Source organism: Arthrobacter glacialis (genome assembly GCF_002909445.1).
Taxonomy (GTDB): Bacteria; Actinomycetota; Actinomycetes; order Actinomycetales; family Micrococcaceae; genus Specibacter; species Specibacter glacialis.
On record NZ_PPXC01000009.1, the window covers coordinates 113,466 to 171,136 of the forward strand.

General features: G+C 61.0%; 50 protein-coding genes (2 of these 50 cut by a window edge). 36 read left to right on the plus strand and 14 right to left on the minus strand.

The genetic code is table 11. From position 1 onward, the window contains the following. Positions 1-637: the start of a sodium:solute symporter family protein gene (locus CVS27_RS12780; protein WP_243400179.1), read on the minus strand. It extends 836 nt beyond the left edge of the window; only the first 637 of its 1,473 coding nucleotides appear in the window; the start codon lies at positions 635-637; its stop codon lies beyond the left edge, outside the window. Between the two features lie 197 nt (positions 638-834). On the opposite strand from CVS27_RS12780, the gene CVS27_RS12785 reads away from it, so the two are divergent. The 4 genes from CVS27_RS12785 to CVS27_RS12800 all read left to right on the plus strand — a co-directional run bounded on the left by CVS27_RS12785 (position 835) and on the right by CVS27_RS12800 (position 5,780). Further along, positions 835-1,422: a helix-turn-helix domain-containing protein gene (locus CVS27_RS12785; RefSeq protein ID WP_103466128.1), complete on the plus strand. Its 588-nt coding sequence runs from the start codon at positions 835-837 to the stop codon at positions 1,420-1,422. A 70-nt stretch (positions 1,423-1,492) separates the two neighbouring features. Beyond that, on the plus strand, positions 1,493-2,893 hold the full coding sequence (locus CVS27_RS12790; RefSeq protein WP_243400171.1) for an MFS transporter: 1,401 nt from the start codon (positions 1,493-1,495) through the stop codon (positions 2,891-2,893). Next, positions 2,890-4,764, plus strand: coding sequence for a glycoside hydrolase family 2 protein (locus tag CVS27_RS12795; protein WP_103466129.1), 1,875 nt, complete (start codon positions 2,890-2,892; stop codon positions 4,762-4,764). The genes CVS27_RS12790 and CVS27_RS12795 overlap by 4 nt, the downstream gene beginning before the upstream one ends. After that, positions 4,761-5,780, plus strand: coding sequence for a DUF2804 domain-containing protein (locus CVS27_RS12800; RefSeq protein WP_207767524.1), 1,020 nt, complete (start codon positions 4,761-4,763; stop codon positions 5,778-5,780). The genes CVS27_RS12795 and CVS27_RS12800 overlap by 4 nt, the downstream gene beginning before the upstream one ends. A gap of 123 nt (positions 5,781-5,903) precedes the next feature. Here CVS27_RS12800 and CVS27_RS12805 read toward each other — a convergent pair whose 3' ends face one another. After that, complete coding sequence (locus CVS27_RS12805) at positions 5,904-7,883, minus strand: APC family permease (RefSeq protein WP_103466130.1); 1,980 nt, start codon at positions 7,881-7,883, stop codon at positions 5,904-5,906. Positions 7,884-8,161: 278 nt separating this feature from the next. On the opposite strand from CVS27_RS12805, the gene speB reads away from it, so the two are divergent. The 3 genes from speB (at position 8,162) to CVS27_RS12820 (ending at position 11,753) form a co-directional block, all read left to right on the plus strand. Next, complete coding sequence (speB, locus tag CVS27_RS12810; RefSeq protein WP_103466200.1) at positions 8,162-9,298, plus strand: agmatinase; 1,137 nt, start codon at positions 8,162-8,164, stop codon at positions 9,296-9,298. Further along, positions 9,295-10,989, plus strand: coding sequence for a thiamine pyrophosphate-binding protein (locus CVS27_RS12815; protein WP_103466131.1), 1,695 nt, complete (start codon positions 9,295-9,297; stop codon positions 10,987-10,989). Before speB ends, CVS27_RS12815 begins: the two co-directional genes overlap by 4 nt. A 122-nt stretch (positions 10,990-11,111) precedes the next feature. Beyond that, the gene (locus tag CVS27_RS12820; RefSeq protein WP_103466132.1) at positions 11,112-11,753 is read left to right on the plus strand and encodes a CG0192-related protein; all 642 of its coding nucleotides are present in this window, start codon (positions 11,112-11,114) and stop codon (positions 11,751-11,753) included. A 50-nt stretch (positions 11,754-11,803) separates the two neighbouring features. On the opposite strand, the gene CVS27_RS12825 is transcribed toward CVS27_RS12820, so the two are convergent. Together CVS27_RS12825 and CVS27_RS12830 are read right to left on the minus strand one after the other, a co-directional pair. Then, positions 11,804-12,646 (minus strand): alpha/beta fold hydrolase, encoded by an 843-nt coding sequence (locus tag CVS27_RS12825; RefSeq protein WP_103466133.1) that lies wholly within the window; start codon positions 12,644-12,646, stop codon positions 11,804-11,806. Between the two features lie 95 nt (positions 12,647-12,741). After that, on the minus strand, positions 12,742-13,458 hold the full coding sequence (locus CVS27_RS12830; protein WP_103466134.1) for a class I SAM-dependent methyltransferase: 717 nt from the start codon (positions 13,456-13,458) through the stop codon (positions 12,742-12,744). Between the two features lie 132 nt (positions 13,459-13,590). Here CVS27_RS12830 and CVS27_RS12835 point away from each other — a divergent pair, with 132 nt between their 5' ends. Next, positions 13,591-14,241: a TetR/AcrR family transcriptional regulator gene (locus CVS27_RS12835; protein ID WP_103466135.1), complete on the plus strand. Its 651-nt coding sequence runs from the start codon at positions 13,591-13,593 to the stop codon at positions 14,239-14,241. Further along, a complete protein-coding gene (locus CVS27_RS12840) occupies positions 14,238-15,170 on the plus strand; it encodes a TIGR01777 family oxidoreductase (protein WP_103466136.1) in 933 nt (310 codons plus the stop codon). Before CVS27_RS12835 ends, CVS27_RS12840 begins: the two co-directional genes overlap by 4 nt. An 11-nt stretch (positions 15,171-15,181) precedes the next feature. Here CVS27_RS12840 and CVS27_RS12845 read toward each other — a convergent pair whose 3' ends face one another. Beyond that, a complete protein-coding gene (locus CVS27_RS12845) occupies positions 15,182-16,321 on the minus strand; it encodes an alanine racemase (protein ID WP_243400172.1) in 1,140 nt (379 codons plus the stop codon). Between the two features lie 228 nt (positions 16,322-16,549). Here CVS27_RS12845 and CVS27_RS12850 point away from each other — a divergent pair, with 228 nt between their 5' ends. The 6 genes from CVS27_RS12850 to CVS27_RS12875 all read left to right on the plus strand — a co-directional run bounded on the left by CVS27_RS12850 (position 16,550) and on the right by CVS27_RS12875 (position 24,432). Continuing rightward, positions 16,550-18,574, plus strand: a complete 2,025-nt coding sequence (locus tag CVS27_RS12850; RefSeq protein WP_243400173.1) for a DUF5107 domain-containing protein — start codon at positions 16,550-16,552, stop codon at positions 18,572-18,574. A gap of 201 nt (positions 18,575-18,775) precedes the next feature. Then, entirely contained in the window at positions 18,776-19,483 is a 708-nt protein-coding gene (locus CVS27_RS12855; protein ID WP_103466138.1) for a FadR/GntR family transcriptional regulator, read from the plus strand. Further along, the gene (locus CVS27_RS12860) at positions 19,480-20,448 is read left to right on the plus strand and encodes an asparaginase (protein WP_103466139.1); all 969 of its coding nucleotides are present in this window, start codon (positions 19,480-19,482) and stop codon (positions 20,446-20,448) included. Before CVS27_RS12855 ends, CVS27_RS12860 begins: the two co-directional genes overlap by 4 nt. Before the next feature lie 100 nt (positions 20,449-20,548). Beyond that, the gene (locus CVS27_RS12865; protein WP_103466140.1) at positions 20,549-21,982 is read left to right on the plus strand and encodes an aspartate ammonia-lyase; all 1,434 of its coding nucleotides are present in this window, start codon (positions 20,549-20,551) and stop codon (positions 21,980-21,982) included. Between the two features lie 83 nt (positions 21,983-22,065). Continuing rightward, positions 22,066-23,583: an amino acid permease gene (locus CVS27_RS12870; protein WP_103466141.1), complete on the plus strand. Its 1,518-nt coding sequence runs from the start codon at positions 22,066-22,068 to the stop codon at positions 23,581-23,583. A gap of 105 nt (positions 23,584-23,688) precedes the next feature. After that, the gene (locus CVS27_RS12875) at positions 23,689-24,432 is read left to right on the plus strand and encodes a CE1759 family FMN reductase (protein WP_243400174.1); all 744 of its coding nucleotides are present in this window, start codon (positions 23,689-23,691) and stop codon (positions 24,430-24,432) included. A gap of 23 nt (positions 24,433-24,455) precedes the next feature. Here CVS27_RS12875 and CVS27_RS12880 read toward each other — a convergent pair whose 3' ends face one another. Together CVS27_RS12880 and CVS27_RS12885 are read right to left on the minus strand one after the other, a co-directional pair. Further along, positions 24,456-25,508 carry a hypothetical protein gene (locus CVS27_RS12880; RefSeq protein WP_103466142.1) on the minus strand — a complete coding sequence of 351 codons (1,053 nt, stop codon included), beginning with the start codon at positions 25,506-25,508 and terminating at the stop codon, positions 24,456-24,458. Between the two features lie 98 nt (positions 25,509-25,606). Further along, positions 25,607-27,235, minus strand: a complete 1,629-nt coding sequence (locus CVS27_RS12885; protein WP_103466143.1) for a beta-N-acetylhexosaminidase — start codon at positions 27,233-27,235, stop codon at positions 25,607-25,609. Positions 27,236-27,332: 97 nt separating this feature from the next. Here CVS27_RS12885 and CVS27_RS12890 point away from each other — a divergent pair, with 97 nt between their 5' ends. The 15 genes from CVS27_RS12890 (at position 27,333) to CVS27_RS12960 (ending at position 41,495) form a co-directional block, all read left to right on the plus strand. Then, on the plus strand, positions 27,333-28,490 hold the full coding sequence (locus CVS27_RS12890; protein WP_165788304.1) for an ROK family transcriptional regulator: 1,158 nt from the start codon (positions 27,333-27,335) through the stop codon (positions 28,488-28,490). 60 nt (positions 28,491-28,550) lie between these two features. Further along, the gene (locus CVS27_RS12895; RefSeq protein ID WP_133162930.1) at positions 28,551-29,300 is read left to right on the plus strand and encodes a TetR/AcrR family transcriptional regulator; all 750 of its coding nucleotides are present in this window, start codon (positions 28,551-28,553) and stop codon (positions 29,298-29,300) included. 86 nt (positions 29,301-29,386) lie between these two features. Next, complete coding sequence (locus CVS27_RS12900) at positions 29,387-30,070, plus strand: GntR family transcriptional regulator (RefSeq protein ID WP_103466146.1); 684 nt, start codon at positions 29,387-29,389, stop codon at positions 30,068-30,070. Positions 30,071-30,428: 358 nt separating this feature from the next. Beyond that, the gene (locus CVS27_RS12905) at positions 30,429-31,451 is read left to right on the plus strand and encodes a sugar phosphate isomerase/epimerase family protein (RefSeq protein ID WP_103466147.1); all 1,023 of its coding nucleotides are present in this window, start codon (positions 30,429-30,431) and stop codon (positions 31,449-31,451) included. A 15-nt stretch (positions 31,452-31,466) separates the two neighbouring features. Further along, positions 31,467-33,209, plus strand: a complete 1,743-nt coding sequence (gene dhaL / locus CVS27_RS12910) for a dihydroxyacetone kinase subunit DhaL (RefSeq protein WP_103466148.1) — start codon at positions 31,467-31,469, stop codon at positions 33,207-33,209. After that, the gene (locus tag CVS27_RS12915) at positions 33,206-33,694 is read left to right on the plus strand and encodes a ribose-5-phosphate isomerase (RefSeq protein WP_103466149.1); all 489 of its coding nucleotides are present in this window, start codon (positions 33,206-33,208) and stop codon (positions 33,692-33,694) included. The genes dhaL and CVS27_RS12915 overlap by 4 nt, the downstream gene beginning before the upstream one ends. A 2-nt stretch (positions 33,695-33,696) precedes the next feature. After that, entirely contained in the window at positions 33,697-34,674 is a 978-nt protein-coding gene (locus CVS27_RS12920; protein ID WP_103466150.1) for a 3-hydroxyacyl-CoA dehydrogenase family protein, read from the plus strand. 36 nt (positions 34,675-34,710) lie between these two features. Beyond that, the gene (locus CVS27_RS12925) at positions 34,711-35,490 is read left to right on the plus strand and encodes an SDR family NAD(P)-dependent oxidoreductase (RefSeq protein ID WP_103466151.1); all 780 of its coding nucleotides are present in this window, start codon (positions 34,711-34,713) and stop codon (positions 35,488-35,490) included. 192 nt (positions 35,491-35,682) lie between these two features. After that, positions 35,683-37,032 carry an MFS transporter gene (locus CVS27_RS12930; protein WP_103466152.1) on the plus strand — a complete coding sequence of 450 codons (1,350 nt, stop codon included), beginning with the start codon at positions 35,683-35,685 and terminating at the stop codon, positions 37,030-37,032. 71 nt (positions 37,033-37,103) lie between these two features. Continuing rightward, positions 37,104-37,871 carry a triose-phosphate isomerase family protein gene (locus CVS27_RS12935; protein WP_279325116.1) on the plus strand — a complete coding sequence of 256 codons (768 nt, stop codon included), beginning with the start codon at positions 37,104-37,106 and terminating at the stop codon, positions 37,869-37,871. 135 nt (positions 37,872-38,006) lie between these two features. After that, positions 38,007-38,756, plus strand: a complete 750-nt coding sequence (locus CVS27_RS12940) for a TetR/AcrR family transcriptional regulator (protein ID WP_133162930.1) — start codon at positions 38,007-38,009, stop codon at positions 38,754-38,756. Positions 38,757-38,858: 102 nt separating this feature from the next. Continuing rightward, positions 38,859-39,581, plus strand: a complete 723-nt coding sequence (locus CVS27_RS12945) for a hypothetical protein (RefSeq protein WP_103466153.1) — start codon at positions 38,859-38,861, stop codon at positions 39,579-39,581. 97 nt (positions 39,582-39,678) lie between these two features. Beyond that, positions 39,679-40,212, plus strand: coding sequence for a hypothetical protein (locus CVS27_RS12950; RefSeq protein WP_103466154.1), 534 nt, complete (start codon positions 39,679-39,681; stop codon positions 40,210-40,212). A 57-nt stretch (positions 40,213-40,269) separates the two neighbouring features. Further along, on the plus strand, positions 40,270-40,587 hold the full coding sequence (locus CVS27_RS12955; RefSeq protein WP_133159046.1) for a hypothetical protein: 318 nt from the start codon (positions 40,270-40,272) through the stop codon (positions 40,585-40,587). Positions 40,588-40,661: 74 nt separating this feature from the next. Beyond that, on the plus strand, positions 40,662-41,495 hold the full coding sequence (locus CVS27_RS12960) for an SDR family NAD(P)-dependent oxidoreductase (protein WP_103466156.1): 834 nt from the start codon (positions 40,662-40,664) through the stop codon (positions 41,493-41,495). A 12-nt stretch (positions 41,496-41,507) separates the two neighbouring features. Here CVS27_RS12960 and idi read toward each other — a convergent pair whose 3' ends face one another. From idi to CVS27_RS12975, 4 genes are all read right to left on the minus strand, one after another. After that, entirely contained in the window at positions 41,508-42,074 is a 567-nt protein-coding gene (idi, locus tag CVS27_RS12965; protein ID WP_103466157.1) for an isopentenyl-diphosphate Delta-isomerase, read from the minus strand. A gap of 39 nt (positions 42,075-42,113) precedes the next feature. Continuing rightward, positions 42,114-43,949 (minus strand): hypothetical protein, encoded by a 1,836-nt coding sequence (locus CVS27_RS12970; RefSeq protein ID WP_103466158.1) that lies wholly within the window; start codon positions 43,947-43,949, stop codon positions 42,114-42,116. A gap of 421 nt (positions 43,950-44,370) precedes the next feature. Further along, positions 44,371-44,538 (minus strand): hypothetical protein, encoded by a 168-nt coding sequence (locus tag CVS27_RS20805; RefSeq protein ID WP_165788305.1) that lies wholly within the window; start codon positions 44,536-44,538, stop codon positions 44,371-44,373. Between the two features lie 74 nt (positions 44,539-44,612). Next, entirely contained in the window at positions 44,613-45,341 is a 729-nt protein-coding gene (locus tag CVS27_RS12975; protein WP_133162931.1) for a TY-Chap domain-containing protein, read from the minus strand. A 191-nt stretch (positions 45,342-45,532) separates the two neighbouring features. Between CVS27_RS12975 and CVS27_RS12980 the strand changes: the two genes are divergently transcribed. Next, positions 45,533-46,153, plus strand: a complete 621-nt coding sequence (locus CVS27_RS12980; protein WP_103466160.1) for a nucleotidyltransferase domain-containing protein — start codon at positions 45,533-45,535, stop codon at positions 46,151-46,153. A gap of 32 nt (positions 46,154-46,185) precedes the next feature. Then, complete coding sequence (locus CVS27_RS12985; RefSeq protein WP_165788306.1) at positions 46,186-46,566, plus strand: hypothetical protein; 381 nt, start codon at positions 46,186-46,188, stop codon at positions 46,564-46,566. A gap of 82 nt (positions 46,567-46,648) precedes the next feature. On the opposite strand, the gene CVS27_RS12990 is transcribed toward CVS27_RS12985, so the two are convergent. Beyond that, a complete protein-coding gene (locus tag CVS27_RS12990) occupies positions 46,649-47,476 on the minus strand; it encodes a TspO/MBR family protein (protein WP_103466162.1) in 828 nt (275 codons plus the stop codon). A 100-nt stretch (positions 47,477-47,576) separates the two neighbouring features. Beyond that, the gene (locus CVS27_RS12995; protein WP_103466163.1) at positions 47,577-48,059 is read right to left on the minus strand and encodes a hypothetical protein; all 483 of its coding nucleotides are present in this window, start codon (positions 48,057-48,059) and stop codon (positions 47,577-47,579) included. A 176-nt stretch (positions 48,060-48,235) separates the two neighbouring features. Here CVS27_RS12995 and CVS27_RS13000 point away from each other — a divergent pair, with 176 nt between their 5' ends. Beyond that, positions 48,236-48,562, plus strand: coding sequence for an Abi family protein (locus tag CVS27_RS13000; RefSeq protein WP_133162932.1), 327 nt, complete (start codon positions 48,236-48,238; stop codon positions 48,560-48,562). A gap of 162 nt (positions 48,563-48,724) precedes the next feature. Here the strand turns inward: CVS27_RS13000 and CVS27_RS13005 are convergent, their stop codons facing one another. Next, on the minus strand, positions 48,725-51,946 hold the full coding sequence (locus CVS27_RS13005; protein ID WP_103466165.1) for a glycosyl hydrolase family 95 catalytic domain-containing protein: 3,222 nt from the start codon (positions 51,944-51,946) through the stop codon (positions 48,725-48,727). Between the two features lie 745 nt (positions 51,947-52,691). Between CVS27_RS13005 and CVS27_RS13010 the strand changes: the two genes are divergently transcribed. The 3 genes in view from CVS27_RS13010 to CVS27_RS13020 are tightly spaced (at most 26 nt apart) and all read left to right on the plus strand, a layout consistent with a single transcriptional unit that may run on beyond the window. Next, complete coding sequence (locus tag CVS27_RS13010; RefSeq protein ID WP_103466166.1) at positions 52,692-54,038, plus strand: DNA cytosine methyltransferase; 1,347 nt, start codon at positions 52,692-52,694, stop codon at positions 54,036-54,038. A gap of 26 nt (positions 54,039-54,064) precedes the next feature. Next, complete coding sequence (locus CVS27_RS13015) at positions 54,065-55,654, plus strand: ATP-binding protein (protein ID WP_103466167.1); 1,590 nt, start codon at positions 54,065-54,067, stop codon at positions 55,652-55,654. Position 55,655: 1 nt separating this feature from the next. Continuing rightward, positions 55,656-57,671, plus strand: the 5' portion of a protein-coding gene (locus CVS27_RS13020) for a Z1 domain-containing protein (protein ID WP_103466168.1). It continues 225 nt past the right edge of the window; only the first 2,016 of its 2,241 coding nucleotides appear in the window; its start codon is at positions 55,656-55,658; its stop codon lies off the right edge, out of view.

The window sequence follows — 57,671 nt, forward strand, 5'->3', positions numbered from 1 at the left end:
AGGTGATGATAGTTTGGGTGCCGATGCCGTCCCACTGGAAGAAGCTTGCATCCACGCGCTCACGGATGCCGTCAATGCCGCCAGCAGCGTTCCAGGCAAACGGCAGCATGAGCATGAAGACGCCCACGGTCTTGATGACGAACTGGACCTGGTCTGCCAAGGTGATGGACCACATGCCGCCAATGGTCGAGTAGACCAAGACGATCGCGCCGCCGACGGCGATGGCCAGCCACCTGTCCCAACCGAACAGCACCACAAAGATGGTTGCGTAGGCGCCGGTGGAAGTTGCCGAAATCATGATGGTGTAGGCCAGCATGACGATGCCCGAAACCTTGGTAGTTTCCTGGCCGTAGCGCAGGCTCAGCATTTGCGAGACGGTGTAGATCTTCAGTTTCTGCAGCGTCGGCGCAAACAGCAGGCTCAGCAGGAGCACGCCAACACCAATGGCAACAACAAGCCACATGCCGGAGATGCCGAACTTGTAGCCAAGCCCCACACCACCCACCGTGGAGGCACCACCGAGGACGACGGCGGCCATGGTTCCGGTGTAGAGGAAGGGGCCCAGCCGGCGTCCGGCAACAAGGAAGTCGCTGTTATTCTTAGTGCGCGATTTTCCCCACCAGCCAAAGGCCAGCATGGCCACCAAATAAATGACAACTATGGCGACGTTTAAGTCCACGAGATGCTCCAGTGTAGGAAGAAGTAGGGGAAAGCCCCGAGTCATTATTGCCCGTAAAGCAACATTTGTTGTCTATTAGGCTAAACTGTGATGGTAGTTACAGTCAATGTGCCGCTTGAAAATCTTGACGGCTGGACGTGTCGTGAGGAGCCGCCATGAAAGCTTTGCCCCTGGAACCGAGCACCAACCCCGTGGCCATTGGGTCGCGCATCCGTGCCGCACGCCAAGACCAACGGCTGACCATTGAGCAGGTGGCTGACGCCACGGGGCTGACCAAGGGATTCCTGAGCCGGGTGGAGCGTGACCTCACCTCACCCAGCGTTGCCTCACTGGTCACCCTGTGCCAGGTCCTCTCGATCTCCATCGGCGAACTTTTCGCGGTACCGGAAACCCACTTGAGCCGAAAAGGTGAAGGTCCGCGGATCTCCCTAGGTGGCGAAGGCATTGTTGAGCGCCTGCTAACCTCGCGCTCCGAGCGGCGCCTGCAAATTCTTGCCGCCACGATTGAGCCCTATGGACGCGGCGAAACCGAACTGTACGCGGTGGACTGTGACGTGGATGTTCTGCATATCATCAGCGGCGAACTGACCCTGCGCATGACCCAGGAATCCTATGACTTGACGGCGGGGGACACCCTGTCCTTCCCCGGGCGGGAGCCCCACAGCTGGAAGAACCGCTCGGCCCAGCCGGTGGAAGCCCTGTGGATTCTGGTTCCCGCGGCGTCCGGATCCGGCGGAAACTAGCCCACGCGTCTTGAGAATTGGCTACTCGGCGGTAATGTTTATGTGAGTCAATTCACATAAGGGGACAGCCTTGCCAAAGATCTCGCCCAAGACGGCCACACAGAGAGTTGCAGCCGCGCAGACTGTCACCGTGCGGCCCGGCCAAGTGCGGCCCGGCCAAGTGCGGCCCGGCCAAGTGCGGCCTGGCGGACCCCTGATTGGGGCCCGCACCTGGCTGACCTTGATTATTGTGGGCTTCGCCGGGCAGCTCGCGTGGACCGTGGAAAACATGTATCTCAACGTGTTTGTCTACAACACCATCAGCACCAACCCTGCTGTTTTGGCCTTGCTGGTTTCATCCAGCGCAGTGGTCGCGACTGTGGCAACGTTTTTGGTGGGGGCCGCATCGGATAGGGCAGGCCGCCGTCGGGCGTTCATCGCCGGGGGCTACATTCTTTGGGGCCTGAGCACAGCCGCTTTCGGCTTTGTCCAGACCAGCGCAGCGGCCGCCTTTCTGCCCGGCGCCAACGCCGTGGTGCTGGCCATCATCGCCATCGTGCTTCTCGACGCGGTGATGTCTTTCTTTGGCTCGGGCGCCAACGATGCCGCTTTCAACGCCTGGGTCACGGAGTCCACCGCCCCCGCCAATAGAGGCAAAGTGGAAGGCGTCTTGTCCATCCTGCCGCTGCTGTCCATGCTGGTCATTTTTGGTCTGCTGGACGGGCTGACGCAGGATGGGCACTGGAAACTATTCTTTGGCATCATCGGAGCCGTGACGGCGCTGATTGGTGTATTCGCGTGGTTCATGCTCCGCGATTCGTCCACCTTGGTGGTCAGTGGCGACAGCTACTTGCGCTCGGTCATCCACGGCCTGCGCCCCTCGGTGATGCGCACCAACCCTCGTCTCTACTGGGCACTTGCCGCCTGGCTCGTGGTGGGCACGTGCACCCAAGTGTTTCTTCCCTACCTGATCATTTATATCCAGCGGTATCTGCGGATCGACGGTTATGCCATCATTCTGGCCGTCGTCCTCGTTTCAGCGGCGGTCCTGAGCATCCTCGGCGGACGCCTGATCGACAAGGTGGGCAAGCTTGTCTCGGTCCTGCCCGCAACTGCGATCCTGGTGGCCGGACTCGTGGGCATGTTCTTTGCCCGCGGCATGGGCCCGGTCATGGTGGCCGGAACCGTCATGTTGGCCGGATTTATGCTGACGACGGCGGCCATCTCCGGTTTGGTGCGCGACTACACGCCGCCGGAGCGGGTGGGTAACGTCCAGGGCTTGCGCATGATCTTTGCCGTCATGGTGCCGATGGTGCTGGGCCCCTTTGCGGGTGCCGCAGTCATCGCCGGCGCCGCCGAAACGTATGTCGACCTTGGCGTGGTGAAATCGGTTCCCACGCCGTGGATCTTCCTCGCCGCAGCGGTCATCGCCGTGTTCACTGTCTTTCCCGTGCTGCGTCTGCGCCGCGCAACCGCGGTGGCTGAGGCATGAGCGGGGGCCTGAGCTCGGCGCGTCCGGATCGCTTTACACCGTGGGGAGAAACCCTGGACCCGAACGCGGTCCTGCAGGAATACCCGCGACCACAGCTGGTGCGCTCGAGCTATCTCAACCTCAACGGGCTGTGGCAGTATGCCATCTCCACGCCAGGAGCTTCTCCCCATGAGGAGGTAGCCCGCGTGAATGCCGGAGCCGGGGAAGGCGCGGACGGCCAGATTCTGGTGCCCTTTTCCCCGGAAACCCCGCTGTCCGGTGTGAGCCGCCAACTGCAGCCGGGGGAGAATTTGAAGTATTGGCGGAGCTTCACCCTTCCCGCCGAATTCGTGCAAGATCGTGTGCTGCTGCACTTTGGGGCCGTTGACCAGCGCTGCAGCGTGAGAATTAATGGTGAGGACGTGGGGGGACACCACGGTGGGTTCCTGCCTTTCACCTTGGACATCACCGCAGCGCTGCAGCACGGCGCCCAGGGTTCGGCGGGCCCGCACACCCTGTCCGTCGACGTTCAGGACGACAGCGACACCTCCCATCATTCCCGTGGCAAGCAAAAGCTCAAGCGGGGCGGGATCTGGTACACAGCCCAGTCAGGCATCTGGCAAACGGTGTGGCTGGAATCGGTCCCCGAAACCCATGTTGAAAAGCTGACGCTGGTCCCGGACCTTGCCGGGTCCGCCGTCGAAGTGACCGTGGCGGGGGCCGCCGGGACCGCAACCGTGGTGATTGCGGACGACGCCGGTGAGCTCACCAGAGTCTCGGTGGAAGCGAATGTGCCCACACGAATTCACTTGGAACGGGCCCATCGGTGGTCTCCGGAGGATCCTTTTCTCTATGACGTTCAGGTGTCTTTGGGTGATGACCATGTCAGTAGCTATTTTGGTCTGCGCTCCTTTGGCGTGGGCCCTGACGCCAAAGGCCACCTGCGGCTATTGCTCAACGGTGAACCATACTTTCATGCCGGGCTGTTGGATCAGGGCTACTGGTCTGACGGTTTCCTGACGCCGCCCTCCGATGAGGCAATGATTTATGACATCGCCACAGCCAAACGGCTGGGTTTCACCATGCTGCGCAAGCACATCAAGATTGAGCCGCTGCGCTGGTACCACCACTGTGACCGGCTGGGGATGCTGGTGTGGCAGGACATGGTTAACGGCGGCACCAACTACAAGGTGCCCATCATTACGGCACCTGTGGTGCTGCCCCTGCGGCTCAAGGACAACAAGTACGCCCGTTTTGGCCGGACATCGGTCCAGGGCCGGGCTGATTTCATGACAGAACTACAACAAACAGTTGAACTGCTGCGCAATGTGGCCTCGCTGGCCGTGTGGGTTCCCTTTAACGAGGGGTGGGGGCAGTTCGATGCGCTCGCAGCCACGGCTGAACTGCGCCGCCTGGATCCCAGTCGCACCATTGACCACGCCAGCGGATGGCATGACCAAGGCGGTGGGGATCTTAAGAGCCTGCATATTTATTTCACGCCTTTCAAGCTGCGCGCACGCTGGAAAAAGGATCCCCGGGCGGTGGTGCTCTCGGAGTATGGCGGGTACAGCCTGAGGATTGCCGGGCACGATTTCAGTGCCCGCGAATTTGGTTACCGGCGCTACCGCAGCGTTGCCGATCTTGGAAAAGCGTTCACCCGGCTCCATGAACGGGAGATTGTGCCAGCCATCGCGGACGGGCTTGCCGCCGTCGTCTATACCCAATTGACCGATGTGGAGGATGAGCTCAACGGCTTGCTCAGCTACGACAGGCGGGTGGCCAAGTTGCCCGACGCGGTCGTTCAGGCTGTGACGGCGCAATTGACCCTGAATCCCCACGCACATCAACCACTCTCACAGGCACCACTCTCACAAAGGCGAGGAACGTCATGACAGCGGGCATGCTCAACGAAACCGAAATTACCTCGCGGGTCGCCCTGACCCTACCCAATGGCAAGCTCAATCCGGCAGCCGTGGGTTGGACCCGCACGCCGCTGCATGACACCTCCGGGATTGGCCGCGGGCTGCAACGGTGGGGGCGGAATAAACGCTGGGAATACTGGGCCATCACCTCGCCAACGCACATCATTGCCCTGACGGTGTCCTCGCTGGACTATGCCGCCGTGCATGAACTGTGGGTGCTGGACCGTGCCACCGGGGAATCCGTTGGCGCGAACGTGACGGGTATTCTCGGCGGCAGCGCCACCTTGCCTCCCTCGTTGGGGGATGGCTCCGCGCGGGCCAAGACCGGGAAGCTGACGATCGACATTGCCGAGGTTCCCGGCGGGACACGCCTGCGCGCCTCGACGGCCCGAGTCCGCTTGGACATCATGGCGGCCAAGCCCGAAGGGCACGAATCACTGGGCGTTGTGGTGCCCTGGAACGATCGCCAATTCCAATACACCGTCAAGGATGTGGCCCGGCCTGCCAGCGGCACCGTCTCCGTGGACGGGCGCAGCCACCACCTTGCGGCCGGCGACTCATGGGCTGTGCTGGATCACGGCCGCGGCCGCTGGCCCTACTCGATGCACTGGAATTGGGGAGCTGGCTCGGGGACCACGGACGGGCGAACCATTGGCCTTCAGTTGGGCTCCAAGTGGACCGACGGCACCGGGGCAACCGAGAACGCGCTGCTGGTTGACGGACGCCTGCACAAGATCAGTGAGAGTTTGGTGTGGGACTACAGCACCACCGATTGGCTGGCGCCGTGGCACATTCACGGCGCCAGTGCGGATCTGGTCTTCACCCCGTTCTACGACAAGGTTTCCGCGATCAACCTTGGCGTGCTGAGCAACAACACCCACCAGTGCTTTGGCCATTACGACGGCGACATCGCCGACAGCGACGGGAACCGCATCAAGGTGGCTGGCATCCTGGGCTGGGCGGAGGACGTTCACAACCGCTGGTGACGCACCTCCGCTTCCAAATCCACATCCCTTCAAATTTCCAACTAACCCGCAGAAAACGCCGAAAAACACATCAAAATCGTGAATTTTCGGCGTTTTCTGCGGGTTAGTTCAAGTGGGTGGGGATTAGCCCACGTGCACCCAGGGCCGCTGGGTCAGGTCCGGCTCGGCTTCACGCAGCACTTCGCGGGTGACGGGCGCAATTTCACCCTCGCCAATAAACAGGAACTTCAGCAGATTGGTGATGGGGTTGCCCTCGGTCCAGCGGAAGTAAATGTGCGGGATCAGCCCGGTGGCGTCACGGATGTGCAGCAGCACCGCGGCAATGGTGTTGGGCACGTTGGAGGAGTGGACCTGCAGGATTTTGAAGCCGTGCCGGGTAATGCCATGAACCTCAAGGGCCGTTTCAAAGTCTGAGGAGTCATCCACAATCACCTCCATGAACAGCACCTCCCGTGGATCCCCAATTTCGTTGACCTGCGCGGCATGTGAGAGTTTGCGGCGGTACGCAGCGGCGTTGCGGGTCTTGGGGTCATGGGAAATGATCCGGATGGTGCCTTCATCCACTGCGGCCACAAAGTTCATGGCCGCCTCATCCATGCGAATGTAGGTGGCACGCAATTCAAAGGCACGGCGCATGCGCGAAAGCAGGCTCACCACAACAATGCCCAGGATGAAGAACGCTGCGATCTTCAGGCCGTCGGGGCGCTCAATGGAATTTGCCACCGTGGTGTAGACAAACGCCAGCGAGACGGCGCCAAAACCGATCACTTTCCCCTTCTCGCCCTTGCGCTTGGCGGACAGGGTGACGGCAATGGCCGCCGAGGTGATGAGCACCAGAACACCCGTGGCGTAGGCACCTCCCTGGGCATCGACGTCGGCCTTGAAAAGAATGGTGATCACCACGGCGATGACGGTGAACACCAGCACCAGGGGGCGGACAGCGGAAGCCCATTCCGGGGCCATGCCAAAACGCGGCAGGTAGCGCGGCACCAGGTTCAGCAGTCCGGCCATGGCGCTGGCCCCGGCGAACCACAGGATGGCGATGGTGCTGATGTCATAGACGGTGCCGAAGCCTTCGCCGAGGAGTTCGTGGGCCAGGAACGCCAGGGCGCGCCCGTTGGCTTCACCGCCGGGCTGGAATTCGGCTGCCGGAATCAGGATGGTGGTGGCCAGTGAGGAGGTGATCAGGAAGGTGCTCATGATCAGCGCCGCCGTGGTGAGCAGCTTGTGGGCTCCCTTGATGCGGCCCTCCGGACTCTCGTCAGTGTCGCTGTAGCGGCCCTTGATTTGTGGCATGACGGCAACGCCTGTTTCAAAGCCTGACAGGCCCAGGGCAAGGCGCGGGAAAACCAGCAGGGCCACGGCGATGACCATGAACGGGCTGCCGTGCTGGGTGGTCAGGGCGCCCCACCAGTCGGCCGTGAGCAGCGGGCTTTGGGTGACCTTGGCCAGGGCCACCGAGATGACCACAAGATTCAGCGTGAGGAACACTGCCACGAGCACCACGGCGATGCTCATGGCCTCCTTGAACCCGCGCAGGAACACGGCTGCGAGTCCGGCAATCAAAAACAGGGTGATGCCCACGTTGTGCCCCTGCAGGAAGTCGGGGGCGAAGGGGTTTTCAATGACGTGGGCTGTGGCGTCGGCGGCGGAAAGGGTAATGGTGATCATGAAATCCGTGGCGGCAAAGCCCAGTAGCGCCAGCACAAACAGCTTGCCCCACCAGCGCGGGAGCAGTCGCTCAAGCATGGCGATGGAGCCTGCGCCGTGCGGGCTTTCCCGGGCAACCCGCTTATAGACGGGCAGCGCGCCCAGCAGGGTAACCAGCACCAGCACAATCGTGGCCAGCGGTGCCAGCACGCCAGCAGCCAGTGCTGCAATGGCCGGCTGATAGCCGAGGGTGGAGAAGTAGTCCAGACCCGTCAGGCACATGACCTGCCACCACGAATGCCGCTTGTGGTCGGCGGCCGGGCGCCCGTGGGGCCCTTGGCGTTTGCCGGAGCTTTCGGGCATGCCCTCGAGCAGCCACTGGCGCATGGCAGCCTTGCCCCGGGGCTTCCTGTTGTCCCCGGGTTCAGCAGGAGCTTTTGCAAGCGATGTCACGCGTGGGCCTTTCGTTGAGGCGCCTTTCATTGGCAGCTTATAGAGAGTAGCCCCGGGCCGGGAGCAAAGGGCCCGGTCTTGACGAAATCTATACGCGAACGGGTGACATTGGGACGTGCGTCACGCCCAAGGCGGGAAAAATGTATCCCAGAGAAAACATTTGGTTCCCATTAGGCAACATCAGTTGTACTATGGTGAACAACTGCTTGGATGTGACCCACGTCTACTCCGCGCATAAAACGTGAATGACACCAGTGAAGAATGAATTGAGGATGTCCATGAAAGAGCTCCGTACTGAGGCCAACGGCAACTTAGGCCCCATCGACTCCTCCCGGATTCCGCGCTACGCAGGCGCCGCAACGTACGCACGCCTCCCGCGCCTTGATCAGGTCTCCAAGGCCGATGTGGCCGTCGTCGGAGTTCCCTTCGACAGCGGCGTTTCCTACCGTCCGGGTGCCCGCTTCGGCGCCAACCATGTGCGTGAGGCATCGCGTCTGCTGCGTCCCTACAACCCGGCCTGGGACGTTTCCCCGTTTGAAAACTGCCAGGTGGCCGACGCCGGCGACATGGCCGTGAATCCCTTCAATATCAATGAGGCTATTGAGACCATCCAGCAAAATGCGCTGGATCTGACGGCCGACGGCGCCAAGCTGCTGACCATCGGTGGCGACCACACCATTGCCTTGCCGCTGCTGCGTGCCGCCGCAGAGCGCGCCGGCGAGCCCGTTGCCATGCTGCACTTTGACGCGCACCTGGACACCTGGGATACATATTTTGGTGCCGAATACACGCACGGCACCCCCTTCCGCCGCGCTGTGGAGGAAGGCATCCTGGACACCGAGGCCATCTCCCACGTGGGAACCCGCGGCCCGCTGTACGGCAAGAAGGACCTGGACGACGACCACCGCTTCGGCTTTGGCATTGTCACGGCCGCCGACGTCTACTACCAGGGCGTGCTGGAAACCGTGGCGAAGATCCGCGACAGGATCGGCAACCGCCCGCTGTACATCTCCGTTGACATTGACGTGCTGGACCCGGCGCATGCCCCCGGCACCGGCACCCCCGAGGCTGGCGGCCTCACCAGCCGCGAACTCATCGAGATTATTCGCGGCTTCCGCGGCATGAACCTGGTGGGTGCTGACATTGTGGAGGTGGCCCCGGCCTACGACCACGCCGAAATCACGGGCATCGCGGCAAGTCACGTGGGCTACGAACTGGTGACCCTGATGGCGGACAACTTTGTTCCGGGGGACCGCTTCGGCGCCCCGAACGGCTACGCTGCCCAGGCCCTTGATGCTGAAGGACGACGCCGGCCGGCCGGCTTTGCCCCTCCCCAGACGCTCCCCAACCTCGCAGGCTCGGCCGGGGACCCCTCGCATCTGGGGGCCCAGCTCACCGAGGGTGGAAACAAGTGACCGCCCCGGTTAGCGAGACCTCCGTGGTTGAGCCGGCTGAGGTTCAGCGCAATGGTGGTGACCTGGTGGTGGAAACCCTGGCCGCCTTGGGCGCCAAGACTGTTTTTGGCATACCCGGCCAGCATGCCCTGGGCTTGTTTGACGCCTTGAGCCGTTCCCCGCTGCACTTTATTTCCTCCCGGGTGGAGAACAACTCGGCGTTCTCCGCCGACGGCTACTCCCGTGCCACCGGCGAAGTGGGCGTGCTGTTCCTCTCCACCGGCCCCGGTGCTTTGACAGCCCTGGCCGGCTTGCAGGAGGCCTACGCAACCGGCGTGCCCATGATTGTTGTGGCCAGCCAGATCCCGCTGGAGGGCCTGGGCGCCCGCCGCAAGGGCATGCTGCACCAGCTGGATGACCAGAAGGCATCGGCCGCCAACGTGACCAAAAGCCAGCGCCTCATCCAGCACGCGTCTGGCATTCCCTCAGCCATCCAGGACGCATGGACGGAAGCCGTTTCCTCCCCGCAGGGTCCTGTCTGGCTTGAAGTGCCGCAAAACGTGCTGCTGGATCCCATCTTTGTGCCCGCCGTCGAAGATGCCCTTGCTGAGCCTTTCGACAACCCGCCCCGCGTTGAGCTGGTCCGCGAAGCTGTGAAGTGGCTTTCCGCTGCCAAGCGACCTGCCATTGTGGCTGGCGGCGGTGTGCGGCGCGGCCGCGCCCACGCCCCGCTGTTGTCGCTGGCCGAGAAGCTCAACGCCCCCGTCGTCTGCACGCCCGGCGGCAACGGCGCGTTCCCGTGGAACCACGAACTCTCCCTCCAGTCATGGGTGGAGGACAGGTATGTCACCGAGGTTCTCGAGGACGCCGACGTGCTGGTGGTCATTGGTTCCTCCCTGGGTGAGGTCTCCAGCAACTACTTCACCATGGAGCCGCGCGGGCGCATCATCCAGATCGATGCCGAACCCCGGGTGCTCGAATCCAACCGCCCTGCGCTGGGCATCAGGGCCGACGCCGGCCAGGCCCTGCGAATGCTCGATGCCGCGTTGACCGAACCCCCTGCTGAAAATGCGGACTGGCACGGCGCCACGCCGCAGGCCGTTGTGGCGGACACGCTGGCGAAGGTGCAGGCCCGCCTCGACGGACAGGACCTGGGCTTGGAGCGCAAGTTCATGGCCGACATTCGTGCGGCAGTCCCGGCCGACATGCAAACGTTCTGGGACATGACCATCTCCGCCTACTGGGGCTGGAGCTGCTGGGATGCCAAAGACGGGGAATTCCACTCCGCCCAGGGCGCCGGCGGATTGGGCTACGGCTTCCCGGCAGCCATCGGCGGGGCGCTTGGCCTGCAAAGCCAAGGCAAACCGTCCCGTGTGCTGGCAGTTGCCGGCGACGGTTCATCCATGTACTCCATCTCGGAGCTGGCCACCGCCAAGCAGCACAATGCCCCCGTCACCTGGCTCATTGTGGACGACGGCGGCTACGGCATCCTGCGCGAATACATGATCGACACCTTTGGCAAGGCCACGCACACCGAGTTGGCGCGGCCCGACTTTGTGAAACTGGCGGAGGCCTTTGGTGTGCCGGCCCAGCGAGTGAAGGCCGAGGATGTGGGGGAGGCGCTCCAGGCGGGCTTCGCTGCAGACGGTCCCAACGTCGTCGTGGTTGACGTGCTGTTGAAGATGTTTGGCCCCACCCACCTGGACCTCTAACCTCTAACCTCCCCCCTTTTGCCTCGTGAGCGGGCAGTAGTTGTTGATGTTTTACAAAAACATCAACAACTACTGCCCGTTCGGCAGGCGGGACCGGGCGGGTGCCGCAATAGACTGAGGCCATGGCGATCGTATACGCGGCCGAATTGCGGCCCAGCAAAATGGAACTCCTGGCCGACTGGCTGCCGCTGCAGGACTGGTTCGACGGCGGTGACTCACCCTTGGTGCGGCTGGGGTCCTTCCGCTTCGACGACCCCGCAGGTGAAGTGGGCATTGAGACCCAGCTGGTGGGTGCCGGCAATCAGGTCTACCAAGCACCGCTGACCTACCGCGGAGCGCCGCTGGCTGGTGCCGAGGCGTTCCTGATAGGCACCATGGAGCATTCGGTCCTGGGTCGCCGCTGGGTCTATGACGCCACGGGCGATCCGGTGTACGTGGCCGAGCTCGCCGCGGCACTGCTGATCGGCAAACCGCAGGCCGCCCAATTCCGGGAAGCGGACGGGAAAATGGAAACCCTGCCCGAAACAGCGCAGATCAGCAGCACGGGAGCATCCGACGTCGAACTGCCGGCGTTGGACCTGGGCACGCCTCTCACAGCGGGCGGTGTCACGTCCATCCCCGTGGGGCCGATGACTCTGGCGCTCAACAGGGTGTTGGACACCGCCGCAACGGCCGGCCCCGGGCCCGTACTTACCGTCAGTTGGGCTGGTGGGGACCAGCAGGTGCTGATGGCCTCTGTGGGGGACGTTCCGGCCCCGTCCTGACGCCCCGTCCTGACGCCACGGCAGCAGCGGCGTCGCGTCGAACTGCCCGCCTACTTTTGCAGGAAGGCCAGCAGCGCCGCGTTCACTTCCTGGGCATGGGTCCACAGCAGTCCGTGGGGAGCGCCCTCGATTTCCACATAGTCAGCCCCCGGCAATGCCGTGCGGAAGCGGCGGGCCGTGGCATCGATGGGCAGGATGTTGTCCGCAGTGCCATGCAGGATCAATGCCGGCAAGCCGCTGGCACGGACGGCCTTCACATCGCCGCGGAAATCCTCTATCCACGCTGGAACCACGGCGTAGGCGGCCACGGGTGCACTTGAGACGGCAACGTTCCAGCTGGCTGTCACGGCCTCTTGGCTGATCTTGGTGCCCAGGTTGTCACCAAGGTTGTAGAAATCGTTGAAGAATCCAGTGAACCACGCAAAGCGGTCCTCCTTGGCCTTGCTGACAATGCCGTCGAATACTTCCTGCGGGACGCCCTCGGGGTTGTCCTCGCGTGCCACCAAAAATGGCTCCAGTGAGGCCAGAAAAGCTAGTTTCGCAATGCGGGCGTGGCCGAAGGTGGCCACGTAGCGCGCCAGCTCCCCGGTACCCATGGAGAAGCCCACCAAAATGGTGTTCTGCAGGTCAAGCGTCTCCAGGATCGTGTTCAAATCTGCTGCAAAAGTTTCATAGTCGTAGCCCGCGGCAACCTTGCTTGATTGGCCGAACCCGCGGCGGTCATAAGTGATAACCCGGTAGCCGGCGTCGAGCAGTTCGCGTGTGGTGCGCTCCCAGCTGCGTCCGTCGAGGGGGTAGCCGTGAATTAGCACCACCGGCTGGCCGGACCCCTGGTCCTCGTAGTAGAGCTCAATCGAGGTGCTGTTTTCGGTTCCAACGGTGATGTAAGCCATGGGGTTTCCTTCCGGTTGGGGCAGATCTGGTGTCCTTTTCGAACCTAACGCGGCTGGCCCGCAGGCGCAAGGGACGCGGGTTTCTGGTGACGTGCTCAGGCATGCCAACTCATGAATGCCATGGACCCTTCCCTGCAGATGGACGACGTCGGACCCAGCACGTCGCGTGCAGCCGCGGCCAGCTCGCCCTCGGTGCGTGGGGCTGCAACCTCGCCGGACCGGTGCAGCAGGGCAAGGGCTCGGCGTCCAATGGGGGACTCGCCGACCAGCGAGGTGGCATGGAGTGAGCCTCCCGGGGACACTTGTGATTTCAGGGCGCCCATGGTGCCTGCGAGGTCCTCGAAAAGATGCAACATGCCAAAGCTGGCCACCGTTGAGAATGCCTGCGGGCGGAACGGCAGATCGAACAAATCAGCTTGAATGTAAGCGACCCGCCCGCTGTGGATGCCGCGCGCATCCAGGCGTTCTGCGGCGCGGGCCAGCATCCCCAAAGACCGGTCAACAAGGATGAGGGGACGGTCGGTGCTGCTGTAGGCGGCTGCCGTAAAAACTGCGCTGCCGCAACCAACATCAAGCATCGGTCCGTGACCTCTGTTGACAGCCGTGGCCGCAAAATCGGCGTAGGTGGCTGGCGATGATCCCCACACCAGGCGATTGTAGAGGCGGGAGCCGATGACGCGGTCGTACATCGCCGCCCGCCCGTCATAGGCGGACCCGCGGTCGTCCGGCTCAAGCGCTGTCAGGAGTCCGCCGTCGAGCTGGCGCAACTGGCGTCCTGGCATGATCAAAGCGTCGATCCATGATGCTGACATGCTGCAAATTCTTGCACAGCCGCGGGCCGTGAGTTCCGCCGGTAAAAGGCGCGTCCCCGAAGTCCATTCTTGAACATGTTCAAAAAGAGTGCTTTACTCATAATTGAACACGTTCAAAAAGGGGATCTGGATATGGATGGCAAGAGCGCGCAAACCAAGGCACTGGTCTTGGATACCGCACTGGGCATGTTTCGCACCAAGGGCTTTGCCAAGACCACCATGCGGGCCATTGCCGCCCAGGCAGGTGTTTCCCTGGGCAGCGCCTACTACTACTTCGCGTCCAAGGATGAGTTGGTGTTGGAGTTGTACCGGGAGTCCGTGGCCGAACAGCGTGCTGCTGCGGCCGTGGCCATGGACGGTGTCAATGGTTTGGCCGACAGGCTCAAGGCCGCCCTGCACGCAGGTGTGGACGCGCTGACTCCGTACCACGACTTCGGCGGCGCGTTCATCTCCAGCGCCCTGCCTCCGCGGTCTGCGTTGAGCCCCTTCGGAGAGGCGTCCAGGGAAGCCCGGGAGAACGCCGTGGGACTGTTCGACGACGTCATTGACGGCACCAAGGTGCCACATTTTCTGCGCCCGCAGCTGCCCGAACTGCTGTGGCTGGCCTACATGGGCGTGGTCCTGTTCTGGGTTTACGACACCTCCGCGAATCAGCGCCGCACCCGCACCCTGATAGATGGGGCGGCACCACTGGTGGCGAAATTGGTGTCCTTTTCGAGGCTGCCCGTGGTGAAACCGCTGGTGGAGGAAGCCCTGGCGCTCAAGGCGAAGGTGCAGCTGTGAAGACTGTAGTCATCGCCGGAGCCTCCGGATTCATCGGCACACACTTTCGCAGCCGCCTTGCCGGGGCCGGATGGCGGGTCCGCACCGTCGGCCGTTCAGGCGACGCCGTCTGGGGTGACACCTCCGCCATCACGGGCCTGCTGGAGGGCGCCGATCTGCTGGTCAATCTGGCCGGCAAGTCAGTCTCCTGCCGCTACACCCCGGCCAACACCGCTGAAATCATCCGCTCGCGCATGGAGACCACCGCCGAACTGGGCCGCGCCGTCGCCGCCTGCAACCGCCCGCCGCGGGACTGGTTCAACGCCAGCACCGGGACCATCTACCGGGATGCCCGGGACCGTGCGCAAAACGAGGACGACGGCGAACTCGGCTCAGGCTTTTCCGTTGACGTGGCGCGGGGCTGGGAAGAGACGTTCGCCGCGGCGGACACGCCACAGACCCGCAAGATTCCCTTGCGCATCACCATCGCCATGGGCCCGGGCGGCGGTGTCATGCAGCCCTTCAACAACCTGGCCCGCCTCGGTCTGGGTGGGCGCATGGGCGATGGCCAGCAGAAATACAGCTGGATTCACGTCGAGGATTTGTTCCGGGCAGTCGTGTTCCTCCACGAACACCGCCAGATCACCGGTCCGGTCAACATCGCCGCCCCCGAAGTGGTTACCAATAAGGAGCTGATGGCGGCCGTGCGTGCGGCAAATCGGGTGCCTTTCGGGCTGCCCACACCCGCCTGGCTGCTCAAGATCGGGGCAGTGGTTATTCGCACCGAAACAGAGCTGGTGCTCAAAAGCCGCTGGGTCTCTTCCGGCAAACTGCAGGACGCCGGATTCACATGGCAGTACCCGGACCTAGCCCGCGCACTCGCGGACATCTCGGGACGCAACGCAGCGGGGACCAGCGTCCCTAGGGCGTCGGCCCGGCGCCACGCTTAGGGCCCGGCAAGCTACCCGCCGAGGGATTCCCGGTGAAAATCGGTGCGCCAGAGATCAACCACCGCACCCGAGCCATCCGTGACGAGGTACTCCGGCCAGCGGTCGAACGCGGAACACGGATGCGAGATGCCCAGTTCCACAATGTCCGTCACGGCCAGGCCCTCGGCGCCCAGCAGCACGGCGTGGTGGTCGAACAGCTTGTGCACCGTGGCCGTGGCGTCAGGCTTCTCAACCCCGGCGGCGGTGTAGGCGGCTAGAAAAGGCGGCAGGCCGGCGTCGTACGGCAGATCACGCTTGCCGGCACCCGCAACCACCAAGCCATCCTCGGGCGCCGAGAGAATCAGGGCGCGGACGGTCAGCGCCGCGGTGAGGCCGGGGAGGGGATTGACGCCCGCGTAGGTGCCGTGGTCATGCGTGGCGTAGCAGCCGGAACGCAGCACATTGACGGTGCCAGGAACAGCCGCGGCGGACGGCAGGAATTCGATCACGCGGTCCGGAAAAGCCGAACCGCCCATGGAGAAGATCGGGGCAGATGTTTCAAACTGCCCGGCCAGGTCAACGTAGGTGTCATGCACCAGTTGGCAGTGATGGTCAACGGCGTCCAGGTTGATGGCGTCGCGCGAATTGGGCACCACGCCTTCATATCCGGCAACACCCACCAGCCGCAGTCCGGGCGCTGCCGTGATGGCCGCGGCCACCTCGCGCGCCTCGGCGATGGAGCGCACGCCCGTCCGCCCGGCCAGAGTGCCCACATCAATCAACATCTCCAGGGGCCGGGCACTGCCGTCAAAAACCGACGCTGCCACGGCCACGGCTGCCTTGGAGTCGGCGAAAATGCGTATGATCTGAGCCGGATCAGCCTCGAGCCACGCTCGAATCCGGCCCAAGCCATAGCTGTCCACCACCTGGTTGGCGACGAAGACGTTCCGGTGTCCCCACTCGAGCACGGTGTGCACCTGGTCCACAGTTGCCACCGTCACCCCCACGGCTCCGGCGGCAATTTGTCGCTCAATGATGGGTGCCGACATGGTGGTTTTCACGTGCGGAGCCAAGACCACATTTCTCTCCCGGCACCAGGCGGCCATGATGCTGATATTGCGCTCAAGCGCGGAGACGTTCAGGCGCAGTTGAGGGTAGGCGGATTCGTTCACCAGGTTCTCCATTTCGATGCTTCATTGCTTTTGGGGCTTGCTGGCAATTCTATCGGCGTTGCGTACCCGGACATTTTGGCTGGAAGGCATGGCTATTGACGCAAAGTGCTTGTTGGGAAGTAGCAGCACCCACAAAGCCGCTGTTGCCGGTAGGCTCCTGATCATCCACTAGTGGACCGCAGAACCAATGCGCCTGCCACCTCACCCCTCCCGGAACAGGAACCCCGCATGACTTCCACCCTGAGGCTCACCACCCGCATGATTGAACTGGCCGAACTGGGTCAGGATTCGCCCATGCCGTCCGTTCAACCATTGCTGGAACCGCCGTACACGGTGGGTGAGGGCATTCCGGCGGAAGTTGCCGCGGGAGTGGGTTGGGGGAAGGTGAAAAACATTTATCCCTATCCCATGCAGGAGAGCTACTCCCGGGAGGTCAGCCCCACGGAACTGACCGCCGTCGTGCTGGAAAATGAGCATGTCAGGGCACTGTTCCTGCCGCAGCTGGGCGGGCGGCTCTGGGAACTCACCGACAAGGCAACGGGCAAGGAATTGCTGCACACCCAGGACCGCATCATGTTCGGCAATCTGGCCCTGCGCAATGCGTGGTTTGCCGGTGGGATCGAATACAACATTGGCACGCGTGGGCACTCACCCACCTCCAGTTCGCCCCTGCATTCAGCCATTGTGCGGACTCCAGAGGGGCAGGAAGTCCTGCGCATGTGGGAGTTTGACAGGCTCCGCGAGGTGGTTTTCCAGATTGACGCATGGCTGCCAGAGAACTCGCCCGTGGTGTTCGTGGCCGTGCGCATCCAGAACCCGAATGACAAGACCGTGCCCATGTACTGGTGGTCCAACGCCGCCGTCCCGCAGACACCTGCCACGCGCGTGATTGCCCCGGCGAGGGAATCCTACGCCACCGACTACGACGGCTCCATGACCCGAGTTGATGCCACCCATTTCCATGGCGCGGATGCCACGTGGCCCATCAACAACGCCCAGGCCGCCGATTTCTTCTTCGACATCGCTCCCCAGGAGCGCCGCTGGGAGGTGGCCGCCGACGGTTCCGGGGACGGGCTGGCGTTGGTTTCCTCGGCACAATTGCGCGGCCGGAAGCTGTTCGTTTGGGGTGAAACTGTGGGCGGGCACCGCTGGCAGGAATGGCTCACCCCCACCGTCTCGGGGGAGCCGCGCCGCTACGCGGAGATCCAAGCAGGGCTGGCCCAGACCCAGTTTGAGCACGTGCCCATGCCCGCCGGCGCAAGCTGGCAGTGGGTTGAAGCGTACGGCAATGCCGCCCTTGACCCTGCGCTCGCAGCCGGTCCTTGGGACGATGCCGTGGCCCACGGCGCGCAGCGCGTCGAGGACTTGGTTTCGGAAGCGGCCATTGCGGAGGCCTTGTCCGACGCCGGTCGCTGGGCTGATCTGGCGCCGACGGAAATGGTGGTGGCCGGCAGCGGCTGGGGCGCCTTGGAGGTGCTGCGCCGCCGTCACGCCACCATGGATTGGTTGGATGGAACAGGAACCCCGTTTGCGCCTGAAACCCTCACCGCCGATCAGCAACCGTGGCTGGAACTGCTCAAGAGCAATGAAGGCATCGTGGAAAAGCCCTTCGAACCCGCCGCCGTAAAAGCTGGCAGCCAGCCCTTTGGTGGTGCCGGCTCCTTTGTGCGGGGCCTTGACTGGGAGGACTTGCTCACCGCCAGCCGCAACGCCAGCGCCGAGGCAGCCTTCCACCATGCCGTCATGGTCCATGCGCGGGCTTCGAGCAGCGCCGGCGATCTGGCGGTTGTTGCAGACCTGTACCGCACGGTTCTGGCCGGATCCCCAACTGCAGCAGTTCCGCTCAGTCCGCGGAGCCGGGTTCTGGCATTGCGCGGCTTGGCATTGGCCTTGTTGGCGGCGGGCGACATCACCGGCGGCCTGGCCCAGTTCAGCACCGCATGTGCTCTGGAAGTGGACAACCGCTGGCTTCTCGTGGAGGCCATGACCATGGCGGTGGACAGCGGCAACGCGGAGTTGGCGCTGGAGTTGGTGAGCCGGGCGCCGCAGTCCTTGGCAGAGCTGGGCCGGGTCAAGTTCCTGCAGGCCCTGGCCCTTGCGCGCACGGGTGACAGCGCCGCAGCCGCAGAAATACTGAAGGCTGGCATTGAGGTCCCCGACCTGCGCGAAGGCGTGAATTCTCTGACGGAGCTGTGGCGTGAAGTGTGCCCCGGCGAGGACGTCCCGGCGGAGTACCAGTTCAGCATGCAGTAGCCCTTCCAACTACCGACGCTCCTTCACATCCGGGGCTGTTTCCGGGAACGCTCCTTCATTCACCGAGCGAGCGTCTACAGAAAGTGCCCCGGATGCGAGGGAGCGTTGGGGAAAAACGCCCCGGATGTGAAGGATCGTCTGAAGGGAGGGGAGCGGGCCGCGGATTGACACCGCCCTGTGAGCCGTGTCATAGTCTCCTTTATGAACTTGTCAGACAGCTGGACAGCAGGACAGGGACCGATTGTCCGGGTCAGTGCCGCCGAGGCCGTATTCAAAGCCATCCGCACTGCCATTGAGGACGGCGCCCTGCAGCTCGGCACCAAGCTCAGCAGCGAAACCGCCCTGGCCCAGCAGTACGGCGTGAGTCGCTCCGTGATCCGGGAGGCGCTGCGATCCTGCACCGCCCTGGGCCTGACCGAAACGCTCACCGGCAAAGGAACCTTTGTCATTGCCAACAGCGCCTCAAGCGACCTGATCCTGGGCAAATTCTCCGCGCGCAGCCTCATGGAGGCCCGCCCGCACATCGAAGTGCCGGCCGCCGAATTTGCCGCGACCCGCCGCACCGCCGAGCAGCTCGAGGAGATGCGCGGCATCCTGGCCCTCATGGCGGAGGAGGACGACCCCGAAATTTGGGTCAGCCTCGACGCCAGTTTCCACGCCGCCATTGCCAAGGCCAGCGGAAATGGCGTTTTTGAGCGTGTCATCAACGACATCCGGGACGCCATGGCCAAGCAATCCGAGACCATCAACTTGATCACCGGGCGCAAGAGCACCTCGGATGCCGAACACATCCTCATCCTGGACGCCATCGCCCACGGCAATTCCGCGGACGCCGGCCGCGCCATGGCCATCCACCTCACCGCCGTCGACGCCGCACTGAGCACCATCATGGGAGCAGAACAATCTTGAGCACCAACCCATTTCCCGCCCACGCACCGCTCGCCGTGCAGACCCGTGGCGACCTCATTGAAAGCGTCCACTTTGGTTCGCTCATTGCCCTGAAGAACGACGGCGGGAGCCTCCTCTCGCGCGGAGAGCCCGGCGCCCGCATGTACCCCCGATCGGCCCTGAAGCCGTTGATCGCCGTGGCCATGCTCCGGGCCGGCCTGGAGCTGTCCACCGAGCAGCTGGCCCTGGCCGCGGCAAGCCACTCCGGCGCAGAAAAGCACCAGGAAACGGCGGCCGCGATCCTTGCCAATGCCGGTCTTGTTGCGCAGGACCTGCGCAATTCCACAGACATTCCCTACGGCCCAACCGAACGCGAGCACTGGCTGCGTGCCGGCAACGGACCCACACAGCTGGCCCAGAACTGTTCCGGCAAGCACGCTGCCCTGCTGGCCACCTGCGTCCAAAATGGCTGGCCCATAGAGACCTACCTGCACCCGGAGCACCCGCTGACCGTCCTGATCCGCGAGGTGGTGGCGGAGCTGACCGGCGAAACGATTACGGCCATCAGCACCGATGGCTGCGGGACCGAGGTGTTTGGCCTGACCCTGACCGGCATGGCACGCGCCTTCGCCCGCCTGGTGACGGCGGCCCCAGGCACGCCCGAACGCCAGGTTGCCGACGCCATGCGCAGTCATCCGGAGATGGTGGCCGGCCGCGGTCGGGACGTCACCGCCTTGATGGAAGCAGTCCCCGGGCTGCTGGCCAAGGACGGCTTCGAGGGCATCCAGGTCATCGCCCTGGCGGACGGCAGCGCGTTGGCGCTGAAGATTTCCGACGGCGGCGACCGCGCCCGGATGCCGGCGGCCGTTCCGGCCCTGCTGGCACTGGGCGTTGAGCCAAACCTGTTGGCACCTTTCAACGAGCTGCCCGTGTACGGCGGCGGCCATCCCGTGGGCAACTTGCGGGGACTGCCGTTCGGTAGCTGACCACCAAAGACAGACCCCCAAAGACTCACCACCAAAGATTTTCCCGCACCATTACCATCCGTATTTTCGGCCCAATGAAGTGCCAGCATCAAGGAGAACCATGCCCCAGACAGAGCCCAACAACCCCGTATCCGATCCGCTGGCGTACCGCAGTGAACATGACCTGATCGGCGACCGCAACATCCCCGTGGACGCCTACTGGGGTGTGCACACGCTGCGTGCCGTGGAAAACTTCCCCATCACCGGGATTCCGCTGAGCACCAACACCCACCTGGTCAACGGGCTGGCCATGGTCAAGCAGGCGGCCGCCCAGGCCAACCACGAGCTGGGCCTGCTCGATGATGTCCGTGCCGGGGCCATCATCGCAGCATGCAAGGAGATCATTGCCGGGGCACTGCATGAGCAGTTCGTGGTGGACGTCATCCAGGGAGGTGCCGGGACGTCGTCGAACATGAACGCCAACGAGGTCATCGCCAACCGTGCCCTGGAAATCATGGGCCACAGCAAGGGCGAATACCAGTTCCTGCACCCGAACGACCATGTGAACCTGAGCCAGTCCACCAATGATGTATATCCGACGGCGGTCAACGTGGCCACCATTTTCGGGGCAAAGTCGCTAGTGATCGCCATGGAGTACCTGTGCGATGCCTTTGCCGTGAAGGCGGTGGAATTCCGCACCGTGGTGAAGATGGGCCGCACCCAACTGCAGGACGCGGTGCCCATGACTCTGGGCCAGGAATTCAACACCTACGCCGTCACCATGGGGGAGGACCGTGCGCGCCTGGCCGAATCCACCATGCTGGTCCATGAGATCAACCTCGGCGCCACAGCCATCGGTACCGGACTCAATGCCCCCATTGGGTACTCTGCACTGGCCTGCCGCCACCTGGCTGAGATTTCCGGGCTGCCGCTGACAACCTCCATCGACCTCATCGAAGCCACCTCCGACGTCGGCGCCTTTGTGCACCTCTCCGGCGTGCTCAAGCGGGTGGCCGTGAAGCTGTCCAAGATCTGCAACGACCTGCGTCTGCTCTCCTCCGGACCGCGTGCCGGCTTTGGGGAGATTACCTTGCCCGCCGTGCAGGCAGGATCCTCGATCATGCCTGGCAAGGTCAACCCCGTGATCCCGGAAGTCGTCAACCAGGTGGCCTATGAGGTCATCGGTAACGACGTCACCATCACCATGGCGGCCGAGGGCGGGCAGCTTCAGCTCAACGCCTTTGAGCCGATCATTGTGCACAGCCTGAACAAGAGCATGACCCACTTGGAGGCAGCCTGCATCACGCTGGCCGACAAGTGCATCCGCGGCATCACAGCCCACGAGGACAAGCTGCGGGCACAGGTGGAACACTCCATCGGACTTGTTACCGCGCTCACCCCGCGCCTGGGTTACACCACTTCCACCGCCATCGCCCTGGAAGCCTTGGCCACCGGCCGCGGCGTGGCGGAGCTGGTGCTGGAACATAAGTTGCTCACGGCTGAGCAACTTCAAGAATTACTGCGCCCGGAATATCTCGCCAACCTAGCTGACTGATACCGCCAACCGGCAATGACGCCAACCGGCAACGACGCAGGGGGCGGCGAAGCCACACGGCACAGACGAAAAGGATTTGCACCATGAACCACCAAGAAACAACCGACGTGTCTGACTTAGTTCAAGATGCCCCCGGCGCCTCGCTGACAGCGGAGGACGCCGGGCTGCACAAGGGCTTGAAAACCCGCCAAATCCAGATGATCGCCATTGGCGGGGCCATTGGGACGGGGCTGTTCATGGGTGCCGGCGGGCGTCTTGCCAGTGCTGGCCCCGGCCTCATGTTCAGCTACGCGATCTGCGGATTCTTTGCCTTCCTGATTTTGCGGGCCCTGGGCGAACTCATCATTCACCGCCCCAGCTCGGGTTCGTTTGTGTCCTATGCGCGGGAGTTCTTCGGGGAGAAGGCGGCCTTTGTCTCCGGCTGGCTCTACTGGCTCAACTGGGCCATGACAGCCATTGTGGACATCACCGCCGTGGCGCTCTACATGCACTTCTTCTCCAAATATGTGCCCTGGATGGGCACGGTGCCGCAGTGGATGTGGGCGCTGGCGGCACTGCTGTTGGTGTTGGGGCTGAACCTTGTCTCCGTGAAGGTCTTTGGCGAGATGGAGTTCTGGTTCGCGCTGATCAAAGTGGTTGCGCTGGTGACCTTCTTGCTGGTGGGCACCTACTTTGTCATCTTCGGCACCCCTGTGGCCGGGCAGGAAGTGGGCTTCAGCCTGATCGCGGACAATGGCGGGTTCTTCCCGAACGGGCTGCTGCCGGTGGTGGTGGTCATGCAGGGCGTGGTGTTTGCGTATGCGTCCATTGAGTTGATTGGCACCGCGGCCGGGGAGACGCAGAACCCGGAAAAGGTTATGCCCAAGGCCATTAACACTGTCATCATCCGGATTGCCGTCTTCTACGTCGGTTCCTTGATCCTTCTCTCACTGCTGCTGCCGTACACCGCTTACAAGGCGGGGGAGAGCCCCTTTGTCACCTTCTTCGGTTCCATAGGTGTTGAAGGCATTGACGCCATCATGAACCTTGTGGTGCTCACAGCCGCCATGTCATCCTTGAACGCCGGGCTGTACTCCACCGGCCGGATCCTGCGTTCCATGGCACTGGCCGGTTCGGCACCGAAGTTCACCGCCAAATTGAACAAAGCCGGCGTCCCTTATGGTGGCATCCTGCTCACCGCCGCCGTGGCCGGCCTGGGTGTCATCCTGAACGCCGTGGTCCCGTCCCAGGCCTTTGAAATTGTGCTGAACATGGCTGCCCTGGGCATCATCGCCTCCTGGGGCATGATTGTGCTGTGCCAGCTGGCCTTGTTCCGACTGGCCAAAAAGGGGAAGGCCATCCGGCCCTCCTTCCGCATGATCGGCGCCCCGTATACGGGCTACCTGACGCTCGCGTTCCTGCTGGCCGTGCTGGTGTTGATGGCGTTCGACAGCCCTGTGGGCACCTGGACCATTGGTTCGCTGGTGGTCATCATCCCGGCGCTCATCGTGGGCTGGTACCTCAGTCGCGGGCGGATCAATCAGATCGCGGCGGACCGCCACATCGACACCCACAGCCACCCGATGGGTGCGCACCATGGTGGGCCTCAGGCGGAAGACTAGCGTGCAGCGAGGGTGCCGGGAATATCCTCCGGCACCCCGAGGTTGACTCCATTAGATGCAAACGCATGAAGTGTTTGATTTCGCCAGGGAGTATAAGGAGTAGTTGTGCAACGTACTGTAGTGGTCATTTTTGCCGGTCTCGGAGTTCCGTCCTCCACCCGCATGCTGGCTGACCAGATGGGCGCTGAGGTCCAGACGCAGTTGGCTGCGCAGGGCATCACGGCTGTGCTGGACGTTATTGACCTGCGCGATTTCGCCACTGACATTGCCAACAACATGGTCACCGGGTACGCCGGCCCGGCCCTGAGCGATGTGGTGCAGCGGGTAGCCGCGGCGGACGCCATGATTGCGGTGACCCCCACCTTCAGCGCCTCCTACAGCGGCTTGTTCAAGTCGTTCTTTGACGTTTTGGACCCGAAATTCCTTGACGGCATGCCCGTGCTGTTCGGCGCCACGGGCGGTTCCTCGCGCCACTCGCTGGTGTTGGACATGGCCATCCGCCCACTGTTCAGCTACCTGCGCGCCAACACCATGGCAACGGCCGTCTACGCCTCACCCGAGGATTGGGGCAGTGCCGGGACGCAGTCGCTGGAACGCCGGATTGCCCAGGGTGCCGGAGAACTTGCCGCCGTTATGGCCCGGGTTTCACACGCAGGCACGACGCCGGCCGGCACGGACACGTCCGCCTCGCCGTCCACCGCGTCCCCGGCATTGGCGGGCGGCCCTGTTGTGGGGCACGGTGTTGGCCACGGAATTGTGGGGCACCGGGAAAAAAGGGCACAGCGCGAAACCTTTGACATGACCTCCCTGCCCTTCGAGCAACTGCTGGCCCAAACGCAGGCCCGCTAGCCTCGCAAGGAAGCAGCCCAGCCTTAGAAGATGGGTTGGACCGGCTTGCTGGTCAGTGGCGGCGGGTCCAGCTGATCGAGCACCACGCGCAGTGCCGTGCTGTAATCATCCGGGTGTATCTCGGGACTCGCGTGGCCTGTTTTGGGCACGTTGTAGGCAAAACGCGGGTTGCGGGGGAACAATGACTCCCAGCCCAGCGTGGCTGCTCGAGCGTTGACAATAAAGTCGCCCGGATCGTAAATCAGCCCGATGCCCGTGCTGCCGGGGACCCCGCCGTCGTACTGGGCAGGGAAGGACTGCAGGAACATTGCCTGGGTGGTGCTGAGGATGAGCGAGTTGCTTTCCAGGTCGAAGGACCGGGCAAGGCCGCTGCGCGCGGCTTGATACATGCCCTGGCCGTTGGGGTTGGAGAGCCCGCCAAACAGGCCCGCGCCCACACGACCCAGCAGACCCAGATACGGGACCACCCTGCCGGCCAGGGCAATGTACGCCTTGCCAGGATCCAGAATATCGAGCACATTGCTGGGGCTTGAACCCATCACCACCACGGGCACCGCAATGCCGTTCTGTGCCAGCAGTGATGCCAGAACGGCGGCCGCCATGCCGCCAAAGCTGTCGCCGTAAAAGTACACGGTGTTGATCTTGCGTGCATGCGCATCGCGCTGGATGGCAATGAAAAGCTGCGCAATGTCAATGCCCTCGTTGGAGTAGCCAATGTACGACGCCGGGGCGCGCTGGTTCATGGCCCCCTGCAGGGCCGCCAACTTCCGCCCGGCATCCCGGTGGCTGACCCTGAATCCGCCCAGCAGATACCAGGTCTTGCCCGAGAAACGTTGTGCGGCCGTCCTGTTTTCCTCATTGTCGGGGGTGGTGATGCGGTATTGGCTGCGCTCCGTCAGCAGATAGTCGGCGGCAATGTTGGCCTGGAATGCTGTGGTGATGGCCGCCGTGGCCAGCGTGGCCAGGACGATGCGCCGCGGAACATCAGGAATCTGGCGCGTTTTTCCGGCGGCGGGGGCGGGCCCTTCCGGCTCGCTGTCCCGCCGTACGGGCTGAACGTCTGTGCTGGTGCTCATGATGAATCACTGCCATTGTGCCACGCCTTCCCACCCAAGGTACGACGGCGGCACACACCATGGGTGCCGACCTCCCGGCCGGGAGTGCCGCCGGCTGGCTAACTCTCGATGGAGGCCACTATCTTGGCAATGTGGGCGGCCCGTTCCGCCACTGTCTCCGGCCGGCCCTTGATGCCTGGACGCTGCTGCCACGGTAGGGGGCCGGCGGACTGCCTGTATTCCACCCCTACTGCGTCCAGCCGGCTCAAGTGCGCCTCCAAACGCGTGGAGAAGCCCGGCAAATTCTTCTCAGGGGTGCTCCACAAAACCTCGGCCATGGCGCACAACCGCGGGAACGCCATGTAGTCCAGCATGCGGGGGGAGTCGATGTACTCGGTCCACAGGTTCGCTTGCCCGCCCAGAATGTGGTGCTCCGCCTCGGGGCTCAGCCCCGGCGGTACCGGGTTAAAACCGTACACGTCGGCTACGGTCAGGGGGATCGAAACCGGGATGGGCTCCGCTGCCAGCTCCGACTGCCTGTAGTCAAAGTACGCCAGATTGTCAGGGCAGCAGACAACGTCGTGGCCGCGCCGGGCAGCGCTCAAGGCACCTGTCATGCCGCGCCAGGAGGCAACTGTGGCCGTGGGTGCCAGGTCACCCTCAAGGATTTCATCCCAGCCAAAAATACGCCGCCCGCGGGCAGAAATGTGCTTGTCCATTTGAGCAATGAACCAGGTTTGCAGGTCTTCCACCCGGTCCAGCCCCAGCTCGGTCATGCGCTCCACCGAGCGAGGATCGGCGAGCCACTGGTCCTTGGGGCATTCGTCCCCGCCAATGCCAATGTATGTGCCGGGGAACAAGTCCATGATCTCGTCAAAGACGTTGTTGAAGAACCCCACGGTGGAATCCTCCACGTTCAGCACGTTGTAGTTGATGCCCCAACGCGTGTAAACCTCCATGGCATGTCCTTGCACGCCCAGTTCCGGGTAGGCGGCCAGGGCTGCCTGCACATGGCCTGGGGTTTCAATTTCCGGAACCACGTCAATGAAGCGGGCCGCGGCGTAGGCCACGATCTCGCGGATGTCGTCCTGGGTGTAGAAGCCGCCGTGGGGACGGCCGTCGGAGCCCGCATCGGTGCCGGCGTCCATCTGGGTTTCGCGGCGCCAGGCGCCGATCTGTGTCAGCTTGGGGTAGCGCAGGATCTCCACGCGCCAGCCTTGGTCGTCAGTGAGGTGCAGGTGCAGGGTATTGAGCTTGTGCATGGCCATGAGGTCGATGAACCGCAGAATCTCTCGTTTGGGCATGAAGTGGCGCACCACGTCCAGCATGGTGCCCCGCCACCCAAAACGGGGTTTGTCCGCCACGCGGCAGGCGGGCGCAGCCCACCGCACCCCGGCAACAGGAGCGGTGCGGAAAATGGCGGCAGGCAGCAGCTGCAGCAACGTCTGGCAGCCGTAAAAGACTCCCGCAGCATCGCCGCCGCGCACCTCAACCTTGCCGGGGGAGACCTCTAGTGTGTACTCCGCCTGGCCCAGCCCCGGGTCAAGGAGGAGGGAAATGTCGGCGTCGCCGGCGTCGAACATCAAGTGAAAACCCGTGGCCGGGCGAAGCGCGTTCTGTAGGCCGATCGCCACGGGTTCCAGTCCCGGCGTGCAGGAAAGCGTGGTGGCGGCGCTCAGCAGGAACTCACCGGCCGCGTGCTCTTCGTGGACGGGGAGGGGCAGCAGCGGCAGGGCGGTGAACGGCATGAGACGGTTCCTTCGTGGCTGGCGTGAGAAGTTCAATCGCTATTGCAATAGAGTATTTCATAATGCTCGTTGGATTGCTCCCAGAAAGGCCGGCACCATGCAACGCCTCGGAATCAACTCACCCAAGACCCTGCGCTGGTTGAATTCCAGAGCCCTGCTGGCTGCCTTGGTGGAAGCGGGCCGGCAGTACAGTGTCACGGAACTCGCGGGGAGGTTGGGGCTGACGCGGCCCACCGTGGAGGCCGCGCTGGTGGATTTGCTGGCCGAAGGCTGGGTGGGGGAGAGCAGCCCGGCGCCCACGCCCAACAAGGCCGGCCGCCGGGCACGGCTGTATCAGTTCCGTGCTGATGCCGGGTACCTGCTGGGGATCGACCTAGGGCCGCGGCAGGTCCATGCCATGCTGGCCACCCTGCAGGGAGAAACGGTGGCAAGCGTGCGCCATGGCGGGCTGGACATCGCCGCGGGGGCCGCCGCCGAATCCGCGGTGCAAAACACCGTGAGCGAAGTCCTTGCCCAGGCCGGCGTGCAGCCCTCGGCGGTGATTGCTGCCGTGATCGGGGTGCCGGGCATTGTCAGCCGCGGCGGGGAACTGGTGCATTCGGTGGTGGTGCCGGACTGGATTGCGAGCGGAACCATGGGCAACATTGCCACCTTCCTGCAACCGGCGGCGACGCATGTGGACAACGACGCGCGGCTGGCCACCACCGCCGAAGCGGCCGGTGGGGTGCTGGCTGGGATGGACAACGGAGTCCACGTGATCTTAGGGCAGCAGATGGGTGCCGGGTTGCTTGTTGACGGGAAGGTGATGCGGGGCCATCACGGTGCAGCGGGTGAAATTGGTGGACTGGGGAGTCTAGGTTGGGCCGCAGCGGCGGCTGCCCTGGCCAGCGCTGCAGGCACGGCTAACGCCGTCGACCCTGTTGGATCTGTCGTGGCGGGTGCCGCTCAGGGCGAAGGGTGGGCCGTTGCTGCCATCGAGGACTTTGCCAATGGTGTGGCGAACGGGATTGCGGCCCTTGCGCTGGCAATTGATCCGGAAGCCATCAGTGTGGGTGGGGACATGGCTGGTGCCGGGGAGCTGTTGGTGCGCCCGCTGCGGGCGGCTGTGGCACGCCTAGGCATGTTTGAACCGGAACTGCACATCTCGGCCGTGGGTGCCGATGCCGTGATGCTCGGTGCGGTGGCCCGTGCCCGTGACTCTTTCCACAACGATGTGTTGGAACTTTCAGCTGCGCTGCCACGGCGGCGGTTGTGAGTGGACGGATGGGGTCCGTTTGTAGCTGGGTATGTGCCGGGCGTCAACTAGACTAATGGGGTGAGTGAGTCCAGTCCTGAGCAACACCTTGAACCCCCGGTTGGAGCCAATGTCGGGGAACTGTTGGGGCGCCGCTACTCGGGGCTTGAATCTTCACAGCGGGCCATGGAACGGCATCGCCGCCTAATTGCCGCAGGCGTGGAAGTCTTTGGCACCCTGGGGTACTCCGGTGCCAAGATCAAGACCTTGTGCAAGAGCGCCGGTCTCAGCGAGAGATACTTCTACGAGTCCTTTGAGTCGCGCGAACACCTGCTTGGCACGGTGTTTAACCACTTGGACGCCCTGTTGACGGAACAAATAGCCGGCGCCCTCCAGGCCCCGGGTATGGATCTGTTGGCGTCAGCGCGGGCGGGCATGGAAGCGGTGGTTAACTTCATGCTCAACGACCCCCGCCATGCACGGATCATGTTGGTGGAGGTGGTGGGTGTTTCGCCCGAACTGGAAGCCAAACGCCACCAATCCATGAGTGATTTCGCCGACGAGTCGCTGCAGCTGCTGTTGCTGTTGAGCGGGATCGATCCCGTGCATGGGCAGGAACAGCTCACGGCAAGGCTGGGCGTTGTGGAGGCCGCGAGAATCTTCGAAGGTGCGCGGCTCACGGCCGTCTCCATGGTGGGCGGCGTCAACAACATGATGCTCGATGCCCTGCTGAGCGGGACCAGGCACGACACCGAGCGGATCAGCGACGTAGCTTTTCAGCTCATCTACAACGCTTCCCAGGGCGTTCGCGCAGTCGCCGAAAAACCGTAGCCCCCGCGGCCGCCTGCGCGGGTGGGTATTCGTGGGCACTGATACCAATTCCGCCAAGTGGGTGGCAATCCTATAGGGTTTGCCACATGAAGTCATCGAACGGATCTCACGCAGTCAACCGCCAAGTGTTGGCAGACCACGTCTATGACGAGATCTTGGAATCGTTGATGGATGGGCGACTAATGCCGGGTGACTCGGTCAGTATCGATGGAACTGCCCGTGCCCTGGAGGTCTCACCCACGCCCGTACGGGAAGCGTTGGCACGGTTGGAACACACCGGGCTGGTGCAACGCGTGGCGCTCAAGGGCTACAAGGTGGCGCCTGTGTCGACGGCGGAGGAACTGGCCCAGTTGATGGAAGCCAGGCTGGTCATCGAACCCGTCAACACAAGGCTGACCAGCGAAAGGATGACGGAGCAGACGATGGCTGCTCTGGAACAATCCATCCATGACCTGGAAACAGCGCCGCGGGGCCCATCTTTCGCGGAGTTTCGGGACTATTTTGATGCCGATGAGCGCTTTCACCGGCTGATCGCCGAGAATGCCGGGAACCCCTTTTTACTTGCGGCCTACAACGCCCTGGGTGGCCAGGTGCAACGCTTTCGATTGTTCAGTGGCGTGGGCATCACTGACGCCAATCATGCGATCTCGGAGCACCACGCGATTTTCGACGCGCTCCGCGCCGGTGACGCGGTTGAAGCGGCAGCCAAGATGACCGAGCATGTCTCCAATGTCCGCGCCCGAGCGATGGCTGACGCACCCGAAGCCTAAACGCGCCCGAAGCCTAAAAATGCAGCCCGCCATGTGACGTTCCATGGCGGGCTTTGCTGTGCCACGGCGGAGCTGGCCCTCACCGGCCCTCACGAAAAAGAATTGTGACGCGGCCGTGACGCTGGCGCCCAGCTCTAGCCCGGAAATGGGCTTTTGATGGCTTTCAAGGCCCCGGAATCCGCAGATTGGCCCGGATTTTTCCAGGCCGGGGCAGCCACCACCGTCCGCTCTGACGCGTCCAACTGAACGGATTCAACGCACTCAACAACCTCCGAGACTGTGACGCTTGACATATCCGCCGCTCTTCACGATAGTAGATCCTATAGGAAACAGGATTCATCACAAGGGAGTGAAAGACATGGCTTACACAGCAGAAAACTGGCCCATCACCGCGGCCCTGCTGCAGTTCCCGGGCACCAGCACCGCCGGCGTACACATCAACGATGCGCAGTCCTCGGCCTGGGTCGACGTGTTCCAAGAGGTCAAGGATGCTGGTTTTGCCAACGCCGACCTCACCGACAGTTGGGTACGCCCCGGCGATCTGAGCGAATCCCGTCTGACGGAATTCAAGGCAGCAGCTGACCACGTGGGCATCGGCATTCCGGTCATCTCCGCGATTCGTCGCAGCGTCATCGACGAGGCCAACTGGGAAGACAACCTGGCCTACAGCCACCGCACCATCGACGCCGCAGCCGCCTTGGGCTGTGAAGTGGTGTCCTTCGGCCTCCACCAGGCACTGACTGCTGAGCAGCAGAAGCAGCTGTGGTTCTGGACAGTCCAAGGACACGTGGACCCGGTGGGCGATACTGACACCTGGAACAAGGCCGTGACCCGCCTCCGCGAACTCGGTCAGCATGCAGCCGACGCCGGCCTGCTCCTGTCCTTGGAGTTGTACGAGGACACCTACCTGGGGACCGCAGACTCCTCGGTACAGCTGGTCCAGGACATCGATCTGGCCAACGTTGGGCTGAACCCGGACATTGGAAACCTCATCCGCCTGCACCGTCCCATTGAGGACTGGCGTGAAGTAGTGGCCAAGACCCTGCCGTACGCGAACTACTGGCACGTCAAAAACTACATTCGCGATGAAAACGTGGCCCGCGGCAACTACACAGCCATGCCGGCACCCATGGAAAGCGGCCTGATCAGCTACCGCGAAGCCTTTAAGGTGGCCCTTTCGGTGGGCTACCAGGGCATCATCTGCACGGAGCACTACGGCGGAGACGGTCTTAGCGTCACGGCCAGCAACCAGGAATACCTCCGTTCACAGGTATTGCCGAAAACCGAGGATTACGTTCTGGGCACCAGCCAGGTGGCCCAAGGCCGTCAGCTTCCCTTGGCGTCCTCGGCCCAGTCATCCACAGCACTGCTCAACGCCTAGGGCCAAGAAGGAATCATGACTTCGATATTCGACAATCCGGCAGAATTTGCTGACGACGCCCTCGACGGCTTCGTTGCCGCAAACCGGAACTACGTCGCCAGGGTGGATGGCGGCGTGGTTCGCTCCACCGAGATGAACCCGGGACAAGTTTCCCTCGTTGTTGGTGGAGGATCCGGCCACTACCCGGCGTTCGCTGGCCTGGTGGGGGCGGGCCTCGCTGCCGGATCGGCCTGCGGCAACATGTTTGCCTCCCCGTCCGCCGGGCAGGTGTATCGGGTGGCCAAGGCCGCCGCCATGAACGGTGGCGTCCTGCTCAGCTACGGCAACTATGCCGGTGACGTCCTGCATTTTGGTCAGGCTCAGGTGCGGCTCAACGCTGAGGGCATTGAAACTCGCACCGTGCTGGTGACGGATGACATTGCCAGCGCGCCCATCGATGAGTGGGAAAAGCGCCGCGGCATTGCCGGAGACTTGACAGTCTTCAAGATTGCCGGTGCCGCCGCTGAAGCGGGCCTGAACCTTGACGACGTCGAACGTCTGGCCATCAAGACCAACTACCGGACGCGTTCACTGGGCGTGGCGTTTGATGGCTGCACCCTGCCCGGTGCGGATGAGGCGCTCTTCCATGTTCCCGCCGGAAAGATGGCCTTGGGGCTGGGTATCCACGGGGAGCCTGGTATCTCCGAACACCCCATGCCGACGGCGTCCGAGCTGGCGGAACTGCTGGTTTCGCGGCTGCTGGCCGACAAGCCCGACGACGCTGGCACTGAAGTTGTCGCCATCGTCAATGGGTTGGGAACCGTCAAATATGACGAGCTCTTCCTCCTCTTTGGCAAGGTGGAGAAGCTCCTGAGTGTTGCAGGGTTGAGCGTTGTGGAGCCCGAATGTGGCGAATTGGTAACAAGCCTTGACATGTCCGGGCTGTCCCTAACCCTGCTGTGGCTTGATGAAGAGCTCAAGGAATACTGGGCCGCACCGGCTGACACGCCGGCCTTCCGCAAGGGTAATTTGGCTCCCCGTGCCCAGCGCAACGTGGCCGAGGAAGTCCAGGCTGAAGCCGCCGAAATGGAAACCCCGACGCCGGCAGCCGCCGAGTTGGGCCTGCATGCAGTGACAGCTGTTTCGGCCATCCGCGATGTGGTGATGGAACACGAAGAAGCATTGGGGAACCTGGACGCCATTGCCGGCGACGGCGACCACGGGATCGGCATGCGCCGTGGCGTTGACGCCGCCAACGCGGCGGCACAAAAGACGGCCACTCTTGAGGGCGGCGCTTCGGTTGCCGCCGTGCTGACCGCCGCCGGTGAGGCGTGGTCCGAAAAGGCGGGCGGAACCTCCGGTGCACTGTGGGGAACGGCCTTTATCGCCGCCGCAACCGCACTGGGGAACAGGGATTCCTACTCCAGCAAGGATGCCGCCGTCGCCGTGGGAGCTTTCGCGGACGCCATCACCACCCTCGGCAAGGCCGAACCGGGGGACAAGACCATGGTGGATGCCATCCTGCCGTTCCGAGACGCCTTCATCGCATCCCTTGATTCCGGAACATCGGTGGTGGAAGCACTCAAGGGCGCCGCCGTCGTCTCCCAGGAGGCGGCCAACGCCACGTCAGCACTACGTCCCTTGAAGGGCCGCGCCCGGCCCCTGGCAGAAAAAAGCCTTGGACACCCCGATCCTGGCGCCATCTCCTTCGGCCTGATTGTGGAGCGGTTGGGTCAACACCTTGACAACGAACTAATGGAAAGTGGGACGCGAGCATGAGCGCCACGCAAGCAACTGGTTACCGGATTGTCGTCGGAAACGATGAGGCCGGCGTCGAATACAAGAACGCATTCTTAGCACTCCTTGAGGCTGATCCCCGTGTCCATTCTGTGGTGGATATTGGGGTGGGAAGCAACGATTCCCGGGCCTACCCGCACGTTGCCGTTGATGCGGCACGTAAGGTTGCTGACGGAGAAGCTGACCGGGCGCTGTTGGTTTGTGGCACCGGCCTGGGGGTCGCCATTGCTGCAAACAAGGTGCCGGGAATCCGTGCTGTCACAGCACATGACAGCTATTCCGTGGAGCGGTCTGTGCTCAGCAACAACGCCCAGGTGCTCACCATGGGCCAGCGCGTCATCGGTTTGGAACTGGCCAAGAAACTGGTCACCGAATGGCTGTCCTACACCTTTGATGAAGAATCGGCGTCGGCGGAAAAAGTCGAAGCAATCTGTTCCTACGAACCCACTTACACGAAAGCAGTCTGATCATGAGCAACAACGTAGAAAACACCGAAAAGCAGCTGCAGTTCGCCGTCGTGGGTTCAGGATACATGGGCGGCGGAATCGCCCAGGTTCTGGCACTGGGTGGTGCCCGCGTGGCACTCGCTGATGTCTCGGCCGAAATTGCAGCCAAGAACTACGAGCGCCTGCTGGTTGAGTCGGATCAGTTCGTGGCCGACGGTTTGTTCCCCGAAGGTGCCACCGAGACTCTGCGCAAGAACCTATGGGCCGCCCAGGACATTGAGGAAGCTGTCGCCAACGCGGACTTCATCGAAGAGGCCGTCCCGGAAGTGCTCGCCATCAAGCATGCAACGCTGGCACGCATCAGTGCCGCCGCCCGGCCCGACGCCATCATCGGCTCCAACACCTCCACGATCTCCATCGCCGAACTGGCCGAGCCCGTGATCAACCCGGAACGCTTCCTTGGCGTTCACTTCTCCAACCCCTCGCCGTTCATTCCCGGCGTGGAAATCATCCCTCACGCTGAGACCTCCAGTGCCACCGTTGGTGCCGCGCGTGACATGGTCCACTCAACGGGCAAGCAGACCGCCGTCGTCAAGGACGTCACTGGTTTTGTCCTGAACCGGCTCCAGTATGCGCTGTTCCATGAGGCTGCGCAGTTGGTCGAGCAGGGGATTGCCACCGCCGACGACGTCGATACCCTGGTCCGCACGACCTTCGGTTTCCGCTTGCCTTTCTTTGGCCCCTTCGCCATTGCCGACATGGCCGGGTTGGATGTTTACGACTTCTGCTACAAGTCCCTGCAGACCGGATTCCCGGAGCGCTTTGCCACGCCGAAGATCCTTACTGACCTGGTCGACGCCGGGAAGCTGGGTACCAAGACTGGCGCCGGCTTCCTGAACGTCCCGGCCGAGCGGACGGCCGAACTCATCGCGTACCGCAACAAGGCCTACGTTGCGATGTCGGCGTTGCTCGAAGACCTCGGCCCCGCTCCCATTCACTAACTGGCACTCCGGCACAACAAATTCTTAGGAGCAACCATGTCTGAAACCGCAGTAAAGTTCCCCGCAGAACGCACCGCCATTGTCACCGGTGCCGTCTCCGAACGCGGCATCGGCCGGGCCACCGTGAATTATCTGGCCGAAAACGGCTGGAACATTGGCATCATTGATCTCGACGACGCCGCCTGCAAGAGCGTTGCCGCTTCCGTCGCTGCCGAGTTCGGGGTCAAGGCTCACGGCGTTGGCGCCAACATTGGTGATGAAGCCTCCGTTCGCAGCGCCATTGACGAGCTGGAGGAAGAGCTGCCGCAGATTGTTGCGCTGGCCAATGTTGCCGGCGTCAGCTCGCCCGTCGGGTACCTGGAATTGGAACCAGCCGAATGGGACCGCGTGATTGGCATCAACCTCAACGGCGTCCACTACGCCACCCGTCGCGTCGCCGAAACCATGGTGAAGAATCGGATCGGCCGGATCGTGAACATCTCCTCCGTTTCGGCACAGCGTGGGGGCGGGACATTCTCCAAGACGCCCTACTCCGTTGCTAAAGCTGGCGTCATTGGATTGACCCGTTCCACCGCCCGCGAGTTGGGCCCGTATGACATTACTGTCAACGCCATCTCTCCGGGCCCCATTGATACCGACATCATGGGCGGAACACTTTCGCCCGAACGCAAGGACGACCTGGTCAAGGACCTGGTCGTCAACCGGGTGGGAACCACCCGCGACATCGCCACAGCCATCCACTTCTTGATCAGCGAGGACACCGGATACATCTCCGGGCAGACGCTGAATGTGGATGGCGGCCTGTACATGCACTAGGAGAGCACATGAATAACGAGAACTCTACCAAGTGGAGCATGGCACGCAAGTTATACCTCTTAGTCGGAATCGTCATCTGTGGCGTCGCCATCGTCATGATGACCTACCCGCGCTAACCAAGCCCATCGGCGTGCATGTCAGTACGCGTCAGAGACGAAGTTTTCAAGGTTTTGACTCAATGAGGAGTTCCCCATGACTGTTGAACTAAAGCAAGAAAAGAAGGCGCTGGAATCACCGGCCCTGAAATCAGCAATTTCCAAGGCGACCTTCCGGCTCATGCCGATGCTCGTCATCCTTTACATTGTCGCTTTCCTGGACCGCACCAATGTTGGCTTCGCAGAAGCTGCACTGGAGGCCGATCGGGGCATCTCCTCCGGAGCATATGCTCTAGGCGCCGGTATCTTCTTCATCGGTTACGCGATCTTTGAGATCCCCAGCAACTTGATGATGAAGAAGGTTGGCGCAAAATTCTGGCTGGCCCGCATCGCCATCACCTGGGGCATCGTCTCCGCCTGCTTCGCCTTCGTCCAGGGCGACGCTTCATTCATTGCCCTGCGCTTCCTGCTCGGTGTGACCGAGGCCGGGTTGTTCCCTGGCGTCATCATGTACCTGGCCGAATGGTTCCCCAACAAGCACCGCGTGAAGATGTTCGCCATCTTCTACCTGGCCCAGCCGTTCTCGCAGGTCATCGGGTCGCCGCTCTCGGGATGGCTCATCAACATTGGTGACAAAGTCCCCGGTGTCCACGGCTGGCAGGTCATGTTCTTCGTTGAAGGGTCCCTGGCGATCATCGCCGGTATCTTTGCGTTCTTCCTTCTCATCGACGGGCCACAAAAGGCTAAATGGCTCCGTCAGGATGAGAAGGACGCGCTCACGGAAGCCATGAATCAAGAAGACACCATCAAGAAGGAATCCGGGCCCTCAGGTGTCCGGGCGGCTTTGACCAACGGCCGTGTTTGGTACTTCACCATCATTTACTTCTGCCTGCAGATTGCCGTCTACGGGGTGACCTTCTACCTTCCGCAACAGGTCGCGCAGCTCACCGGCCAAAAAGTGGGCATGGCTGTTGGTCTGCTCGCGGCAGTGCCGTGGTTCTTTGGAATGTTTGCCTGCATCCTCATCGGCAGGTACGCCACGACGGTTATTCGACGTCGGGTGCTTGGGACCTGGCTGTTCGTCTCCACCGGCCTGTGCATTATCGGGTCGGCGTGGGCCGGGGCCAACAACCTGCCGGCGATGGGCATTATTTTCATCACCTTGGCTGTGTGCAGCTTCCTGGCCATTGGCCCCATCACGTGGTCATACCCGACGGCGTTCCTCACGGGAACGGCCGCCGCAGCAGGCATCGGCCTCATCAACTCCCTGGGCAATCTGGGTGGTTTCGTGGCACCGATCATGCGTAACAGCATCAATGAAACGTTTGCCTCCGAATCTGGCGCCATGGGAATTGTTGCCTTGGGCATACTGCCATTCGTGGCGGCGCTGATGATGTGGGGCACCCGCCGTTTCAAGAGCAAGGCTGATGACCTACTCGAGAAGTAGATCGCAGCAACCAGTTTCGTGAAAGTAGAAATATTGTGACGCAATACAGTCCCGCAGACTCCACTCACCAAGTGACACCTTTGTACGTCGGCGTCAGTACCAAGATGTACATGGGCTACGCCGAGAGCCAGCGCTGGTTGCGGGCAGTGCGTCACGAAGTTGACACCCGTCCGGCTCTGGCAGCCGGGCGGGTGGTCCCGTTTGTCATCCCGTCGTTCCCGGTCTTGCCTGCCGCGGCGGAAATTATCTCCGGTTCGGCCCTGGTTCTCGGTGCGCAGAACGCTGGGTGGGATGACGGTCCGTGGACGGGTGAGGTGGCGCCGTCGATGCTCGCCGAGCTGGGGGTCACCTTGGTGGAACTCGGGCATGCCGAGCGCCGTCGGCACTTTCATGAAGACAACGCAATGGTGGCCAGAAAGGTCACGGCTGCGTTGGCCGCAGGGATCAAGCCGCTGCTCTGCGTCGGGGAGCTAGAACGCGCGGAGCCTGCGGACGCTGCGGCGGTTGTGTACGAGCAAATTGCCGCAGCAAGTGACGATTGGGATGCGGCGGCCTCAATGATCATCGCCTACGAGCCAGTGTGGGCGATCGGCGCTGAAGAACCGGCACAGGCCGCGTATATTTCTGCTGTGGTTCAGGCCCTGCGGACTCTTTTGGGCCGGCATGGGTTGGGGTCGCTGCCCATCATTTATGGTGGTTCGGCCAAGCCCGGACTTCTGCCCGAGTTGGCCCATGTATCGGGGCTGTTCCTTGGCCGGTTTGCTCACGACGCAAAGAACTTTGGTGCAGTCCTGGATGAGGCGCTCGCGGCTGCGGAGTCAACGCCCGCCCGGCCGTGATGTTGAACGATCATCAGCTGGCGGTCTCGGATGCTCAACACCGCCAACAATGTTCGTTCGCGGCGGCGGTTGTGAGTGGACGGATGGGGTCCGTTTGTAGCTGGGTATGTGCCGGGCGTCAACTAGACTAATGGGGTGAGTGAGTCCAGTCCTGAGCAACACCTTGAACCCCCGGTTGGAGCCAATGTCGGGGAACTGTTGGGGCGCCGCTACTCGGGGCTTGAATCTTCACAGCGGGCCATGGAACGGCATCGCCGCCTAATTGCCGCAGGCGTGGAAGTCTTTGGCACCCTGGGGTACTCCGGTGCCAAGATCAAGACCTTGTGCAAGAGCGCCGGTCTCAGCGAGAGATACTTCTACGAGTCCTTTGAGTCGCGCGAACACCTGCTTGGCACGGTGTTTAACCACTTGGACGCCCTGTTGACGGAACAAATAGCCGGCGCCCTCCAGGCCCCGGGTATGGATCTGTTGGCGTCAGCGCGGGCGGGCATGGAAGCGGTGGTTAACTTCATGCTCAACGACCCCCGCCATGCACGGATCATGTTGGTGGAGGTGGTGGGTGTTTCGCCCGAACTGGAAGCCAAACGCCACCAATCCATGAGTGATTTCGCCGACGAGTCGCTGCAGCTGCTGTTGCTGTTGAGCGGGATCGATCCCGTGCATGGGCAGGAACAGCTCACGGCAAGGCTGGGCGTTGTGGAGGCCGCGAGAATCTTCGAAGGTGCGCGGCTCACGGCCGTCTCCATGGTGGGCGGCGTCAACAACATGATGCTCGATGCCCTGCTGAGCGGGACCAGGCACGACACCGAGCGGATCAGCGACGTAGCTTTTCAGCTCATCTACAACGCTTCCCAGGGCGTTCGCGCAGTCGCCGAAAAACCGTAGCCCCCGCGGCCGCCTGCAGGCAGGCATCGATGGTTACGCCATTGTGTCAACGCGCCAACGCACCGTCTAGGCGGCATCCGGCTGAGGTGGCACCATGGGAGGATGCAAGAATTTTGGCAGTTTGCTGGCAGCTATTGGTGGTTGGCCTTTCCCCTCGCCGGAATTGTGGGCGGCTGGGGCAGGTCCTGGTCCAAGTCCGGTGAGCGGCGGCACGAGCGCAAAATAGAACTGTACAAGTTGGCGCATCCGGAGGTGGCCGGTCTGGACGTTTCCGCCACCAAAGCCGCTGCGATGGTGTCTGCCTATGAGGAGCCCGCGCCCCAGGGATATTCGACCGCGGACGTAGCCAAGCTGATGGCTGACCACGACGCCGTCAACAGGCGGTGGCTGGACTACGAGCTGGACGTGGGCAAGCTGATTGACTTCCCCATGATGAGCGATGTCCGCGAACCCCTGACCGTGGCATTTCTGAGGGCCAAGCGCGACGCCGATGCCTTGCGTCCGATCGCTGCCACCGACGTGGCGGCCAAGAGCCGCTGGGACGACTACCGGAATGCCGTCAACGCCTTTGCCGTGTCCTTTGATGTGGCAGAAAGGGAAGCTCACAGGATCAAGGACACCTCGTTCAGCGATGTAGACCGGCAACGACTGGGCACGGCCAAGAAGCTCGTCAAGATTGCTGAAGACGAGGCCGCCAGCCCGGCCGAGCGCCAAACAGCCTACAAGCGGGCCCGCAAGGAACTGGACGGGCTCATTGTCCTGCCCGATGTTTCGGTGGCCGCGTTGGAGAAAAAAGTGGCCCGCATGCTCGGTGGCGCACAATAACGAAGCGGCCACCGCCGAGGAATGTGGCCCCGAAACGCCGCCCCGACTCGCGTTGTCGCGTTAGGATGCCGTTCATGGACCAAGGGAGCATTGCACCATGAAGGAATGGGTCAGACAACACCCCTATGTGGCCCTAGCCGTGGGCTACATACTTCTCTTCGTGTTCGTCACCGGCATGTGGTTCGCAGTGCGGCACGACCTAACGTATGCCCTTACCACCGCTTTTGTGTGGACCTTGTTTTACTGGCTCTTTGCAGTCGTCCAAGTACGGCGAAGAAGAAGAACCAAAGTCCACCTCGAGGGTCACGGCCAAATCATGGTCTACCTCCGCTACCCTGACTCTCGCCCCGGCTCATTGGATAGCATCTGGAACCAAGGGATCGCGACGCTCAGCCCACGGACTATCCAGTTCCAGCCCGCGGTATATGACACCTTGGAGCCGTCAGGGCGGCCGACGACGATCAAAATTCAGGAACTTCTCCCCGGCCGCCGAAAAATGAACGGCAAGGACCGCAAATACATTCCTGTCTATGGGCTCCAAGCCATGACACTCATGGGCGATGGCGGCAAGGTCGAGATCGCCGCGCACCCGGAAGCACTGGACAAGTTAGGCGAGGTTCTGGGGCAATAGCCTAGCGGCGGGCTAGTGCATGCCGCCAACGCCAGCGCTATCCCTATCATGTTGAGTATGAACATTGAGGAAGTAGACGAGCGCGATAGTACTTGGGAACAACATGACTCCATTTTTCGGGTCTACTTCGCTCAAGGCATCGACCGCGCAATCACGACGGTTGACGTTTCCGGAGCCACTTTTAGCGAGGTTCGACGATGGGCAAAAGAAGAGGCATCCGATGACACAATCGTCGCGATCGCGCTTGTCAGTCTCGACGCACGGGGATTGAAGGGGTTGACTTGGTTGTTGGGGATGGACCCGAACGACCAGCCGGTGGCCGATATCGAGTTCCGCATGCTTGCGGAAATGATCGACGAAGGCCCCTCTCGCTGACGTTCCGGGTAGTCATGGACTAAGCTGCGAGCCTGACCTACCGGTTAATGTTGAAACTTTTCTAAGGACGCTACATGTCACGCACTGTCATCATCACCGGAGCAAGCGATGGAATCGGTGCTGCCGCAGCAAAAATATTGGCCTACCCGGGGGACACCCTGGTCCTGGTGGGGAGGTCTGCTGCGAAAACGGCGGCCATTGCCAATGAGTTGGAGGCTGACTACTTTGTTGCCGACTTTACCGAGCTGTCGCAGGTGCGGACCCTGGCGGCGCAGCTGTTAGCGAAGTACCCGCGCATTGACGTGTTGGTCAACAACGCCGGCGGCATCATGGCGGAGCGGGAGGTGACAGTTGACGGATTTGAGAAGACTTTTCAGGTCAACCACCTTGCCCCTTTCCTGTTGACCAATTTGCTGTTGGGGCGTTTGGTGGAAGACCGTGCCACTGTCATCAACACCTCCAGCGCGGCCAACCATTTCATGGCACGCTTTGACATTGATGACCTCAACGCGGAAAAGAAGTACTCGCACAGTGCTGCCTACGGCAATGCGAAACTGGCCAACATCCTCTTCACCAAGGAGTTGCAAAAACGCTTCGGTGATCACGGGGTCAATGCTGCCGCGTTCCATCCGGGTGTGGTGCGCAGCAACTTCGCAGCTGAATCAACAAGTCGCAGCAGAATGGTCTATTGGGGCTTGATGCGGCGGTTTATGCTCTCCCCGGAGCAGGGGGCGGACACCTTGGTGTGGCTGGCAACCACTACACCGGGGGAGGACTGGACCCCGGGGGAATACTACGCCAAGCGCAAGGTGGCCAGAACCAACAAACTAGCCAAGGATGAGGCCGTTGCGGCGTCCCTTTGGGATCGCAGCGCAGCCATGGTGGGGCTCAGCGGCAACGAGGTTTAGCGGCGGCGGGGCCTAGCCCTCCACCGGCTGGGTGAGCGGGAACCGCCCGCCAGTGTAGACACCCTCGGCAAGCTGTTCCACGAGCCACGGGCTAAAGGTGAAGGGAGTGGCGGTAACGGCCTCTTCCACATCCACAATGTCAGCCCAAGCCCAATCGCAGACTTCCTCCGGGTTGGGGGAGAGCTCGCCCGGGCCGGTGTAGACGGCGGTGAACACGGGGCAAATCTCGTTTTCCACAATGCCTGAGGCGTCCACGGCGCGGTATCGGAAATCCGGCAGTGCGGAGGTGATGCTGCTGATCTCCAGGTTGAGCTCAACAGCGGCGCGGCGCACAATGGCGTCTTCAAACGATTCCCCGGGTGCCGGATGGCCGCAGAAGGAGTTGGTCCAAACACCGGGCCAGGTCAGCTTGGACAGGGCCCGGCGGGTGAGCAGCGTGCGGCCCTGGGTGTCCAGAATATGGCAGGAAAATGCTAGGTGCAGGGCCGTGTCGGTTGTGTGCACCAGCGCCTTGTCAGCTGTGCCAATGTCGTTGCCGGACGGATCAAGCAGCCGGACCAGTTCTCGCTCGGAACCCATAATGTCAAGACGCCCTTTCCGACGAAATCAATCTCAAGTCTACGGTTTGACCACGTCGTGCGAGACCACCTCATGCAGCTCAACTCCGCCAGCACCCAGCTTCCAATAGTGCAGGCGCAGGGCTCCCGCCGTGCCCTTTTCCACGTAGAGCCGCATGCACACGTCCTCGCCGCGCATGGTGAGGCCGGCGTGCGCACCCTCGTTCAGACGTAGCGGGTGGGCTTCGCGCTTGCGCAAGGATCCGGTCATCCCGGCCGCCAGATCAACCACTGCACGCAGGGTTTTGCTGCGCTGCTGCTCCGTAATGCTGGACCATGAGGCCAAAAAATGTGCGCTGCAGCCGTAATCGCTCAGGGGGTGGGCCGCCTTGTCCACGGCAGGCACCAGCCGGGCCCAGGCGAGCTGAACATCAAATTTAAACTGTTCGGCCGAATCCAGGAACAGCTTTTCCATGGGCGCATCGGTGCGCGACGTTGTTGAGCGTCGCTGTTGCTTGAGCTGGACCAGGGCTGACTTTGTCCGCGCGAGGTCCTCCCGCAACGCCTCAATCTGGTGCTCGGCTGTGTTGTGTAGCCGGGCCAATTCAGCAGCCCCCCTGCGTTCAGCCTCGAGCTGGTCCTGCAAAGCCCGCGCCACTTTGTCGGTGGCGCCCTGCCGTTTCTGCGCCTCCAGCAACTCGGCTATGGTGTGCCTGGCCAGCTCCAATTGCATTTGTGTGCTGCGCAGGGCAGTGCGCCGCTCGGCAGGGGTCAGCAGGGCTTCTTCGCTGGCCGAGTTTGGGCCGGCCAGTTCGGTTCTTGCCTGTCCGACGCCGGATACTCCCGCTGGGCTGCCAGCGGCGGCAGGACTTGGGGCAAGCCCCGCCACGGACGTTGCGGCGGTGAAGATGCTGGCGTAGGGGCGATCGTAGTCAAGCCATGGCGGGCCCCCGCGCAACAGGGGCGGGGCAGTGATGGCGGGTTCGTCGTCGTCCACGTCCAGCATGGAAAGGACCACCGCGCCGTTCTCATACAAGACCCGCACGCGCACCACCTCCCCTTCTGTGAGCAGGTCAACGGCCGAATCCAGGTCATTGGAGGAGATGCGGGCGACGCCAATCCGGAAATCGCTGCCGGGCCACAGGTGCACCAGGGCGTGGGAGGGCGTGACGGACTTGACCCGGGCCAGCGCCACGTCGCCGTGCTTGTAGACCGTGACGGGGGAGGCGTGCGGCAACAGCAGAGACTTCACATCGAGGGCGTCGGTGGCCGGGTCAAAGATGCCGGTCAGCGTTTGCCCCTTGTGCAGCAGCCATTCCAGCGGGATGCCAGGGAGCAGGTCTTCGCCGCGAATCACCGCCCGCTGGCCGTTGGAGAGCAGCTCCACCATGGCGCGGTCATCGGAAGGGAAGCCCTTGACCTCGGCCTCGCTGAGAACGGGGAGCGATGTGGTGGTACTTTGCTGGTTGGATTCAAAGTGCTCGGCGGCCAGAAAATCGTGTTCAAGGATGGTGTACAGCTGTGGAAGGTAGGCGGCGCTGTGCAGTATGTGCGGCCTTGGCGTCCTTCCCATCCACTGCGCCCCGTGGGGGTAGACCCGGGCGCTGTTGCCAAAAACATGCAGCCGCTCAGGCACCCCTTTCTGTAGTTTGTGGGTCTCCGGGCCGTTGGCCAGTTCAAAGACCTGGGCGTCGGCCCCCAGCAGCGCGGCAACTTCTTGTGCATCTATGCGCAGCGCATTCTCGGGCAGAAAGGAAACAACCACTGCGGTGTGCGTGCGTTGCGGGTCCATTAGGAATGCGGCCAGGTCACTGCCGTTGAGGTGCCGGACAGTAGGGGGTGGTTCCGGCGTGGCAACAACTGCAAGGAGCCGGTTCCTGTTCTTCTGTGCAGGCATCGGACGCTCCTTCCTCATGTGGGACACCGGGCCGTGGTAGTGACTTACATTACATGGCGGTGGGGTGGCTGCAGCAGTTGGAAGGCAATGATTACGCGGTGGCGGAAATGATGTGGAAATGGCGCCCGGCAGCACACTCTTGTGCACCACTGGCTGCCCAAGGGCTTCACCCTGGAATGATGGGGGAGGGCCTGCGAATCGCTGGGCGTCCGCTAGGCGCTGGTCACCTCGCTGTGGGTGGCTGTGGTGCTGATCGTCATCTCGATTGTGCCGATCTTGCCGGCACCCCGTTTTGCCGGTCCCCAACTACCCGTCCGAACACATAAACGTACTTTGTCCGCTCATAGGTGGTTTCCCAACTACCTACAAGCGGACAAAGTACGTTTATGCGCAGAAAGCGCGGTTGTGTGGTGCCGTGGGCCTACAGGTTGTCCGGCTCGGTCTCGGCTTCCTCGGCCAGAGCGGCTGCTTGATCGTTCATGTTTTCGATGTCCGGTGTCACCAACTCCGTGTAAACCTGCGCCAACGGATCGGCGTCGCCGTGGTCATGGATCAGATCTTGGTCGTCATAATCTGGGTTCTTGCTCATATTCACACACTAGCCCCGCACGGGACGAGTGCGCCATAGCCCGCTGGTACTACCAGGACGGTCTTTAGGCTGCTTCAGCCTTCGTCGGCCAGCGGAAAAGTGGCCGATTCCCAGCCAAGTTCCAGGGGATTGGTGCAGTCCCGGCCGTAACGCAGACCCGCAAGCAGGGCAGCTGTGGCCTTTTCCGGGCCGCGCTGAAACCGGTGCCAATTGGGTGCCTCGGCGTCCGGCGGCGTCCAACCCGCCTGCTGGAGGTATCCGACGTCGAGCGGCCAATCATCAGCGGGCATGTACTGGTTGGAGACCACCTCGAGGTGGTAGCCGTCATCCTTGGGCCTCAGCTGGCCGTAGACGGTGTAGTCGGGGTCCCCGGTGTTGTAGTCAACCAGGAGGAAATCGTCATCCTTGAGCCAGCGCACGTCCTCGGCCAGGGCAACATGGACCAGTTCCCAGAATTTTTCCATGTCGGCGGGGCCGGGCAGGGTTTCCGTGCCCGGCGGCTCGGCCACGGGCAGCGGCTGCAGATAAGCCTCGCCAAGCTCGCCCGGGAGCGCCAGGTAGGCAACATCGTCAACGTAGGCCCTGCGCCGGGTGCCAACGTCATCGCACCGGGTCCAGTCCTCGTGAACGGCAAACAGAACTGTGGGGAGCCCGTCGTCGTTCGCTTCCGTGACGATGGATACGGCCCAGCCCAGGGCATCAGTGGCCCTGTCAGTACAATCGGCGCACAGATAGTTGCCGGGAATCAACCGCGATTCCCGCGGCCCGTGACAATGCGGGCACGTTGTAATGTCGGTGCTCATCCTCCCAGTCTAAAAGCAGGGTCCCACAATGCTGGTGTTAGGTGTCGTAGGGCACGACGGCGGACGGTGTCGTTGCGCTGTCAGGCAAGGACCACATGTCAGTGACCAGTTAGTTTGTCAATGATCCAGATGTGGGGCATCTACCCAAATATGGGTCATATGACCTATATTTGGATCAAAGGAGGCAATTCATGGACCTTTCACATCCCGCCTACGACCTGTTCGGGCGCAGCACAGCCCGGATTCTTCAGCGCCTGGCCGCCGTGAATGATGGGCTGACGGGTCGCCGTCTCAGCCAGCTCGCTGGAGTTTCCTTGAGTAGTACTCAACGAATCTTGGCCCGTTTGGAAAATGTGGGCTTGATTGAAACGCAGCCTGTTGGCCGGGCTGTCATTTATTCGGTGAATCGCAACCACTTGCTGTGGACAGTCATCGATTCGGCGTTTGACGTGACCCGGAAAGTGGAAGAACTGGTCACTGAAATAGTTCAAAACTACTCAGATGTAGAAATGACCGTTGCCCTCTACGGCTCGTTCGCACGCGGTGAGGCTGGCCCGGACAGTGACCTAGACATAGTAGTGATTTGGCTATCTGGGATGGACGAGAATACACAATCTGCAGTACTTGGCGAACTCAGTGAGCAGCTATTTCGAGCCACAGGAAATAGTGTTGAGATTATTGACTTGCCGTTGCCGGACCTTCAGCGCATGGCCACGGAAAACGATCCGCTGGTTGCGTCGTGGAAACGCGAAGCAAAAACGCTTACCCAAGGTCCCGATCTCCGCGAGCTATTGAAATTGGTTGCAGCGTGAATGCACGCGTAGTCAGAATGTCCAAGAGTGATGTGGAAACGCGTGCAGAACATGCGCGCTCGTTCCTTGCGGCAGCGGATCTTGTTTTGGATCTAGGCCAAGATGCAGGGGTTGTCAGCGTCAACAACCTGATTGGTTCACTGGCCGTCCTTGCGGGGATTGCTGCCGCAGATGCCATCTGCGGCAGTGCTTTGGGGGAGCGGGCAGCAGGAGAGAACCACCAGGAAGCAGTTGCCTTGTTGCGCAGAGTAAGTGCGGTGGGGGACAACTCTGCAGCCCAACTAAAGCGCCTGCTCGATGTGAAAACTACAACGCAGTACAGCCCGGTCTTGTTGGGTGACGGGAAAGCAACCCAGCTGCTGTCCATTGCGCGCCGGCTAGTAGGCGCCATGGATGCCCAGCTTCGCATCTGACGCTGGGTTAACGGAAATCGCGCAGGCGTCATGCCGCTTTGTCACGTGGTGAGGAATTGTTGGGTCAACCCCACACACTGGCCTAGTTTCTCGCCGCTATTTGCCGCGGCGACCTAGCCCCACGAAGCCGGACAACAACGGTCACAGCTGCTACGGCGGCAGCGCCCACCAGAGCGGCGATTGCTGTGGGAGTGGAGAGAAGATCACCGTTGAGCCGTGCGACAGCCACCCAAGCCAGGCCCCAACACAGAGACGCGGCAGGGGCGAGCCTTCCCTTGCCGTAGATGGCCAGGGCAATGCCGACGGCAGTCGCCACAGCAACAACCACCACGGCCCACCCCTCGGGGTTCAGGCCGAATCCGTCAAAGCCAGCCGACACAAGAACCGCGGCGATGTTGGCCGCCGTCGCCACGCACACCCAGCCCAAGTACAGGCCCATGGTGCCGTCGGTAACAACCACGTCCCAAATGTTGAGGGGTTTGTTGCGCAGCAGGAGAACAAAGATCCATGACAAAACTGCCAACAGCGCAACTATGATGGGCACGCTCAGCCAGAGTTGGTCGAATTGGATGCTCAGGATCCATGCCGCATTCAGGATTAGGGACGCTGCGGCGGGGTAGCCAAGGAGCCTGTGCCGGCGGGCAGACTTTTGGGCCGGCAAAAACTGCCATACCGCGTAGGCCACCAAGCCCAAGTAAACGACGCTCCAGATGGAAAAAGCTGGACCGTAGGGCGCTATAAGGGTGGCGTCTGCCGCCAATGCTCCGTTGGACGCGTTCTGGATGGGAGTTCCGCCAGCTGCTCCCGAGCCAATGAATGAACCGATGACGGCGAAAACGGCGCTCGCCGCCACCACCAGCTGACGGCGCAGATCCTGTGGGGTTGAAGCGGAGATTGCGGCACTGTTCATAGTGGTTGTCCCTTCTGGAGTCCGGTTTAGTCGGTAGATCCGATCCTACGGTCAGGCTCCGTCATTGCCCAGTCATTGCCTGCCCGTCCCACAGCAAGTGCTACTCCTCTGCAGGCCCCGGCACGAAGAACGTGGTGGATGCCAGCCGTGTCTGGTCCATGAGCACGATCCACTCGTAAGTGGCCCCCACGTGGAGCGGCAGACCGCTGGGGAAATTGAGCACGATGTTTGAGTTTCCGGGGAACCCCATGGGCGGCTCCTGCAGGTGGGCGGCGTTCGCGGGCCTGAAATCCACGTCCTGGCTAAAGCGCATGGTGTTGGTTCCGTCGGGCCCGGTAATTGTCACGGGCTGGCCGTCGGTGTCCACCAGAAGCACCTCCACGGAGGCCGAGGTGTCCTCAAACTGCGGAATGTTGACGGTGACATTCACAAACACGGCAAATGGAGCCGAGAGCCCGCTCTCCGGGTCGAAACCAAGAAACTGAATCCCGCCGCCAATGATATTGACCTTCCCCGCCGCATCAACGTTGACAAAGTCGGCGATCAAAATGGTGCCGTTGGCCGCACTTGAACTCTCACTCATGCGGAAGTCTCCCTAGCGTTCGTCAAAAATGCCGTGCTGCCTGTGGCGGCGCATCGTGCCTTAACCATAGCCACCCTCAAGGATTCCCCTGCGTTGGAGCACGACGCCGGGCCCTCGCCTTGGCAGGGCCGCTCACCGAATTTTCGAGGGCCGGCTTTCGTTTAAGGAGTCAGAAGTTGGTCGCGTACTCAAAGCCACACTTGCCGTACGACGAACAGCTGAAATTGATGGCCTCCCGTGGGATGGCATATTCCGATCGCGGTACCGCCTGGCGGGCGCTCCGGCGCATTGGTTGCTACCGGCTGTTCGCTTATACCTACACGCTACGGGCCCCAGTTTCAGGTGCCGAGCCAGGGCCGAGCAAGACGCGTTCAGATCAGTTCGTCGGCGGAGCATCGTTTGACGATGTCCTCAAGCTCTATGAGTTTGACCGAAAGCTTGGCCTTTGTCTGCTGGAAGGTCTTGAATCTCTCGAAGTTGGATTGGCCGTCCACATTGGCTAAACGGTTGGCTCAAGTCACTCAGCGTGCTGAGGAACCGCCAGACCCACCACGACGGCGGCCGCGCCCGTCCCCGCTTTTCGCGCCCGTGGGACGGGGGCGAAAAGCGGGGACAGGCGCGACCGGGAGAGTATCAACGCCCGTCGGCTGGCGGAGCGCTTTGATTTAGCTGGGTGAGAACGGCTTGGTCTTGTGGCCCGGCTTGGTGGGCTTGACCTTGTAGTCCTTGCCGTTCATGGCGATGGTGATATTTCCCTGGTTCAGGGACTTGTCGCCAATGACCACAACCTCGGTCACCTTCCCGTCCTTCCACATGCAGTTCAGCTCGTACCCGCCGCGGGCGCGCAGGCCCTTGAAGGAGCCGTCCTTCCAGCCCGCCGGGAGGGCGGGCAGGAGCTCGATCTTTCCGGTGTGGCTCTGGATCAGCATTTCCGCCACGCCGCCGGTGATGCCCAGGTTGCCATCAATCTGGAACGGCGTGTGGGTGGTGAACATGTTGGGCATCGTGTTGAAGCGCAGCAGCCCGCGGAGCATGTACTGGGCACGCTCGGCATCGCCCAGGCGGGCGAACAGGCCAACACGCCACGGCCAGGTCCAGGAGCGGCGGCTGTCGCCGGAGACCGAACCTTCGGTGAACGGCACACCTTCGCGTTCACCACAGCGGGCCTTGAGCGAAACCAGTGCTGCGGCCGCCAGCTCGGGGTTTTCCTTGAGGTTGATCTGGCGCCCGGGGAACACGGCGAACAGGTGCGAGGTGTGGCGGTGGATGTCCGTGGGGTCGTCACGGTCCGCCTGCCATTCCTGCAGCTGGCCCCACTTGCCGATCTTGTTGGGGGCTAGGCGGGACTGCATGTCCTTGACCTTGTCCCGGTAGGCGGGGTCGGCCTCGGGTGCTTCGAGTTCCAGGGCGGCATCCTCGCAGTCCGTGTAGTTCTGGAACAAGTCCCAGATGATCTGCTGGTCGTACATGACGCCGTCTTCGGTGGGGCCGTGCTCGGGCGACCAGCCCTTCGGGGACACCAGATTGCCGTTGGCGTCCTCCTTGAGGCGGTCCTCCCAGAAGTTGCAAATCTCCTTGAGCATGGGCAGGGCCGTCTCGCGAAGATAGGCCACGTCCTGCGAGAAGGCCCAGTGCTCGTAGATGTGCTGGGCATACCAGGCACTGGAGACCACGTTCCATTCCCAGGAGTTGCCGCCGAAGATGCTCTGGCTGGTACGCGCCGTCCAGCCGCGGGTCTCGGCGCCGAAGGCGTTGCGGGTGGCCACGCGGCTGGGCACGGCCACCTGCTTCACATATTCCACCAGAGGCAGGTGGCTTTCGGACAGGTTGGTGGTTTCCGCGCCCCAGTAGTTCATCTGGACATTGATGTTGGTGTGGTAGTCGGAGGCCCACGGGGGAGTGTTGCTCTCGTTCCACACGCCCTGCAGGTTGGCGGGCAGCCCGCCCTGTCGTGAGGAGCCGAGCAGCAGGTAGCGGCCGTAGGCAAACAAGGTCTGCTCCAGGCTCGGGTCGTCCTGGCCCGCGCCGTAGGCCGCGAGCCGGAGGTCGGTGGGCACCTTGGCGACCGCATCCGGCGTCGTTCCCCAATCGACAGACACGCGCTGCATGAGCGCGGACAGCTCGCCCTGGTGTTCGTCCCGCAATTCCTTGTAGCTGCGGCGGCCCGCGGCGGCAATCGCGGCGGTGATGCGGGGCTCGGGGTCGGTGCTGCGCCAGCCGGCCGCGGCGTCCATCTTGTAGTTGGTGCGCGCATCGAGGATGACCGTCATGAACGAGGCGCCGGCGACGCGCAGGGTGGCTCCCTCGCCGGTGACCTCGCCGTCCGTGTCGACGATGCTCAGGGTTGCCGCGTGCTTGAGCTTGTTGGCCATTTCGCCGGAGAAGCGCACCGACTTCGTGGCGGGGTCGGTGGTGGTGGTGACACCGGCCTGTCCGGAGGTGATGCCCACAGTGCCGCTGAGCCCGCCGGGGCGCTCAGTTTCGTAGCGGAGCACGATCACGTCGGCGAGCTTGCTGGCGAAACCTTCACGAAGCACGCGGTTGCCGTTGGTGCCAAACTGGGTCAGGTGGAGGCCGATCGAGGGGTCCAGTGCGCGCCTATAGTCGGCCACGGCCGAGGTGGCCCGGGAATCGAAACCGTTGCCCAGCAGGACCACTTCCGCGATGCGCAGGTGTGGGGCGGTGCCGCGCAGGGTGAGTCGGTAGGAGCTGTAGGCCTTGCCGGTCAGGGCGAAGCTGGCGGTTTGGCCGCGCGCGGCAAAAGGTGCGCCGGGCGAGCGGCTGTCCAGGGCCGTCCAGCTGCGTCGGTCTGTGGAGCCTTCCAACACCCAGGCGGTGGGGTCTTCGCCGGCGTTGTCCGCGGCCGAGGTCAGTGCGTAGGAGGTCAGTGCCACGGCCTTGCCCAGATCGGCCTGCCATACGACGCCGGATCCCGGCTTGGCTGCCACCCAGGCAGTTGCGGCGGAGCCGTCAAGGGTGCGCAGGATGTCGCTTCCGGTGCCGTCGCCGTCGGAATGGCCGGTGGGGGAGGAGACGTAGAGGGCTGACTGTGCCCCCATGCTGACGCCTCCCAGGGAGATCTCGGAGACCTGGAAGTGGCTGACACCGGCCTTGGGGGAGAAATCGAACTTGTAGAAGTGGTACGCGGTGGTGTTGGCGGCCGTGAATTCCTTGGCCTGTTTCCGGTTCTCGAACGGGCCCTGCTCGCGGCTGTCCAGGGCTGTCCAGGTGGTTCCGTCCTGGGAACCGGAGAAGGTCCATTTCTGGGGGTCGCGGGCGGGGACGTCGTTGGCGCTGGTGATGGTGTACCGGGAAACCACGACGGCGCTGGAGAGCTTCATCTGCCAGGTCACGGTGGAAGACGGGCCGTCGATGCACCACTTGGTGCCGGTGTTGTTGTCGACGGAGGCGTCCACGTCCTCGGCGCCCCAGATCTTGTAGGGACCGCCCGGCGCGGTGACCACGGGCGGGGCGGCCTGTTCGCCGAGGGTGACGACCACGTTGCCGAAATTACGGTAGGAGCCAAAGCCCGTGACGCTTGTGTCGTAGGCGCCGTCCGGCTGGCCGGCCAGGGCGTTGTCGTAGTTGTTGACGCCGCCCCAGAGGCTTTCTTCGTTGAACTGGATCCGGTCGCGGGTGGGTTCGCCGTAGAACATGGCGCCGAGGCGGCCGTTGCCCACGGGAAGTGCCCCTGACTCCCAGACCGTGGCGGGCTGCTGGTACCAGAGTGCGTGGGTGGACAGTGCCGGGTGCGGTGCCAGGATCGTGGTCTGCTGGGCGGGTGCGGCCGAGGCGCCGCGGGCGATCAGCTGCGTGGCCAGGGGCGTGAGCGCCAGTGCCCCGCCTAGTTTGAGGAAGCTGCGACGGCTGGGTGATGCGAACGACATGTAAACTCCTGAGCTGCACTGGTCTGGTGTTTGTAGCGCCTATTGTGCAGGAAATCGATTTCCCGTGCGCTTTTAGGGTAGTTTTCCATCACTAACATCCGATGTATACAGCTTTTGGGGGATTGGTCCGAATGGCTAGGCGCTGCCAGCAATGTGTCTGTCTAGGTCGACAATCGCGTAGTTGAAATGGCTGGAGCCAAAGTTCGAGTTGTCGATCAAGCCTCCCGCCGGATAGAAACGGGCATGCCAAGCTCGCATCCAATAGGCGTGGTGACCGGGTTACGAGACAAGCATTCTTTCGAGCGTCGGAGCGAGCGTCGATCCAACCGCCCGCACTGCTGCATCGCCTCTCTGCTTGCATCAACTGACGGCAGGACCGTCTCTGAACACTGAGCATTGCCCTGTCTGACACGTTTCACCGTGAACAACTTGGATGGGCAAGTCACTAGACGCTACCGGGTGTCGAACAATCAGATATCTAAGCGGGAACCAGCGTCCGAGCATGACACGACCCCAGCACCGGTAAATGTCAGACCCAGGTGAGAGGATGGCAACTGTGATTCGAACTACGGTCTTGAAACGATTGGGACTTATCGAGACGTGCATGGCGCCAACCCTGCGCTCCGAGTGTGACCAAGGGAATTGTGCAAAATTCGCAACACGTCGGCTGACAAGATAAGATAATTGAATAGGATTTGGAAAATTGGATATCTTTTGATATTTAGCGAGAAGTGGATATAGACAAATGGACACGACCCACGACGTGGACAGCGAGCCTTTTGATGCCACAGAATCGATCAGCGCCGATCAACCTACTTTCAAATTTATCGATTTGTTTGCTGGTCTTGGGGGATTCCACACAGCTCTGGCTCGAATGGGTGGGAAAGCGGTATTTGCAGCCGAATGGGTGAAAGAACTCAGTGAACTGTATGAGACCAACTATGGCCTAAAACCAAAAGGTGACATATCCAAAATTGACCCAATCACCATTCCTGATCATGACGTCCTAGCGGCGGGTTTTCCCTGCCAACCATTCTCCAAGGCCGGTGAGCAGCTTGGATTCGAACACACAGAACAAGGTCAGCTATTCTTCAAAGTCGTGGCAATTCTCAAGGAGAAAAAACCAAAATGGTTTATCTTGGAGAATGTGCCAAATATCATAAAGCATAAAGACGGCAAGACTCTAGAGAAGATTCTCGATATTCTAGAAAATGATCTTGAATACACTGTAAAGATACAAAAGCTTTCACCCCATCAATTCGGCATCCCACAAATACGAGATCGAGTATACTTTGTTGGATCTTTGGCCGGACTTGATAACTTTGCATGGCCAGAACCCACGAACGAACCTACAGACATTCGTAATGTGCTGGACGAAAACCCGACACAGACTCGTAGTCTGTCGCCTAACGTCCTCAATTGTCTGGAAACATGGCAGGAATTTCTGAAGGCCTGCCCCAAAGAAACTGACCTCCCGTCATTTCCATTGTGGTCCATGGAATTTGGAGCCTCGTATCCATTCGAAGATGAGACCCCGCACGCGCTCATCGAGGAACTCGGCGGAGAAGGCCTAAGCGAATACCTAGGCAGTTTTGGCCACCCACTTGCCGGCATGGACTCTGCAATCGTGAGGAATCATCTGCCGAGTCACGCCCTGCGCCCTCAATACCAATTCCCCAAGTGGAAGAAAGATTTTATCAGGCAAAATCGGGACTTCTACGCCCAGAATAAAGAGTGGATAGACCCATGGTTGCCCAAGATTCAAAAATTCCCCTCGAGTATGCAGAAATTGGAATGGAACGTTAAGGGTCACGAAAAAAATATCTGGGATTTTGTCATTCAATTTAGGGCATCCGGCGTACGCTTAAAACGAACGAGAACAGCTCCAAGCCTGATTGCGATGACCGACACTCAGGTTCCGATCATTGGATGGGAAAAGCGATATATGACGCCGTTAGAGTGCGCCAGATTGCAAAGCCTTGAATCAATACAATTGCCGAGTACCCCCACAGTGGCCTACCGAGCGCTCGGAAACGCTGTCAATTCAAAAGTTGTTGAAAAAATTGCATCACGCCTGATACATCTAAACTGAACAATAACAGCAATAGGAGTCACCACATGATTCAGACGCTGGGGGACGTCGCCAATGACGCCACATCCATCGACATAAGACCTGAAGTAAATATACTTGGAGTTCTCAAGTATCTTAACTACAAGCCTTGGTACGCACTAGCCGAGTATGTCGATAATTCCATTGCGAGCTATCTAGCCATGAAAAATTTGACTTTGAACATTGAACCTCTTGCTATTGATATAGTAATTGAACCACATGATGGTGGATTCATATCGATCAAAGACAATGCTTACGGAATCTCCATCGCCGATTTTCCCCGTGCGTTCAAAGCAGCCGAAGTCCCACCAGACACGACTGGACTATCAGAATTTGGTATGGGAATGAAGAGCGCGTCGTCCTGGTTTGCGCAGGAGTGGCGAGTACGGACTTCAACACTTGGAGACCCTCTTCTGAGGTCAGTTACCTTTGATTTAGATTCTATTGTTCAAAATAATACGGCAATTCTACCGATTCAGCTGGCTCCGGCTAGTCCCCATGCGCATTACACGATAATAGAGCTAAGCAAGTTAAATCATGTCCCTCAAGGTCGAACGCTGACAAAAATAAGAACTCACCTGGCGAGTATCTACAGGAAATTCTTGCGCTCGGGCGATTTGACCTTGAAATTCAATGGCGAAAAGATTGCATTTCCAGAGGTTGAAGTACTTACTGCCAGAAAACACGATGAACCGAATGGTCCCGACCTGATTTGGCGAATCGATGATATCGAGGTCGAACTCAGCCCAGGTAAGAAGATTCGAGGATTTGTGGGAATCCGAGCTAAGGGAAGTACCTCTGAGGCCGGATTTGCATTGTTCAGGCGTGGCAGGGTAATACAAGGTAGCCATGATGAGACCTACCGGCCGGTTGAAATTTTCGGTAGGTCAACAACCCATGTCTACCAGCGGTTGTTTGGTGAATTTGAATTTGAAGGTTTCGGTGTTAGTCACACAAAAGATGTTATCGACTGGATGGGATACGAAGATAGTTTCCTAGCAAGTCTTCGTGATGAGCTCCGGTCTCGCGATAAAAATATCCTGGAACAAGCGGCGAAATATAGGCACAAGTTTCTCGATATCGACGAACGCAGGAAGATAGAATCCGATTCAAAGCTGGTGGCCTCTGTTGTAGAAAAGAATCTTGCCCATACGGTTAATTCGACGAGAGAAACTCCGGTCGATGTTGGCGCCCTTTCGGCAATGCTTGATGCTAGGCCCGTTGCTTTGAATTCTAATCTACAACCCGTAAATAGCACTTTTGAGGTGCGAACTAATGATGATATCTGGCGAGTCTCAATCGAAGCAGTGTTGGATGATTTGAACTCAGAGTGGATCGATATTGGATCGGCAGTCGCTGATGTCGATCCGGTGTCCGGAGAGCTACTGCGACGACTTCATGTCAGAATATCCTTTGCACATCCATTTGTCAGACGATTCAGTAGTCCTTCGGGCGACTCAAATCAAATCGTCCTGGCGATTGGGACGGCGATTGGTATAGCCGCTTCCCTAGGGCAGGAAGCAAACCTCAGACCTAAGGCTCTCGTTAGATTGCTTAATACTGTACTTTTGGGTTCCTTCACGATTCAAGGAGAATAGCATGCCGACTGGTCCTGAAATGAGAATTTCACTCGCTGGAAATTCACCCACTGCCGCTGGCTGGTCGCCAAAACGAGGCCCCGTTATTGATCTGTTTGTGAATGACAAGATTAGTTCTTCAAATGGTGGATTGAATCGAGAATCGCTCAATCGCGTGGTGGATGAGTCTTTGGATATTCTGGCCCATTGCGTGGACCCTTCAATTGAGGAGGCCAACCATGCTGTACTTGTAGTTGGCAACGTTCAATCAGGAAAAACGCTATCGTTCACTGCCTTATCGGCATTGGCGAGTGATAACGGCTATGGACTTGTAATAGTGCTGGCGGGCAGCACGAAAGACCTGGAAGCCCAATCAGAAGCCCGACTTGCCAATGATCTTGGCATAAACTCATTCCTTCGTAATTGGACTCATTTTCCTCATCCATGCAGTGATGACTTGGCGGAGCTGCGGACCAAGATTGAGAACTGGAAAAGACATCGCAATGGTGACTCTATTCTAAAACAACCTTCTTTAATAATTACGGTTATAAAGAATCATAAGCGAATAGTTGACACAGCAGAAGTGCTTGGAAAACTGCGATCCGTCTTGAAGAATGTTCCTACACTCATTATTGACGATGAAAGTGACCAGGCGAGTCTCAATACTAAGGCGAGGCAAAATCTCCTTACTGGTAAAACTGAAAAGAGTACAACATACGATTCAATCCTCGAATTGCGGAATGCCATCGCAAGTCATACATATGTGCAATACACGGCCACACCGCAAGCCAATCTACTGCTGACGGTAGGTGACGTATTGGATCCCTCATACGTGAAAGTAATCTCGGCTGGTGATGCTTATACTGGCGGTGAGTATTTTTTTAGAGATCGGCTGAAAGAGTTAGTAATAGAGCTTCCGTCTGCGGATTTATGTGATCCTAAGAGCATGCCGTTGGATGCACCCGATTCCTTGGCTCAAGCCCTACGGTTTTTCTTGTTAGGAGTCGCAGCAACTGTTTTGAGCAAGGATGCGCATCGATCAATGATGATTCAGGCATCCCAGGACACCGATCCACACCGGACTTATGGGCGTTGGGTAGAGGGCATGCTCAGTGTTTGGCCGCTGCTATTACAGGACCAACACGAAAATGAATTGCGGGATGATTTTCTTGTTTCCTATAACTCCCTGAAAGAAACTCACAATGGGCTTCCTGAATTCCGAGTTCTTATGGAAGTAATGCCGGAGGTGTGTCGTGAGATTCAAATCAGAGTCGTAAACTCAAAGGCCGATGGTAGGAAGATTGACTGGGATAGTCACCCGTATTGGATTCTTGTGGGTGGAATGAAGCTGGATCGTGGGTTTACAGTGGAAGGGCTAACTGTCACCTATATGCCGCGTCGTCTAGCTGATAACGCCGACACAATTCAGCAGCGGGCACGCTTCTTTGGATACAGGGAAGCATACGCAGGTCTTTGCAGAATATTTCTGCTTAAGGATTCGATCCGCGCCTTCACGGACTACGTTGATGATGAAATTCAGTTGCGGAATGACTTGATGGAGGTTCCGAATGGTTCATTAAAGGAGTGGAAGAGAAAATTTCTTTTGAGCAAGTCACTCAAGAGTCTGACGCGCAGTAATATCGTGGGTCGAAAGTCCGTATCAAGAATATCGTTGGACGCAGGTTGGATAAGCTTGAAATATTTGGATACACCGTCCAATATTGCTTCAAATAATGCGACAATACTGGATTTTGTCGACAAGGCCAGTGCGCATTTTGGTCCGCGAGAAATTATGCATGATGGTGAGGTCTATGTTGATCGTCGTCGAATCGAAATACGTAATACCTACTTAACGGTGCATGACGCGGAAATCGTCCGATCGCTTCTTCTTGATTTATCTTTGTCCGAAATTATCGATAGAACGCTAGTTACCGCGCTATGCATGCAATTAGATGTCTTGATGGGATCCGCTGGCGTCATTGATATTGTTATGATGAACAATTTGAATACCAAGGGTCAGAAGGGCCGGACGGGACAG

Excerpts from the sequence above, each read along its gene's own strand:
- CVS27_RS12785 (WP_103466128.1), top strand. The coding sequence starts at position 835 with ATGAAAGCTTTGCCCCTGGAACCGAGCACCAACCCCGTGGCCATTGGG.
- CVS27_RS12795 (WP_103466129.1), top strand. The coding sequence starts at position 2,890 with ATGAGCGGGGGCCTGAGCTCGGCGCGTCCGGATCGCTTTACACCGTGG.
- CVS27_RS12800 (WP_207767524.1), top strand. The coding sequence starts at position 4,761 with ATGACAGCGGGCATGCTCAACGAAACCGAAATTACCTCGCGGGTCGCC.
- speB (WP_103466200.1), top strand. The coding sequence starts at position 8,162 with ATGAAAGAGCTCCGTACTGAGGCCAACGGCAACTTAGGCCCCATCGAC.
- CVS27_RS12820 (WP_103466132.1), top strand. The coding sequence starts at position 11,112 with ATGGCGATCGTATACGCGGCCGAATTGCGGCCCAGCAAAATGGAACTC.
- CVS27_RS12825 (WP_103466133.1), bottom strand. The coding sequence starts at position 12,646 with ATGGCTTACATCACCGTTGGAACCGAAAACAGCACCTCGATTGAGCTC.
- CVS27_RS12830 (WP_103466134.1), bottom strand. The coding sequence starts at position 13,458 with ATGTCAGCATCATGGATCGACGCTTTGATCATGCCAGGACGCCAGTTG.
- CVS27_RS12835 (WP_103466135.1), top strand. The coding sequence starts at position 13,591 with ATGGATGGCAAGAGCGCGCAAACCAAGGCACTGGTCTTGGATACCGCA.
- CVS27_RS12850 (WP_243400173.1), top strand. The coding sequence starts at position 16,550 with ATGACTTCCACCCTGAGGCTCACCACCCGCATGATTGAACTGGCCGAA.
- CVS27_RS12855 (WP_103466138.1), top strand. The coding sequence starts at position 18,776 with ATGAACTTGTCAGACAGCTGGACAGCAGGACAGGGACCGATTGTCCGG.
- CVS27_RS12865 (WP_103466140.1), top strand. The coding sequence starts at position 20,549 with ATGCCCCAGACAGAGCCCAACAACCCCGTATCCGATCCGCTGGCGTAC.
- CVS27_RS12870 (WP_103466141.1), top strand. The coding sequence starts at position 22,066 with ATGAACCACCAAGAAACAACCGACGTGTCTGACTTAGTTCAAGATGCC.
- CVS27_RS12880 (WP_103466142.1), bottom strand. The coding sequence starts at position 25,508 with ATGAGCACCAGCACAGACGTTCAGCCCGTACGGCGGGACAGCGAGCCG.
- CVS27_RS12885 (WP_103466143.1), bottom strand. The coding sequence starts at position 27,235 with ATGCCGTTCACCGCCCTGCCGCTGCTGCCCCTCCCCGTCCACGAAGAG.
- CVS27_RS12890 (WP_165788304.1), top strand. The coding sequence starts at position 27,333 with ATGCAACGCCTCGGAATCAACTCACCCAAGACCCTGCGCTGGTTGAAT.
- CVS27_RS12900 (WP_103466146.1), top strand. The coding sequence starts at position 29,387 with ATGAAGTCATCGAACGGATCTCACGCAGTCAACCGCCAAGTGTTGGCA.
- CVS27_RS12905 (WP_103466147.1), top strand. The coding sequence starts at position 30,429 with ATGGCTTACACAGCAGAAAACTGGCCCATCACCGCGGCCCTGCTGCAG.
- dhaL (WP_103466148.1), top strand. The coding sequence starts at position 31,467 with ATGACTTCGATATTCGACAATCCGGCAGAATTTGCTGACGACGCCCTC.
- CVS27_RS12915 (WP_103466149.1), top strand. The coding sequence starts at position 33,206 with ATGAGCGCCACGCAAGCAACTGGTTACCGGATTGTCGTCGGAAACGAT.
- CVS27_RS12920 (WP_103466150.1), top strand. The coding sequence starts at position 33,697 with ATGAGCAACAACGTAGAAAACACCGAAAAGCAGCTGCAGTTCGCCGTC.
- CVS27_RS12925 (WP_103466151.1), top strand. The coding sequence starts at position 34,711 with ATGTCTGAAACCGCAGTAAAGTTCCCCGCAGAACGCACCGCCATTGTC.
- CVS27_RS12930 (WP_103466152.1), top strand. The coding sequence starts at position 35,683 with ATGACTGTTGAACTAAAGCAAGAAAAGAAGGCGCTGGAATCACCGGCC.
- CVS27_RS12945 (WP_103466153.1), top strand. The coding sequence starts at position 38,859 with ATGCAAGAATTTTGGCAGTTTGCTGGCAGCTATTGGTGGTTGGCCTTT.
- CVS27_RS12950 (WP_103466154.1), top strand. The coding sequence starts at position 39,679 with ATGAAGGAATGGGTCAGACAACACCCCTATGTGGCCCTAGCCGTGGGC.
- CVS27_RS12955 (WP_133159046.1), top strand. The coding sequence starts at position 40,270 with ATGAACATTGAGGAAGTAGACGAGCGCGATAGTACTTGGGAACAACAT.
- CVS27_RS12960 (WP_103466156.1), top strand. The coding sequence starts at position 40,662 with ATGTCACGCACTGTCATCATCACCGGAGCAAGCGATGGAATCGGTGCT.
- idi (WP_103466157.1), bottom strand. The coding sequence starts at position 42,074 with ATGGGTTCCGAGCGAGAACTGGTCCGGCTGCTTGATCCGTCCGGCAAC.
- CVS27_RS12970 (WP_103466158.1), bottom strand. The coding sequence starts at position 43,949 with ATGCCTGCACAGAAGAACAGGAACCGGCTCCTTGCAGTTGTTGCCACG.
- CVS27_RS20805 (WP_165788305.1), bottom strand. The coding sequence starts at position 44,538 with ATGAGCAAGAACCCAGATTATGACGACCAAGATCTGATCCATGACCAC.
- CVS27_RS12975 (WP_133162931.1), bottom strand. The coding sequence starts at position 45,341 with ATGAGCACCGACATTACAACGTGCCCGCATTGTCACGGGCCGCGGGAA.
- CVS27_RS12980 (WP_103466160.1), top strand. The coding sequence starts at position 45,533 with ATGGACCTTTCACATCCCGCCTACGACCTGTTCGGGCGCAGCACAGCC.
- CVS27_RS12990 (WP_103466162.1), bottom strand. The coding sequence starts at position 47,476 with ATGAACAGTGCCGCAATCTCCGCTTCAACCCCACAGGATCTGCGCCGT.
- CVS27_RS12995 (WP_103466163.1), bottom strand. The coding sequence starts at position 48,059 with ATGAGTGAGAGTTCAAGTGCGGCCAACGGCACCATTTTGATCGCCGAC.
- CVS27_RS13005 (WP_103466165.1), bottom strand. The coding sequence starts at position 51,946 with ATGTCGTTCGCATCACCCAGCCGTCGCAGCTTCCTCAAACTAGGCGGG.
- CVS27_RS13010 (WP_103466166.1), top strand. The coding sequence starts at position 52,692 with ATGGACACGACCCACGACGTGGACAGCGAGCCTTTTGATGCCACAGAA.
- CVS27_RS13015 (WP_103466167.1), top strand. The coding sequence starts at position 54,065 with ATGATTCAGACGCTGGGGGACGTCGCCAATGACGCCACATCCATCGAC.